Raw genomic sequence first — 55,878 nt, forward strand, 5'->3', positions numbered from 1 at the left:
GGGATGAACCCGGGCGGGCTGTCCTTGAGCGCGAGGCCCATGGCCGCCAGCTTCATCTTGACCTCGTCGATGGACTTCGCACCGAAGTTGCGGATGTCCAGCAGGTCCGCCTCGGAGCGGGTGACGAGCTCACCGACGGTGTGCACGCCCTCGCGCTTGAGGCAGTTGTAGGACCGGACGGTGAGGTCCATGTCCTCGATCGGCATCGAGAAGTTCGCGATGTCGGCGGCCTCGGCCGGGCTGGGCCCGACCTCGATGCCCTCGGCGTCGAGGTTCAGCTCGCGGAGCAGGCCGAACAGCTCGACCAGCGTGGAGCCGGCGCTGGCGATCGCGTCCCGGGGGGCGATCGACGGCTTGGTCTCGACGTCGACGACCAGGCGGTCGAAGTCGGTCCGCTGCTCGACGCGGGTGGCCTCGACGGCGTAGGTGACCTTGAGGACCGGCGAGTAGATCGAGTCGACCGGGATGCGGCCGATCTCCTGGCCGGGCTGCTTGTTCTGCGGCGCGGGCACGTAGCCGCGGCCCCGCTCGACGACCAGCTCGATCTCGAGCCGGCCCTTGCCGTTGAGGGTGGCGATGTGCAGCTCGGGGTTGTGCACCTCGACACCGGCCGGCGGCGCGATGTCGGCCGCGGTCACCTCACCGGGGCCCTGCTTGCGCAGGTACATGGTCACCGGCTCGTCCGAGTCGGAGCTGACCACGAGGCCCTTGAGGTTCAGGATGATCTCGGTGACGTCCTCCTTGACGCCCGGCACGGTGGTGAACTCGTGCAGGGTGCCCTCGATCCGGATGCTGGTGACAGCGGCTCCGGGGATCGACGACAGCAGGGTGCGACGCAGGGAGTTGCCGAGGGTGTAGCCGAAGCCGGGCTCCAGCGGCTCGATGACGAACCGCGAGCGCTGCTCGGAGATCGTCTCCTCGGTCAGGGTGGGGCGCTGTGCGATGAGCACGATGGTTCTCCTTCGTGTCCTCCGGCGACCGCCATATGACGCCGTGAGGGGGTGGTGCTGGCTCCGGCGGACATCGGTCCGCCCGCCGGAGCCTGGCTCCGTCCCGAGGCTCGCCCCGAGCTTGCGAGGGGTGAGGAGGACGGGGTCCTTCTGCTTACTTGGAGTAGAGCTCGACGATCAGCTGCTCCTGGACCGGGGTGTCGATCACCTGGCGCGCGGGGACGTTGTGCACGAGCACCCGCAGCTGGTTGGTGATGACCTCGAGCCACGGCGGCACGGGACGCTCGCCGGCGCGGGCCTGGGCGACCTCGAACGGCAGCATCGTGCGCGACTTCTCGGCCACCTCGATGATGTCGTTCGCGCTGACCCGGTAGGACGGGATGTCGACCTTGCGGCCGTTCACGCGGATGTGGCCGTGGCGGACCAGCTGGCGCGCCATGTCGCGGGACTCGGCGAAGCCGGCCCGGTAGACCACGTTGTCCAGCCGCGACTCGAGGATCTGCAGGAGGACCTCACCGGTCTTGCCCTGCTTCTTGTTGGCCTCTTCGTAGTAGCCGCGGAACTGCTTCTCCAGGACGCCGTAGATACGACGCGCCTTCTGCTTCTCGCGCAGCTGGAGCAGGTACTCGCTGTCCTTGGTGCGACCGCGGCCGTGCTCGCCCGGCGGGTAGGGCCGGATCTCGATCGGGCACTTCGGGGACTCGCACTTGCTGCCCTTGAGGAACAGCTTCATCTTCTCGCGCCGGCACATGCGGCAGTCGGCTCCGGTGTAACGGGCCACGTCAGGTACTCCTAATCAGTCTCGTGAGTGGCCGGTCAGACCCGGCGGCGCTTCTTGGGGCGGCAGCCGTTGTGCGGCTGCGGCGTCACGTCCTGGATCTGACCCACCTCGAGGCCGGTGGCCTGCAGGGAGCGGATCGCGGTCTCCCGGCCGGAGCCGGGGCCCTTCACGAAGACGTCGACCTTGCGCATGCCGTGCTCCTGCGCCTTGCGGGCGGCGTTCTCCGCCGCCATCTGCGCGGCGAACGGAGTCGACTTGCGGGAGCCCTTGAACCCGACGTGCCCGGCCGAGGCCCAGCTGATCACGTTCCCGTTGGGGTCGGTGATCGACACGATCGTGTTGTTGAAGGTGCTCTTGATGTGCGCGGCGCCGTGGGCGACGTTCTTCTTCTCCTTGCGGCGGACCTTCTTGGCACCAGCCGCGGCGCGAGCCCTGGGAGGCATGTCTCTCCGGTTCCTTCAGCTTTTCAGTGGCCAGATGCAGCACGCTCGCGCGCCGTCGCTCCCGCCCTCACGGGTAGCTGCGACGGCGCGCGCTGCGGCTTACTTCTTGCCGGCCTTCTTCTTGCCGGCGATGGTCTTGCGCGGGCCCTTGCTCGAGCGCGCGTTGGTCTTGGTGCGCTGCCCGTGGACCGGGAGCCCACGGCGGTGACGCAGCCCCTGGTAGCAGCCGATCTCCACCTTGCGGCGGATGTCGGCGGCCACCTCCCGGCGGAGGTCACCCTCGACGCGGAAGTGCTCGTCGATGTAGTCGCGGAGCTTCAGCAGGTCCTCGTCGCTGAGGTCCTTGGCGCGCAGGTCCGGGCTGACGCCCGTCGCGGCCAGGGTCTCCTTGGCGTGGGTCTTGCCGATCCCGTAAATGTAGGTGAGCGCGATCTCCATCCGCTTCTCGCGGGGCAGGTCGACGCCGGCCAGTCGTGCCATGTCTCAGGTACTCCCTCAGCCCTGCCGCTGCTTGTGGCGGGCGTTGTCGCAGATGACCATGACCCGGCCGTGCCGGCGGATCACCTTGCACTTGTCGCAGATCTTCTTCACCGACGGCTGGACCTTCACCGGTGCCGCCCCTCATTCCTGTCGATCGTGAGCCGACCGCGGTCCGCCCTGGTCGGGCGCCGCGGCACGGCGGTTACTTGTACCGGTAGACGATGCGACCGCGGGTCAGGTCGTAGGGCGAGAGCTCCACGACCACGCGGTCCTCGGGCAGGATGCGGATGTAGTGCTGCCGCATCTTGCCGCTGATGTGGGCGAGCACCCGGTGCCCGTTCTGCAGCTCCACCCGGAACATCGCGTTGGGCAGCGGCTCGACGACACGACCCTCGACCTCGATGGCCCCGTCCTTCTTCGCCATGCCCTACACGGCCTCCCTGTTCGGTGCTGCTGGGTGTCTGTGGTGCTGGTGTGTGCGTTCCCGGTCCGCCCGCCCACGCCGGTACCCGGCAGGAGTCGTGCGGAGATTCGGAACGGTGGTGCAGACGCTCTCGCGAGGGCGCTCCGGGTCGTGCGGCCACAGCACGACGACAGAGCGGCGCGAACGCCGTCGTTCACTGTACCCCGCCCCGGTCCGGCACTCCAACCGGGTCCCCGTCACAGCGGAAAGGGCCCCGACGGCCCTCAGGTGCGGGGCGTGATCCCGAACGGGGCCAGGCCGGCGACCCCGCCGTCCTCCGCCGTGAGGACCCACGGGCCCTCCGGGGTGACGGCGACGGTGTGCTCGAAGTGGGCGGCCCGCGACCCGTCCTTGGTGACGACGGTCCAGCCGTCCTCGAGCTCCACCGTGGCGGGGTCCCCCACCGTCACCATGGGCTCGATCGCCAGCGCGAGGCCGGGCACCAGCCGCGGTCCCCGGCCCGGGCGGCCGTAGTTCAGCACGTGCGGGTCCTGGTGCATCTCGGTGCCGATGCCGTGCCCGCCGTAGTGGTCGACGATCCCGTAGGGGTGCGCCTCGGCCGTGATGGCCTGCTCGACCGCGTGGCTGATGTCGGTGAGGCGGTTCCCCGCCACCGCTGCCGCCAGACCGGCCCACATCGAGCGTTCGGTGACCGCCATCAGCGCCGCGTCCTCCGCCGACGGCGGCCCGACCGTCAGCGTGACGGCGGAGTCCCCGTGCCAGCCGTCCAGGATCGCGCCGCAGTCGATGGAGATGTTGTCCCCCGCCGCCAGCGCGCGGGTCGGGTTCGGGATGCCGTGGACGATCTCGTCGTTGATCGACGCGCAGATGCTGCCGGTGAAGCCGTGGTAGCCGAGGAACGACGGGATCGCGCCCCTGCTGCGGATGAAGTCCTCGGCCACCGCGTCGAGCTCTCCGGTGGTCACGCCGGGTCTGACGGCCGCACGCACCGCCGCGATCGCCCCGGCCACGACGAGGCCGGCGGCCCGCATGAGCTCGAGCTCGTGCGGGGTCTTGATCTGGATCATCCGTCCACTCCACTTCGCCAGCAGGGGCAGGCGGGCGAGGATCCCGGCCGACATCCGCCGTGCGCCTACTCGGCGTCCTGCTGCCCGGCGCCCGCGTCGGGCGTGCGGCCGAGCGCCCGCAGGGCCCGCTCGGTGACCTCCTCGACGCTGCCGATGGCGTCGATGCGGGCCAGCAGCCCCTCGCCCTCGTAGAAGCCGGAGAGCGGCGCGGTCTGTTCCCGGTAGACCTTCAGCCGGTGGCGCACGGTCTCGGGCTTGTCGTCCTCGCGCTGCACCCACTCGCCGTCGACGAGCATGCGGCGGCCGGAGAGCCGGCGGACCAGCTCCTCCTCCTCCACGACGAGCTCGAGGACGCAGTCGAGGTGGTTGCCGAGCTCCGCCAGCGACTCGCGCAACTGCTCGGCCTGGGCGATCGTCCGCGGGAAACCGTCGAGCAGGAACCCGGCCTTGGCGTCGGGCTCGGCCAGCCGGTCCCGGACCATCGCGACGGTGATCTCGTCGGGGACGAGGTCACCGGCGTCCATGTAGGCCTTGGCCTTCATGCCGAGCTCGGTCCGCCCGCTGACGTTCGCCCGGAAGATGTCCCCGGTCGAGATGGCGGGCGCGCCGAGCTGGCCGGCGATGATCTGGGCCTGGGTCCCCTTGCCGGCACCGGGAGGACCGAGCAGCACGACGCGCACTACTTCAGGAACCCTTCGTAGTTGCGCTGGTTGAGTTGCGTCTCGATCTGCTTCACCGTCTCCAACCCCACTCCGACCATGATCAGCACCGCGGTCCCGCCGAACGGGAAGTTCTGGTTCTGCCCCTCTTGCGTCACGGAGAGGAACAGATTGGGCAAGACTGCCACGAGCCCCAGGTAGATCGAGCCGGGGAGGGTGATGCGGGAGAGCACGTACTGCAGGTACTCCGCGGTGGGACGACCCGGACGGATGCCGGGGATGAAGCCGCCGTAGCGCTTCATGTCGTCGGCCCGCTCCTCCGGGTTGAACGTGATCGACACGTAGAAGTACGTGAAGAAGACGATCAGGCCGAAGTAGACCGCGATGTGCACCCAGCTGCTCTGGTCGATCAGGTAGTTCTCGACGAAGCGACGGACCGTGCCCGTCTCGTCGCCCTGCAGCTGGGTGATGAGCTGCGGCAGGTAGAGCAGCGACGACGCGAAGATGACCGGGATGACGCCGGCCTGGTTCACCTTCAGCGGCAGGTAGGTGGACGTCCCGCCGTACATGCGGCGTCCCACCATGCGCTTGGCGTACTGGACCGGGATCCGGCGCTGCGCCTGCTCGACGTAGACGACCGAGGTGATGATCACCAGGGCGAGCAGCAGCACCAGGGTGAAGACGACGCCGCCGCGGGTCTGCAGGATCGAGCCGCCCTCGGCGGGGATGCGGGCGGCGATCGAGGTGAAGATCAGCACGGACATGCCGTTGCCGATCCCCTTCTCGGTGAGCAGCTCGCCCAGCCACATGATCACGGCCGTACCGGCGGTCAGGGCGATGACGAGGATGACCGTCGTCCAGATGGAGTCATCGGGGATGATCTCCACGTTGCTGTTCGGGAACAGCTGCCCGCTGCGCGCCAGCGCGATGATCCCCGTGCTCTGCAGGACGGCGAGGGCGATCGTCAGGTAGCGGGTGTACTGGGTCAGCTTCTGCTGCCCGGCCTGCCCCTCCTTCTTGAGCTGCTCGAACCGCGGGATGACCACGACGAGCAGCTGCACGATGATGCTCGCCGTGATGTACGGCATGATCCCGAGCGCGAAGATCGACAGGCGGAGCAGCGCACCGCCGGAGAACAGGTTGACCAGCGAGTAGATGTCCCGCTGGTCGGAGGCCTGGGCCTGCTCGAGGGCGGTGTTGATCGCCTCGACGGAGACACCCGGGCCGGGGACGGCGGCTCCCAGCCGGTAGATCGCGATGATCCCGAGGGAGAACAGGATCTTGCGCCGGAGGTCTGGCGTCCGGAACGCCGCGGCGAACGCCTGCAGCACGTGCCCTCCCCGAGTCGGTCGTGTGAGTGTAAGGACCACCCTGCCCCCCACCGCTCAGGGGCTCGCGGCAGGAGCTCGCAGGATGACTGCCGCCTCCCGCCCGCGGCGGGCCGAGCAGCAGACGACCCCCGGGGCACGAGCCTCCCGTCAGGAGGCGCGGCCCCGGGGGTCAGCGACTGGTCAGACCAGGGTCGTGCTGCCGCCGGCGGCGGCGATCTTCTCGGCGGCCGACGACGAGAACGCGGTGGCGTGCACGTGCACGGTCACCCCGCCGAGCTCGCCGGTGCCGAGGACCTTGACGGGCTGGCCGCGACGCACGGCGCCGGCCTCGACCAGCGCGTCGACGTCGACGGTGCCGCCCTGCGGGAAGAGCGCCGCGATCCGGTCGAGGTTGACGACCTGGAAGACGACCTTGTTCGGGCTCTTGAACCCCGACAGCTTGGGCAGCCGCATGTGCAGCGGCGTCTGCCCGCCCTCGAAGCGCGCGGAGGTGTTGCCGCGCGCGCCGGTGCCCTTGGTACCGCGGCCGGCCGTCTTGCCCTTGGAGCCCTCACCACGACCCACGCGGGTCTTCTTGGTGTGGGCGCCCTCGGCCGGGCGCAGGTGGTGGACCTTGAGAGTCATGGCGAGTCTTTCCTCAGACTTCTTCGACGGTGACCAGGTGCGGCACCGTGGCGACCATCCCGCGGATCTCGGGACGGTCCTCCTGGACGACCGAGTCGTTGATCCGCTTCAGGCCCAGGGAACGCAGCGTCTGGCGCTGGTTGGGCTTGGTGCCGATCGCCGACTTGATCTGGGTGACCTTCAGCTGAGCCATGTCAGACCCCCTGGCCCGCGCGAGCCCGCAGCATGGCGGCCGGAGCGACGTCCTCGAGGGGCAGGCCGCGGCGGGCCGCGATCTCCTCGGGGCGGACGAGGTCCTTCAGCGCCTGCATGGTGGCGTGCACGATGTTGATCGGGTTCGAGGAGCCGAGGCTCTTCGAGAGCACGTCGTGGATGCCGGCGCACTCGAGGACGGCGCGCACCGGGCCACCGGCGATGACACCGGTACCGGGGCTGGCCGGCTTGAGCAGCACGACGCCGGCCGCCGCCTCACCCTGCACCGGGTGCGGGATGGTGCTGGCGATGCGCGGCACCTTGTAGAAGTGCTTCTTGGCCTCCTCGACGCCCTTCGCGATCGCGGCGGGCACCTCCTTGGCCTTGCCGTAACCGACGCCCACGGTGCCGTCGCCGTCGCCCACGATCACCAGGGCGGTGAAGCTGAAGCGCCGACCACCCTTGACGACCTTGGACACGCGGTTGATGGCCACCACGCGCTCGATGTAGTTGCTCTTCTCGGCGGGAGCGCCGCCCGGCCCCCGCCCGCCGTCACGACGGTCGCGGCGGTCGTTACCGCCGCCGGCGCCGCCGCCGCGTCGCTGTGGTCCTGGCATCAGACGTCCCTCTCGATCTTCGTGTTGCCGGTCTGGGTGCTGGTCATCAGAAGTCCAGCCCGCCCTCGCGCGCGCCGTCGGCGAGCGCAGCGATCCGGCCCTGGTAGCGGTTGCCGCCGCGGTCGAACACGACCGCGGTGATGCCGGCCGCCTTGGCGCGCTCGGCGACCAGGGTGCCCACCTGGCGGGCCAGCGTGGACTTGTCGCCCTCGGCGCTGCGCAGGCTGGCGTCCAGCGTGGACGCGCTGACCAGCGTGCGGCCGACGGTGTCGTCGACGACCTGCACGTGGATGTGGCGCGAGCTGCGCTTGACCACCAGGCGCGGACGCTCCGGCGTCCCCGAGACCCGCTTGCGCAGCCGGTTGTGCCGGCGCAGCCGGGAGACCCGGCGCGCGGTGCTCGCGTCGGTGCCGACGGGGGTGTGGACCCGCTTGGTCCCGCTCTGTGAACTGGTTGCAGCCATCACTTACCCGTCTTCCCGACCTTGCGCTTGACGACCTCGCCCTGATACCGCACGCCCTTGCCCTTGTACGGGTCGGGCTTGCGGATCTTGCGGATCTTGGCGGCGACCTCGCCGACCTGCTGCTTGTCGATGCCCGTGACCCGGATGCGGGTGGGCGACTCGACCGTGAAGGAGATCCCCTCGGGGGCCTTCACCGGAACCGGGTGGCTGAAGCCCAGGGCGAACTCGAGGTCCGACCCACGGGCCTGGACCCGGTAGCCGACCCCGACGATCTCGAGGGTCTTGCTGTACCCCTCGGTGACGCCGGTGATCATGTTGGCGATCAGGGTGCGCGACAGCCCGTGCAGGGCGCGGCTCTCCCGCTCGTCGTCCGGCCGGGCCACCCGCAGCGTGCCGTCCTCGTCGCGCGCCACGGTGATCGGGGCGGCGACGGTGTGGGACAGGGAGCCCTTGGGGCCCTTCACGTTGACGGTCTGGCCCTCGATGGCGATCTCCACGCCACCGGGCACCGGAATCGGGAGTCGTCCGATCCGTGACATCTCTGCTCGCTCCTCTTACCAGACGTAGGCGAGGACTTCCCCACCCACGCCCTTCGTGTTCGCCTGGCGGTCGGTGAGCAGCCCGGTGGAGGTGGAGATGATCGCCACCCCGAGGCCGCCGAGCACCTTGGGCAGCGCGGTGGACTTGGCGTAGACCCGCAGACCGGGCTTCGACACCCGACGGACGCCGGCGATGCTGCGCTCGCGGTTCGGCCCGTACTTGAGGTCGATGACCAGCTCCTTGCGGGTGCTGCCGTCCTTCTCGACCTCGTTCACCGTCCAGCCGGCGATGTAGCCCTGCTGCTGGAGGATCTCCGCGATGTGCGTCTTGATCTTCGACGACGGCATCGTCGCGGAGTCGTGATACGCCTGGTTGGCGTTGCGGATACGCGTGAGCATGTCCGCGATCGGGTCGGTCATCGTCATGGGTGTCGTGCCTCTCTCGCCGCGGTTCCGCACGCGGACCTCGCGTGGGCCTCTCGGCGATCGGTGGTGCTCGAGGACGTCCTGGGCTCGGAGGCGAGCGGGACGGGTCGGCGACTTACCAGCTGGACTTGCTCACACCGGGCAGCTCGCCGGCGTGGGCCATCTCCCGCAGGCAGATCCGGCACAGGCCGAACTTGCGGAACACGGCGTGCGGACGGCCGCAGCGCTGGCAGCGGGTGTACCCGCGGACCGCGAACTTCGGCTTGCGGGCCGCCTTGTTGATCAGGGCCTTCTTGGCCATCTCGGTCTCCTGTAGCTCTCTCGAAGGCCCGGATCAGCGGGTCGTGGTGACGACGGGCTGGCCGGCGAAGGGGAAGCCGAGCAGCCGGAGCAGCTCGCGACCCTCGTCGTCGTTGGTGGCGGTGGTGACCAGCGTGATGTCCATGCCACGCGGCCGGTCGATCTTGTCGACGTCGATCTCGCGGAACATCGACTGCTCGGTCAGACCGAAGGTGTAGTTGCCGTGGCCGTCGAACTGCTTGGCGTTCAGGCCGCGGAAGTCACGGATGCGGGGCAGGGCCAGCGACAGCAGCCGGTCCAGGAACTCCCACATGCGGTCGCCGCGGAGGGTGACCTTCGCGCCGATCGGCATGCCCTCGCGCAGCTTGAACTGCGCGATGGACTTGCGGGCCCGGACGACGGCCGGCTTCTGGCCGGTGATGGCGGTGAGGTCGCGGACGGCGCCGTCCATCAGCTTGGCGTCGCGGGTGGCCTCGCCGACGCCCATGTTGACGACGATCTTGGTCAGCCGCGGGATCTGCATGACGTTCTCGTAGCCGAACTCCGACTGCAGCGCCGGCACGATCTCCTCGCGGTACCGGGCCAGCATGCGGGGCAGCTCACGGGTGGGTGCGCTCATGATGCTCAGAGGTCCTTACCGGTGCGCCGCGAGACCCGGATGCTGCGGCCTTCCTCGTCCTTGCGGTAGCCGACCCGGGTCGGCTTGTCCTCGGAGTCGATCACCATCACGTTGCTCACGTGGATGGGAGCCTCCTGCGTGACGATCCCGCCCTGCTGGGCGCCGCGCTGGTTGGAGCTGATCCGGGTGTGCTTCTTGACCCGGCCCACGCCCTCGACGAGGACCTTCTGCGTCTGCGGGTAGGCGGCGATGACCCGGCCCTTGGCGCCCTTGTCCTTGCCGGACAGGACGACGACCTGGTCGCCCTTCTTGACCTTCATCGACGGCGCCTTCTTGGTGCCGGGGTCGTTCTTGTGGGCAGCCATGATCACAGCACCTCCGGGGCGAGCGAGATGATCCGCATGAAGCGCTTGTCGCGGAGCTCCCGGCCCACGGGGCCGAAGATGCGCGTCCCGCGCGGGTCGCCGCTGTCGCGGATGATGACCGCGGCGTTCTCGTCGAAGCGGATGTAGGAACCGTCGGGACGACGGCGCTCCTTCACGGTGCGGACGATGACGGCCTTGACGACGTCACCCTTCTTCACACCGGCACCCGGCAGCGCGTCCTTCACGGTGGCGACGATGACGTCGCCGATGCCCGCGTAGCGTCGCCCGGACCCGCCGAGGACACGGATGCAGAGGATCTCCTTGGCACCCGTGTTGTCGGCGACCCGGAGTCGCGACTCCTGCTGGATCACTCTCGAACTCCCAGAATCTCAGTGGTGACAGCCGGGCCGGAACGGTGAACCGGCTGTCCGGTACCCACGTGCGGACGCACCGGCGGCGGGGCCGCCGGTGCGTCCGAGGCACGGGTACCGGGATGTGGCGCACGCTCTTCAGCGGCGCCAGTCGTCCAGAGTACTCGGTACTCCACAGCCCCGGAGGGCCGGTACTACTTGGCCTTCTCGATGACCTCGACCAGCCGCCACCGCTTGGTGGCCGACGTCGGCCGGGTCTCCATGATCTGCACGCGGTCGCCGATGCCGGCGACCCCCTGCTCGTCGTGCGCCTTCAGCTTGCTCGTACGGCGGATGACCTTGCCGTACAGGCCGTGCTTCACGCGGTCCTCGACCTCGACGACGATGGTCTTCTCCATCTTGTCGCTGACCACGAGGCCCTCACGGACCTTGCGGTAGCCACGCCCGGCCAGGCCGGGACCGGAGGCGGTCTGCGTCTCCTGGGCCTCGCTCATGCCACACCCTCGTTCGGGGCGACCGACAGGCCCAGCTCGCGCTCACGCATGATCGTGTAGATCCGCGCGATGTCGCGGCGCACGGTCTGCAGACGCCGGTTGTTGTCCAGCTGGCCGGTGGCCACCTGGAACCGCAGGTTGAACAGTTCTTCCTTGGACTCGCGCAGCCGCGAGGCGAGCTCGTCGACCGAGAGCTCGCGCAGCTCCGGAGCGGTCAGACCGGCGGCCATCACACCTCTCCTTCACGCGTGATGAAGCGGCACTTCATGGGGAGCTTGTGGATCGCGCGGCGCATCGCCTCGCGGGCCACGGGCTCGGCCACGCCCGAGAGCTCGAAGAGCACCCGGCCGGGCTTGACGTTGGCCACCCACCACTCGGGGGAACCCTTACCCGAACCCATGCGGGTCTCGGCGGGCTTCTTGGTCAGCGGACGGTCCGGGTAGATCGAGATCCACACCTTGCCGCCACGCCGGATGTGCCGGGTCATGGCGATACGGGCGGACTCGATCTGCCGGTTGGTGACGTACGCCGGCTCGAGGGCCTGGATGGCGTACTCGCCGAAGTTGATGGCGGTGCCGCCCTTGGCCCGGCCGGAGCGGCTGGGGTGGTGCTGCTTGCGGTGCTTGACCCGCCGTGGGATGAGCATGGCTCAGCTCTCCGTGTTCTCGGTGGCCTCGGTCGTGGCGGCCTCGGCGGCCGCGGTGGCCTCCGGACCCGCCACGTCGGCGACGGTGGTCTCCACGGCCTCGCCGGCGGTCTGCGCGACGACGGCCTCGGTGGTGTCCACGACCGGCCCGGTGCCCTCGGCGGCCGCGCGGCCGGCCTCGGTGCCGCCGGCGGTCGTGCCGCTGGAGCCGGAGCGGCGCTGCGGACGCTGTGCACGCTCACGACGCTGCTGGCGGGCGGCCAGGGCCTCGAGGGCCTCGCGCTCGGCCCGGGAGCCGCTCACGTCGCCCTTGTAGATCCAGACCTTGACGCCGATGCGGCCGAAGGTGGTGCGGGCCTCGTAGATGCCGTAGTCGATGTTCGCGCGCAGGGTGTGCAGCGGCACGCGACCCTCGCGGTAGAACTCCGACCGGCTCATCTCGGTGCCGCCGAGGCGACCCGAGCACTGGACCCGGATGCCCTTGACCTGCGGGCTGCGCTGGGCCGACTGCATGGCCTTGCGCATGGCGCGACGGAAGCTCACGCGGCTGGAGAGCTGCTCGGCGACACCCTGGGCGACCAGCTGCGCGTCGGACTCGGGGTTCTTGACCTCGAGGATGTTCAGCTGCACCTGCTTGCCGGTGAGCTTCTCCAGCTCGCCGCGGATGCGGTCGGCCTCGGCGCCACGGCGGCCGATGACGATGCCGGGACGGGCGGTGTGGATGTCGACGCGGACGCGGTCACGGGTGCGCTCGATCTCCACCTTCGAGATGCCGGCCCGCTCCATGCCCTTGGACATGAGCTTGCGGATGGCCACGTCTTCCTTGACGTAGTCCTTGTAGAGCTTGTCCGCGTACCACCGGGACTTGTAGTCGGTGGTGATGCCGAGCCGGAACCCGTGCGGGTTGACCTTCTGACCCACTAGCGGGTCCCTCCCCTCGTGTTGCTCTTCTGCTGGGTGGCGGGGCCGGACTGGCCGGTGTCCCGGCGCGCCTTGCGCGACTTCTGCGCGAGCTCGGCGCTGCCGGCCACCTCGCTCACCTCGACGGTGATGTGGCTGGTCCGCTTGTTGATGCGGAACGCCCGGCCCTGCGCACGCGGACGGATCCGCTTGAGCGTCGGGCCCTCGTCCACGTACGCCGCGCTGACGACCAGTGCACCGCGGTCGAGCTGCAGGTTGTGCTCGGCGTTCGCGACGGCGCTGGCCACCACCTTGGCGACCGGCTCGCTGGCGGCCTGCGGCGCGAAGCGCAGCAGGGCCAGGGCCTCGTCGGTGGGCAGGTAGCGGATGAGGTCCACCACCCGGCGTGCCTTCATGGGGGTGACGCGGACGAACCGGGCGGTGGCCCGGGCGACCGGCGTCTCCTGCCCCAACTGGGAAGTCATCTTCGGGATCTCCTCGCCGTCAGCCGCGCCGCGACCGGCGGTCGTCCTTGATGTGCCCACGGAAGGTGCGCGTGGGGGCGAACTCGCCGAGCTTGTGCCCGACCATCGCCTCGGTCACGAACACCGGGACGTGCTTGCGGCCGTCGTGCACCGCGAGGGTGTGGCCCAGCATGTCCGGGATGATCGTGGAGCGACGTGACCACGTACGGATCACGTTCTTGGTGCCCTTCTCGTTCTGCGCGTCCACCTTCTTGAGCAGGTGGTCGTCGACGAACGGGCCCTTCTTCAGGCTGCGTGGCATGTCTGTCGGACTCCTCTACCCGCTCAGCGCTTCTTGTTGGTGCGCCGGCGGCGCACGATCAGGGCATCACTGGCCTTGCGCTTGCGCGTCCGGCCCTCCGGCTTGCCCTTCGGGTTCACCGGGTGGCGCCCACCGGAGGTCTTGCCCTCACCACCACCGTGCGGGTGGTCGACCGGGTTCATGGCGACACCGCGGACGGTCGGGCGCTTGCCCTTCCACCGCATGCGGCCGGCCTTGCCCCAGTTGATGTTCGACTGCTCGGCGTTGCCCACCTCGCCGATCGTGGCGCGGCAGCGCACGTCGACGTTGCGGATCTCGCCCGACGGCATGCGCAGCTGGGCGAACCGGCCCTCACGGGCGACCAGCTGGACGCTGGTGCCCGCCGACCGGGCGATCTTGGCGCCGCCACCGGGGCGGAGCTCGATGGCGTGAACGACGGTGCCGACGGGGATGTTCCGCAGCGGCAGGTTGTTGCCCGGCTTGATGTCGGCGGCGGGGCCGCACTCCACCGTGTCGCCCTGCTTGAGGCGGGCCGGCGCGATGATGTAGCGCTTCTCGCCGTCGGCGAAGTGCAGCAGCGCGATGCGCGACGTGCGGTTGGGGTCGTACTCGATGTGCGCGACCTTGGCCGGCACGCCGTCCTTGTCGGCCCGGCGGAAGTCGATCAGCCGGTAGGCGCGCTTGTGGCCGCCGCCCTGGTGGCGAGCGGTGACCTTCCCGTGGACGTTGCGCCCGCCGCGGCCGTGCAGCGGCCGGACCAGCGACTTCTCGGGATGGTCGCGAGTGACCTCGGCGAAGTCGGCGACGCTGGAGCCGCGGCGGCCCGGCGTCGTCGGCTTGTACTTGCGGATAGCCATTGCTGACTCAGTCTCTCTGTCTCTGGTCCGGGATGATCACGGCGCTCAGGCGCCGGGACCGCCGAAGATCTCGATGCGGTCGCCGGGGGCGAGCGAGACGATCGCGCGCTTGGTGTCGGGACGCTTGCCCATGCGGTTGCCCCGGCTGCGCTTCTTCTTGCCCTGGCGGTTGATCGTGTTGACGTCGAGGACCTTCACGTTGAAGACCTGCGCCACGGCGATCTTGATCTGCGTCTTGTTGGCGTCCGGGTGGACGAGGAACGTGTACTGGTTCTCGTCCAGGAGCCCGTAGCTCTTCTCCGAGATGACCGGCGCGAGCAGGACGTCCCGGGGGTCGTGGAAGGTCACGCCTTCTCCTCCTCGGCAGTGTCGGTGGTGCCGTCCTCGGTCGGAGCCGTGGCATCCGGGCCGGCGTTGGCGGCGGCGGCCTGCTCGGCCGGGGCCGCGGCGGCCTCGGCCGGGGTGGCCGGCGCCGCGTCGTCCCCGGACTTCGCCGCAGCCCGCTTGCGCGGCGTCGCGGCGGGCGCTCCGGCGGAGCCGCTCACCTCGACGGTGCCCTCGTCCACCGCGGGCGCGATCGACGGGACGCCACCGGAGATCTCGGAGGTGGCCAGGTCGGGCTTGGCACCACCGCGGGCGGGGCCGGCCACGAACTCGGCCAGCGCGGCCTCGGTGAAGACGATCTCGTCGGAGAGCAGGACGTCGTAGGTGTTCAGCTGGCCGGCCTCGAGCAGGTGCACCCGGGGCTCGTTGCGCAGGCTGATCCAGTTGAGGACGTCGTCGCGGTCGAGGACCACGAGCACCCGCTTGGCCTGGGTGACGGCGTCCAGCGCCTTGAGCGCCTCCTTCGTCTTCGGGGCGTCGCCCTCGACGAAGGTGGTGATGACGTGGACGCGGTCCTCGCGGGCCCGGTCGGAGAGGGCACCGCGCAGGGCGGCGGCCTTCATCTTCTTGGGGGTCCGCTGGGTGTAGTCGCGCGGCTGCGGGCCGTGGACCGTGCCACCGCCGGTGAACTGCGGAGCGCGGATCGACCCCTGGCGGGCGCGGCCGGTGCCCTTCTGGCGGTAGGGCTTGACGCCACCACCGCTGACCTTGCCGCGGGTCTTGGTCGCGTGCGTGCCCTGGCGCGCGGCGGCCAGCTGGGCCACGACGACCTGGTGCATCAGCGACACGTTGGCGCTGGCGTCGAAGAGCTCGCCGGGCAGCGTCACGCTGCCGGAGGTCGCCCCCGCCGGCGTCCGGACGTCGACCTGGCGGTCGGTCCGGGTCTGGGTGGACTGGGTCACTTGGTGTCACTCCCCACGGGACCGCCCTTGACGGCCGAGCGGACGAGCACGAGGCCGCCCTTCGGGCCGGGGATGGCGCCCTTGATCAGCAGCAGGCCGCGCTCGGTGTCCACCTTGTGGACCACGAGCGACAGCGTCGTCGTCTTGACCGCACCCATGCGGCCGGCCATGCGCAGTCCCTTGAAGACACGGCCGGGGGTGGAGGCCCCGCCGATGGAACCGGGCGACCGGTGCTTGCGCTGGGTGCCGTGCGCGGCGCCCAGGCCCTTGAACCCGTGCCGCTTCATGACACCGGCGGTGCCCTTGCCCTTGCTCGTGCCGATGACGTCGACCTTGGCGACGCCGTCGAAGACCTCGGCCGTCAGCTCCTGGCCGACGGTGTAGGTGGCAGCGTCGTTGGTGCGCAGCTCCACCACGTGGCGGCGCGGCGTGACGCCGGCCTTCGCGAAGTGACCGCCCTCGGGCTTGTTCACCTTGCGCGGGTCGATCTCACCGAAGCCGAGCTGCACGGCCGAGTAGCCGTCCACCTCGGGGGTGCGCACCTGGGTCACCACGCACGGCCCCGCCTTGACGACGGTCACCGGCACCATGCGGTTGTTCTCGTCGAAGACCTGGGTCATGCCCAGCTTCTCGCCGAGGAGTCCGCGGAAGTTGCTCGCCATGACTCCCCCTTACTGGATGTTGACGTCGACCGAGGCCGGCAGGTCGATGCGCATGAGCGCGTCGACCGTCTTCGGCGTCGGGTCGAGGATGTCGATGAGGCGCTTGTGCGTACGCATCTCGAAGTGCTCCCGCGAGTCCTTGTACTTGTGCGGGGACCGGATGACGCAGTACACGTTCTTCTCCGTCGGCAGCGGCACCGGGCCGACGACGCGCGCACCGGTCTTCGTCACCGTGTCCACGATGCGCCGCGCCGAGGCGTCGATCGCCTCGTGGTCGTAGGCCTTCAGCCGGATGCGGATCTTCTGTCCCGCCATCGCCTTGTCTCGCTCCTGCCGATCGTGAGTCTGTCTGTGGTGGGTCCCGGAGTCGGGACCCATGGGTCCGAGCACGAGCGTCTGGCCCGGACCCGGGAGACGGGCGGCGGCCGATCCGGCCGCCGCCCGTCCACGGGGTGTTACTTGAGGATCTTGGTGACGCGACCGGCGCCCACGGTCCGACCACCCTCACGGATGGCGAACTTGAGGCCCTCCTCCATGGCGATCGGCTGGATCAGCTCGACCGTCATCTCGGTGTTGTCGCCGGGCATGACCATCTCGGTGCCCGCGGGCAGCGTCACGACGCCCGTCACGTCCGTCGTCCGGAAGTAGAACTGGGGACGGTAGTTGTTGAAGAACGGCGTGTGCCGGCCACCCTCGTCCTTGGAGAGGATGAAGACCGAGGCCTCGAAGTTCGTGTGCGGGGTGATGGAACCCGGCTTCACGACGACCTGGCCACGCTCGACGTCCTCGCGCTTGATGCCGCGCAGCAGCAGACCGACGTTGTCACCGGCCTGACCCTGGTCGAGCAGCTTGCGGAACATCTCGACACCGGTGACGGTGGTCTTGGTCGAGGTGGGACGGATGCCGACGATCTCGACCTCCTCCGACACCTTGACGATGCCGCGCTCCACACGACCGGTCACGACGGTGCCGCGGCCGGTGATGGTGAAGACGTCCTCGACGGGCATGAGGAACGGCTTGTCGATGTCGCGCTCCGGCTCCGGGATCGCGGTGTCGACGGCGTTCATCAGCTCCATGAGGCGGTCGCCCCACTCGGCGTCGCCCTCGAGGGCCTTCAGCGCCGAGACGCGGACCACGGGGACGTCGTCGCCCGGGAACTCGTACTCGGACAGCAGCTCGCGGACCTCCAGCTCGACGAGCTCGAGGATCTCCTCGTCGTCGACCATGTCGGCCTTGTTGAGCGCCACGACGATGTAGGGGACGCCGACCTGGCGGGCCAGGAGGACGTGCTCCTTGGTCTGCGGCATCGGGCCGTCGGTGGCGGCGACCACGAGGATGGCACCGTCCATCTGCGCCGCACCCGTGATCATGTTCTTGATGTAGTCGGCGTGCCCGGGGCAGTCGACGTGCGCGTAGTGACGGTTCTCCGTCTGGTACTCGACGTGGGCGATCGAGATCGTGATACCGCGGGCCTTCTCCTCGGGCGCCTTGTCGATCTGGTCGAAGGCGGAGGCCTCGTTGAGGTCCGGGTACTTGTCGTGCAGGACCTTGGTTATCGCCGCGGTCAGCGTCGTCTTGCCGTGGTCGATGTGCCCGATGGTGCCGATGTTGACGTGCGGCTTGGTCCGCTCGAACTTGGCCTTGGCCACTGGGTTCCTCTCCTCGTGGTGTCGCAGTCGTGCGCGAACTCTGGGGTGGGGTTGCTGATGGGTTGCCGGGCGGGGGGTTCCGCCCGGCGGGTCACTCGCCGGTCGCCTTGGCGATGATCTCCTTGGCGACGTTCTGCGGGACCTCGGCGTACGAGTCGAACACCATGGTGTAGCTCGCCCGCCCCTGGGTGCGGCTGCGCAGGTCGCCCACGTAGCCGAACATCTCCGAGAGCGGCACCAGGGCCCGGACGACGCGAGCGCCGGAGCGCTCCTCCATCGCCTGGATGGTGCCCCGCCGGGAGTTCAGGTCGCCGATGACGTCGCCCATGTTCTCCTCGGGCGTGACGACCTCGACGGCCATGAGCGGCTCGAGCAGGGCCGGGCTGGCCTTGCGGGCGGCCTCCTTGAAGACCATCGAGCCGGCGATCTTGAAGGCCATCTCCGAGGAGTCGACCTCGTGGTACTGGCCGTCGACGAGGGTGGCCTTGACGCCCACCATCGGGTAGCCGGCGAGGATGCCGTACTGCATGGCGTCCTGCATGCCCGCGTCGACCGAGGGGATGTACTCCTTCGGGATGCGGCCACCGGTGACGGCGTTGACGAACTCGTAGGTCGGCCCGTCGCCGGAGACCTCGAGGGGCTCGATGCTGACCTGCACCTTGGCGAACTGGCCGGACCCACCGGTCTGCTTCTTGTGGGTGTAGTCGACCTTCTCGACCGCCTTGCGGATGGTCTCGCGGTAGGCGACCTGCGGCTTGCCGACGTTGGCCTCGACGTTGAACTCACGCCGCATCCGGTCGACCAGGATCTCCAGGTGGAGCTCGCCCATGCCGGAGATGACGGTCTGGCCGGTCTCCTCGTCGAGGCGGACCTGGAACGTCGGGTCCTCCTCGGCCAGCTTCTGGATGGCCGTGCCCAGCTTCTCCTGGTCGCTCTTCGTCTTGGGCTCGATCGCGACCGAGATGACGGGAGCGGGGAAGGTCATCGACTCGAGGATGACGGGCTTCTGCGGGTCGCAGAGGGTGTCACCGGTCGTCGTCTGCTTGAGGCCGTTGACCGCCACGATCTGGCCGGCGCCCACGCCCGCGCGCTCCTCGCGCTTGTTGGCGTGCATCTGGTAGATCTTGCCGATCCGCTCCTTGCGGTCCTTGGTGCTGTTCAGCACCGGGGACCCGGCGTCGAGACGCCCGGAGTAGACGCGCACGTAGGTCAGCTTGCCCAGGTGCTGGTCGGTCTGGATCTTGAACGCCAGCGCGGAGAACGGCTCGTCCTCGTCGGCGTGCCGGAGCACCTCGGTCTCGCCGTCCAGCGCGGTGCCGACGATCGCCTCGATGTCGAGCGGGCTGGGCAGGTAGTCGACGACGGCGTCGAGCAGGGGCTGGACGCCCTTGTTCTTGAACGCGGTGCCGGTGAGCACGGGGTTGACCTGCGCGGCGATGGTCGCCTTGCGGATCGCGGCCTTGATGGTCTCGACCGAGATCTCCTCGCCGCCGAGGTAGGCCTCCATGATCGAGTCGTCGAAGTCGGCGATGCCCTCGAGCAGCTTCTCGCGGTACTCGGCGGCCTGGTCGGCCAGCTCGGCGGGGATCTCCTCGACGGCGTAGTCCTCGCCCATCTTGGTCTCACCGCGCCAGGTGAGCGCGCGCATCTGCACCAGGTCGACGACGCCGATGAAGTCGGACTCGTTGCCGATCGGCAGCTGCAGGACGAGCGGGTTGGCGCCCAGGCGCTCGACCATCATGTCGACGCAGCGGAAGAAGTCCGCGCCGGTGCGGTCGAGCTTGTTGACGAAGCACATGCGCGGGACGCCGTACTTCTCGGCCTGCCGCCACACCTGCTCGGTCTGCGGCTCGACGCCGGCGACGCCGTCGTACACCGCGACGGCACCGTCGAGCACCCGCAGCGACCGCTCCACCTCGACGGTGAAGTCGACGTGCCCGGGGGTGTCGATGATGTTGATGTCGTGGTCTTTCCAGGTGCACTTCGTCGCGGCCGACGTGATGGTGATGCCGCGCTCCTGCTCCTGCTCCATCCAGTCCATCGTGGCCGCGCCGTCGTGGACCTCACCGATCTTGTACGTGATACCGGTGTAGAAGAGGATGCGCTCGGTCGTCGTGGTCTTGCCGGCGTCGATGTGCGCCATGATCCCGATGTTGCGGGTCTTGGCGAGCTGGGCCGCGTTGCTGGCCATCTCTACTTCTCCTCTTCGGTTCGGTCCGTGCACGGGTGCCGGGGGTCGCCCGGCGCATCCGCGGGCAGCGGGAGCTGGTGGAGTTCCGTCACCAGCGGTAGTGCGCGAAGGCCTTGTTGGACTCGGCCATCTTGTGGGTGTCCTCGCGGCGCTTGACCGCGGCTCCCAGACCGTTGCTCGCGTCGAGCAGCTCGTTCATGAGGCGCTCGGTCATGGTCTTCTCGCGGCGCGCGCGGCTGTACTGGATCAGCCAGCGCAGGCCGAGGGTGGTGCTGCGGGAGGCGCGGACCTCGACCGGGACCTGGTAGGTCGCACCACCGACGCGGCGGCTGCGGACCTCGAGGGCCGGCTTGACGTTGTCCAGCGCACGCTTGAGCGTGACGACCGGGTCGGTGTCGGTCTTGGCGCGGCAGCCCTCGAGGGCGCCGTAGACGATCGCCTCGGCGACCGAGCGCTTGCCGTCGACGAGGACCTTGTTCACCAGCTGGGTCACCAGCGGCGACTGGTAGACCGGGTCGGCGACGAGCGGACGACGGGGAGCGGGACCCTTGCGGGGCATGTCAGCTCTTCTCCTTCTTCGCGCCGTACCGGCTGCGAGCCTGCTTGCGGTTGCGGACGCCCTGGGTGTCCAGCGAGCCGCGGATGATCTTGTAGCGCACACCCGGGAGGTCCTTCACACGACCACCGCGCACGAGCACCATCGAGTGCTCCTGCAGGTTGTGGCCGACACCGGGGATGTAGGCGGTGACCTCGATGCCACTGGTGAGGCGGACGCGGGCGACCTTGCGCAGCGCCGAGTTCGGCTTCTTCGGCGTCGTCGTGTACACGCGGGTGCACACGCCACGGCGCTGAGGGGAACCCTTCAGCGCCGGGGTCTTGGTCTTCTCGACCTTGTCCTCGCGGCCCTTGCGGACCAGCTGGTTGATCGTGGGCATGGGGGGCCTGGATCTCCTACCTGCGCTGGGTCGTGCTGTCGGTCGGTGCTCTGTCTTCGGTGCACTGTCTTCGTGGCTCTCGTGCCGGGTGCCGGTCCTGCTGGGTGGGCCCGGTCCAGGCGCGCCGCACCTCCGGTCCCCGCGGTCGGGCGTGTCGCCCTTCCCGGGACCGGTCGGCGTTGCCAACCGGATCGGTCGCCCCCCGCGACTCGGCGCCACCAACCTGCCGGCGAGCGCACCGCGAACGGGAGCAGGCCCAGGACACCCTGGGCACGGCTGACCACGATACCCGCGCCGCGGAGGCCGGTGCAAACCGGGTCCCCATGTCGACGGAGCGAGGCCCGTGACCTCGGACTCAGATGGGGTCAACGCCGTCCGCGCCGGTTCATTCCCGGGCCTCGGCGGTGACCGGAACTCTACTGCCGACCGCCGTCCGTCGGCCCGTCGGCGGCCCGCGGGAGCCCCGACTGTCGTACCCCGGTCCTACCGTCGGTGCCAGGACGGACACCCACGGCGACGAGCCGGGGAGCGAGGGGGAACGGTGCAGGTCGACGAGGCCCGGGAGCTGAAGCTGCGCCTCGGGGCGCGCGTGGCGGGGTGGGACGTCCCGGTGACCGCCAGCGGCCTGGCGCCCGGGCGTGCGTGGTTCCGTCCCGCCTTCGGCCTGGCGCCGGTGGCCCCGGGCCAGGTCCGGCTGGCGGTGCGGGTGGCCACGCGGGCCGACGCCGCCGTCCTGCTCGACGGGGTCTCCGACGCCGTGCGCGCAGAGGTGGACGTGCGCGTCATCGGGCCGGTGCGGGCACTGCACTCCCCCGTCGGCACCGCCGGCGTCTCCCCCGCCGACCTGCAGCGCCGGGTCCGACCGCTGCGGCCCGGGCTGTCGGTCGCCCACCCCACGGTCACCGCAGGGACCCTCGGTGGCTTCGTGCGGGTGGGCGGGCGCCGCGCCGCGCTCTCGAACAACCACGTGCTGGCCGCGAGCGACGCCGCCACCCCGGGCGACGCGATCCTGCAGCCGGGCCCGGCCGACGGGGGCACCGCCGCGGACCGCGTGGCGACGCTGGGCGCCTTCCCGCGCCTCACGGCCGGGCCCAACCTGGTCGACGCCGCCGTCGCCGTCCTGGACGACGGGGTGGCGGCGGACCCGGGCGCTTACCCGGGCGGCCCCCTGGGCGCCACCGTGGTCGACGGCGATGACGTGGACCCCGACGTCCAGGTGGAGAAGGTGGGGCGCACCACGGGGCACACGCACGGCCGGGTCACCGCGGTCGAGGTCGACGGCGTGGCCGTGCAGTACGACGACGCCGTCCACACGTTCGACGGGCAGATCGAGATCGAGGGTCTGGGTGGCGCCTTCAGCGCAGGCGGGGACAGCGGCTCGGTGATCTGGCGCAGCGCCGATCGCGCCCCGCTGGCGCTGCTGTTCGCGGGCAGCGACATCGGCGGCGCGCAGGGCGGCGGGGTGACCTACGCCAGCCCCCTGGCCACGGTCCTGCGGGTGCTCGGCGCGCAGTGGGGGATCTCCGGGTGACCGGTGCCGCCGGGCACTGTTCGTATCGGCGGGAGTGGCGCACCATGGAGGGGTGTCCGACCGTGCCTCCGCCCGCGCCGCGAAGAGCGCCCTGAGCCAGCGGCTCGCTGCCGTGCCCGAGGTCGTGGGCATCGGGCTGGCGCGCCGCGGCACCGGCTACGTCGTGAAGGTGGACCTGGCCGATCCGGGAGCCGTCGGTCGCGTCCCCGGCGACGTCGACGGGGTGCGCGTGGTCACGCAGGTCGTCGGGGCGGTACGCCCGCTCTGACCGCCCGCCGATACGGTCGTGCCCGGCGCCGACGAGGGCGCCGACGACCCCGGGAGGGCACGTGCGCATCGGCATCCAGGCCAGCTACAGCGGGGGCTTCCGCGAGACCGCGGACGAGATCCGCGACCTCGAGGCCGCCGGGCTCGACGTCGCGACGATCGCAGAGGTCTACACCTTCGACTCGGTGAGCCAGTTGGGCTACCTCGCCGCGGTCACCGAGCGGGTGGAGCTGCTGAGCGCCATCTTCCCCATCTACAGCCGCACGCCCGCCCTGATCGCCATGACGGCTGCCGGGCTGGACTACGTCGCCGACGGCCGGTTCACCCTCGGCCTGGGTGCCTCCGGTCCCCAGGTCATCGAGGGCTGGCACGGTGTCCCCTACGACGCGCCGCTGCAGCGGACCCGCGAGATCGTCGAGATCTGCCGCCAGGTGTGGCGGCGCGAGCGGCTGGAGCACGCGGGGGCGAAGTACACGATCCCCCTGCCGGCCGAGCAGGGCACCGGCCTGGGCAAGCCCCTCAAGCTGATCAACACGCCCGTCCGCGAGCGCGTGCCGATCATGCTGGCCGCCCTCGGCCCCAAGAACGTCGAGCTCGCCGCCGAGATCGCCGAGGCGTGGGAGCCCATCTGGTTCATGCCGGAGCGCGCCGCGGACGTCTGGGGCGACGCCCTGGCCGCCGGCAGGGCCAAGCGCGACCCGTCGCTGGGTGAGCTGCAGGTCGTGGTCGGCGTCCCGGTCGCCATCGGCGAGGACGTCGACGCGCTGCACGACCTCGTGCGGCCGCAGCTGGCCCTGTACGTCGGCGGCATGGGCGCGCGGGGGAAGAACTTCTACAACGACCTCGCCGTCCGCTACGGCTTCGCCGACGCCGCCGCCACCGTGCAGGACCTCTACCTCTCCGGCAAGAAGGACGAGGCCGCGGCGGCCCTGCCCGAGGAGCTCGTGCGCGCGGTCTCGCTCATCGGCCCCGAGGGCTACGTGCAGGAGCGGATCGCCGCGTTCGCCGAGGCCGGCGTCACCACCCTGGCCCTGCAGCCGCTCGACGACAGCCGGGAGAACCGGCTGAAGACGGTCGCGACGATGCGGGAGCTGTGCGACCGGTAGTCCCCCCGTTGCGTCACATGACGCGAGAGGGCCCCGCAGGCTGATGCCTGCGGGGCCCTCTGCGTCTACGGGGTCAGCCCCGCCAGTCGTACTCCTCCAGGCGCACGGCCTCGCCGGAGCCCGAGCCGAAGACGTCGGGGCTGTAGTACTGCCCGTCGTCGTACCCGGCCATCGTGTAGACGGCGGCGCGGGCCTCCTCGGTCGGCTCGACCGTGATGTTCCGGTAGCGGCTGATGCCGGTGCCGGCCGGGATCAGCTTTCCGATGATCACGTTCTCCTTGAGCCCGAGCAGGCTGTCGCTCTTGCCCTGAATCGCGGCGTCGGTGAGCACCTTGGTCGTCTCCTGGAAGGAGGCGGCCGACAGCCACGACTCGGTCGCGAGCGAGGCCTTGGTGATGCCCATGAGCACCGGACGGGCCGAGGCCGGCTCGCCGCCCTCGGCGACGACGCGACGGTTCTCGGTCTCGAACAGCGTCCGCTCGACCAGCGCACCCGGGAGGAACTCCGTGGCGCCCGAGTCGATGATGGTCACCCGCTTCAGCATCTGGCGGATGATCACCTCGATGTGCTTGTCGTGGATCGACACACCCTGGCTGCGGTAGACCTCCTGGACCTCGCGGACCAGGTGCAGCTGCACCTCGCGCGGGCCCATGATCCGCAGCACCTCGTGCGGGTCCACCGCACCCTCGGTGAGCTGCTCGCCGACCTCGACGTGGGCGCCGTCCTCGACCCGCAGCCGCGACCGCCGCGACAGCTTGTCGATGACGACGTCGTCGGAGCCGTCGTCCGGGGTGATGGTGAGCTTCCGGAACTGCTCGCCGTCCTCGATCCGGACCGTGCCGGCCAGCTCGGCGATCGGCGCCTTGCCCTTGGGGACGCGGGCCTCGAAGAGCTCGACCACACGCGGCAGACCGTGGGTGATGTCCTCACCCGCGACGCCACCGGTGTGGAAGGTGCGCATCGTCAGCTGGGTGCCGGGCTCGCCGATCGACTGGGCGGCGATGATGCCGACCGCCTCGCCGACGTCCACCAGCTTGCCGGTCGCGAGCGACCGGCCGTAGCAGGTGGCGCAGGTGCCGAGCAGCGACTCGCAGGTCAGGACGCAGCGGACCTTGACCTCGTGCACACCGGCGTCGACCAGGGCCGCGATGAGCACGTCACCGAGGTCCTCGCCGGCCCGCGCCACGACCGTGCCGTCCGCGGCCTCCACGTCGGCGGCCAGGGCACGGGCGTACACGCTGGTCTCCACGTGCGCGTCCCGGGTGACCGTGCCGTCGACGACCGTGCCGATGGGCATGATCACGCCGCGGTCGGTGCCGCAGTCCTCCTCGCGGATGATGACGTCCTGGGAGACGTCGACCAGCCGTCGGGTGAGGTAGCCGGAGTCGGCGGTACGGAGCGCCGTGTCGGCCAGACCCTTGCGGGCACCGTGCGTGGAGATGAAGTACTCCAGCACGGACAGACCCTCCCGGAAGTTGGCCTTGATGGGCCGCGGGATGATCTCGCCCTTCGGGTTGGCCACCAGGCCACGCATGCCGGCGATCTGGCTGATCTGCATCATGTTGCCTCGGGCGCCCGAGTTGACCATGACCCAGACCGGGTTGGTGGTCGGGAAGTTCTCCACCATGGCCTCGCTGACCTCGGCCCGCGCGCGGGTCCAGATCTCGATGAGCTCGCCACGACGCTCGGAGTCGGTGATGAGACCGCGCTCGTACTGGCGCTCGACGCCGCGGGCCTCCTCCTCGTGCCGGTCGAGGATCTCGCGCTTGGCCGGCGGGGTGACGACGTCGTCGATCGCGATCGTGACCCCCGACCGGGTGGCCCAGCGGAATCCGGCCGACTTGAGGGCGTCCAGCGTCGCCGCGACCTGCACCTTGGGGTAGCGCTCGGCGAGGTCGTTGACGATCGCCCCGAGCTCCTTCTTCGGCACCTGGTAGTTGACGAAGCGGTAGTCCTCGGGCAGGGCCTCGTTGAACAGCACCCGGCCCAGGCTGGTCAGCACGCGCGCGGGGGCGCCCGGCGTCCAGTCCTCCGGCTGCTCCCACGCGGGGTTGACCTTGCCGTTGTCGACGCCGAAGACCTCGTCCAGACGGATCCAGGCCCGCTCCTGCAGACCCAGCGCGCCCTTGTCGTAGGCCATGACGGCCTCGGCCGTCGAGGAGAACGAGCGCGGCTGCCCGCCGTCGGACTCCAGCGGCGAGGCCACCAGGGTCGTCAGGTGGTACAGGCCGAGCACCATGTCCTGCGTCGGCGCGGTGATCGGACGACCGTCGGCCGGGCTCAGGATGTTGTTGCTCGACAGCATCAGGATCCGGGCCTCGGCCTGCGCCTCGGCCGACAGCGGCAGGTGCACCGCCATCTGGTCACCGTCGAAGTCCGCGTTGAACGCGGTGCAGACGAGCGGGTGGATCTGGATGGCCTTGCCCTCGACCAGCTGGGGCTCGAAGGCCTGGATGCCCAGGCGGTGCAGGGTCGGCGCACGGTTCAGCAGCACCGGGTGCTCGGTGATGACCTCCTCGAGCACGTCCCACACGACCGGCCGCGCGCGCTCCACCATCCGCTTGGCGGACTTGATGTTCTGCGCGTGGTTGAGGTCGACCAGCCGCTTCATGACGAAGGGCTTGAACAGCTCCAGCGCCATCTGCTTGGGCAGGCCGCACTGGTGCAGCTTCAGCTGCGGGCCGACGACGATGACCGAACGGCCCGAGTAGTCGACGCGCTTGCCGAGCAGGTTCTGGCGGAACCGGCCCTGCTTGCCCTTGAGCAGGTCGCTCAGGGACTTCAGCGGACGGTTGCCCGGGCCGGTGACCGGCCGGCCGCGACGGCCGTTGTCGAACAGCGCATCCACGGACTCCTGGAGCATCCGCTTCTCGTTGTTCACGATGATCTCGGGCGCGCCGAGGTCCAGGAGCCGCTTCAGGCGGTTGTTCCGGTTGATGACCCGGCGGTACAGGTCGTTCATGTCGCTGGTGGCGAAGCGGCCACCGTCGAGCTGCACCATCGGGCGCAGGTCCGGCGGGATGACCGGGACGCAGTCCAGCACCATGCCCATGGGCGAGTTGCGGGTCTGCTGGAACGCCGCGACGACCTTCAGCCGCTTGAGGGCCCGCAGCTTGCGCTGGCCCTTGCCGTTGCGGATGGTGTCGCGCAGCGAGGCGGCCTCGGCGTCGAGGTCGAAGCCGGCGAGCAGCTTCTGCAGCGCCGCGGCGCCCATGCCGCCCTCGAAGTACTCACCGAAGCGGTCGCGCAGCTCGCGGTAGAGGCCCTCGTCGGCGATGAGCTGCTTGACCTCCAGCTTGCGGAAGGTGTCGAGCACCTCCTCGAGGCGGTCGATCTCGCGCTGGGCGCGGTCGCGCATCTGGCGCATCTCGCGCTCGCCGCCCTCGCGGACCTTGCGCCGGACGTCGGACTTGGCGCCCTCGGCCTCGAGCTCGGCGAGGTCGGCCTCCAGCTTCTGCTGGCGACCCTCCACGTCGGCGTCGCGCCGGTTCTCCAGGTTCGACTTCTCGGCGCTGATCTCCGCCTCGATGGTCGGCAGGTCGCGGTGCCGCGACTCGTCGTCGACCGAGGTGATCAGGTAGGCCGCGAAGTAGATGATCTTCTCGAGGTCCTTGGGCGCCAGGTCGAGCAGGTAGCCCAGGCGCGACGGGACGCCCTTGAAGAACCAGATGTGGGTGACCGGCGCGGCCAGCTCGATGTGGCCCATCCGCTCGCGGCGGACCTTGGCCCGGGTCACCTCGACGCCGCAGCGCTCGCAGATGATGCCCTTGAAGCGGACGCGCTTGTACTTGCCGCAGTAGCACTCCCAGTCCCGGGTGGGGCCGAAGATCTTCTCGCAGAAGAGCCCGTCCTTCTCGGGACGGAGCGTGCGGTAGTTGATGGTCTCGGGCTTCTTCACCTCGCCGTGGGACCACTGACGGATGTCGTCACCACTGGCCAGGCCGATACGCAGTTCGTCGAAGAAGTTGACGTCGAGCAACTGATTACCCCTTTCAGGGGCTAGTTCTTCTTCATGGTGGGAGTCGGGGGCGCCGGCCGGCCCCGGTCAGGGGCCGGCCGGCGGCCGATCAGACGTCCTCGACGGACGACGGCTCGCGGCGGGACAGGTCGATGCCCAGCTCCTCCGCGGCCCGGAAGACCTCGTCGTCGGTGTCGCGCAGCTCGATCGCCTGCCCGTCGCCGGACAGCACCTCGACGTTGAGGCAGAGCGACTGGAGCTCCTTGAGCAGCACCTTGAACGACTCCGGGATGCCCGGCTCGGGGATGTTCTCGCCCTTGACGATGGCCTCGTAGACCTTGACCCGGCCGAGGATGTCGTCGGACTTGATGGTCAGCAGCTCCTGCAGCGCGTAGGCCGCGCCGTAGGCCTGCATCGCCCAGCACTCCATCTCGCCGAAGCGCTGGCCACCGAACTGCGCCTTACCACCCAGCGGCTGCTGCGTGATCATCGAGTACGGGCCGGTCGACCGGGCGTGGATCTTGTCGTCGACCAGGTGCAGCAGCTTGAGGATGTAGACGTAGCCCACGGCGATCGGCTCGGGGAAGGGCTCCCCGGAGCGACCGTCGAACAGCCGGGCCTTGCCGGTCTCCTTGACCATGCGCTCGCCGTCCCGGTTCGGGATCGTCGAACCCAGGAGGCCGACGATCTCGTCCTCCTTGGCGCCGTCGAACACCGGCGTCGCGGTCCGGGTGTTCGGCTGCGCCGCGCGGGCGGCCGACGGGAGGTTGGCGGCCCACTCGGGGGTGCCCTCGACCTCCCAGCCCTGCTTGGCGACCCAGCCCAGGTGCATCTCCAGGACCTGGCCGACGTTCATCCGGCCGGGCACGCCCAGCGGGTTGAGCACGATGTCGACCGGGGTGCCGTCCTCGAGGAACGGCATGTCCTCCTGCGGCAGGATCTTCGCGATGACGCCCTTGTTGCCGTGGCGTCCGGCGAGCTTGTCGCCGTCGGAGATCTTGCGCATCTGGGCGACGTAGACCCGGATCAGCTCGTTCACGCCGGCGGGCAGCTCGTCGCCGTCCTCGCGGGAGAACACCCGGACGCCGATGACCTTGCCGGACTCACCGTGCTTGACCTTGAGCGACGTGTCCCGGACCTCGCGGGCCTTCTCGCCGAAGATCGCCCGCAGCAGCCGCTCCTCGGGGGTCAGCTCGGTCTCGCCCTTGGGCGTGACCTTGCCGACGAGGATGTCGCCGGGGACGACCTCGGCACCGATGCGGATGATGCCGCGCTCGTCGAGGTCGGCGAGGACCTCCTCGGAGACGTTCGGGATGTCCCGGGTGATCTCCTCGGCACCGAGCTTGGTGTCGCGGGCGTCGACCTCGAACTCCTCGATGTGGATCGAGGACAGGACGTCGTCCTGCACGAGGCGCTGCGACAGGATGATCGCGTCCTCGTAGTTGTGGCCCTCCCACGGCATGAAGGCGACGAGCAGGTTCTTGCCCAGCGCCATCTCACCCTGGTCGGTGCACGGCCCGTCGGCGATGACCTGGCCGACCTCGACCCGCTGACCCTCGTCGACGACGGGGCTCTGGTTGATCGAGGTGCCCTGGTTCGAGCGGCGGAACTTGAGCAGCCGGTAGGTCTGCCGGGTGCCGTCGTCGGCCATGACGGTGACGTAGTCCGCGGTGGAGTCCTCGACCACACCGGCCTTCTCGGCCACGACCACGTCGCCGGCGTCGACCGCGGCACGCAGCTCCATGCCGGTGCCGACGAGCGGCGCCTCGCTGCGCAGCAGCGGGACCGCCTGACGCTGCATGTTGGCGCCCATGAGCGCGCGGTTGGCGTCGTCGTGCTCGAGGAACGGGATCATCGCCGTGGCGACCGAGGTCATCTGGCGCGGCGAGACGTCCATGTAGTCGACGTTCTCGGGCGACAGGTAGTCGACCTCACCGCCCTTGGTGCGGACCAGGACGCGGTCCTCGGCGAACCGGCCGTTGGCGTCCAGCGGCGAGTTGGCCTGGGCGACGACGAAGCGGTCCTCCTCGTCGGCGGTCAGGTAGTCGATCTGGTCGGTGACGGTGCCGTTCTCGACCCGGCGGTACGGCGTCTCGATGAAGCCGAACGCGTTCACCCGGCCGAACGAGGACAGCGAGCCGATCAGGCCGATGTTCGGGCCTTCCGGGGTCTCGATCGGGCACATCCGGCCGTAGTGGCTCGGGTGCACGTCGCGGACCTCCATGCCGGCCCGCTCACGCGACAGACCGCCCGGACCCAGCGCCGACAGGCGGCGCTTGTGGGTCAGGCCCGCGAGCGGGTTGGTCTGGTCCATGAACTGGGACAGCTGGCTGGTGCCGAAGAACTCCTTGATGGAGGCGACGACCGGCCGGATGTTGATCAGGGTCTGCGGCGTGATCGCCTCGACGTCCTGGGTCGTCATCCGCTCGCGGACCACGCGCTCCATGCGGGAGAGGCCGACCCGGATCTGGTTCTGGATCAGCTCGCCGACGGTGCGCAGGCGACGGTTGCCGAAGTGGTCGATGTCGTCGACGCCGTGCTCGGGCTCGCCGGCGTGCAGACGCACGACGTACTCGATGGTGGCGACGATGTCGTCCTCGGTCAGCGTGCTGGTCGCCTGGGGCACCGAGACGCCGAGCTTCTTGTTGACCTTGTAGCGGCCGACCTTCGCCAGGTCGTAGCGCTTCGCGTTGAAGAAGAGGTTCTCCAGCAGCGCCTGCGCCGACTCGCGCGTCGGCGGCTCGCCCGGACGCAGCTTGCGGTAGATGTCGAGCAGGGCCTCGTCCTGGCCGGCGATGTGGTCCTTCTCGAGGGTGGCCAGCACCGTGGGCGACCACTGGAAGTGCTCGCGGATGCGGTCCTCGGTCCAGCCCAGCGCCTTGAGCAGCACGGTGACCGGCTGGCGGCGCTTGCGGTCGATGCGGACGCCGACGGTGTCGCGCTTGTCGACGTCGAACTCCAGCCACGCACCGCGGCTGGGGATGACCTTGGCGCTGAAGACGTCCTTGTCCGACGTCTTGTCCAGGGTCTTGTCGAAGTAGACGCCCGGGCTGCGGACCAGCTGCGAGACGACGACGCGCTCGGTCCCGTTGATGACGAAGGTGCCCTTGTTCGTCATGATCGGGAAGTCGCCCATGAACACCGTCTGCGACTTGATCTCGCCGGTGGTGTTGTTCATGAACTCGGCGGTGACGAACAGCGGCGCCGCGTAGGTCATGTCCTTGTCCTTGCACTCCTCGAGGGACGCCTTGACGTCCTCGAAGCGCGGGTTGGAGAAGGACAGCGACATCGAGCCGCTGAAGTCCTCGATCGGGGAGATCTCCTCGAGGATCTCGGCGAGGCCGCCGACGGCCGAGGCCTGCTCCTCGGGCGAGAGGGTGGCCCGCCACTCGGGGCTGCCGATCAGCCAGTCGAACGAGGCGGTCTGCAGGGCCAGCAGGTCCGGCACCTCGAGCGGCTCGTTGATCTTGGCGAAGGAGACGCGCAGCGGCGCGCCGGGGATCTTCTGCTGGTCGGCCTCACCGGTGCGGGGGCCGGACTGCGGGGTGGTGCTCTGCGGACTGGGTGATTCGGTGGTGCCTGCGGAGATGCTGGTGGGGCGAGAGCCTGCCAAGATGCGTCCTTCCAAGGACCTCACGACGTGCGGGCGGTCGGCGGTGCTTTTTCGTCCTGGGTCGTCGTCGGTTTCGGCGGGGCTGACCCGAGCCTGAAGAGGCCCTGTCCGAGGAGCACCGGAGGGGGCCTGGGGACGGGTTCCCGGGCACCCCGAGTGACCCGTCTCGGCGGGCATGCAGTCAGGGGGCAGCGCAACAGGGAACCCTACCCCTGCTCCGGGGCACTGTCCACGTCGGGGGTCGTGACGACCGACACCCGGGAAGGACCAGTGCGCGGAGCGGGACTGCCGCGAGCCATGGTGCCAGCCCGCGGCCGTCCGTCACGCCGCCACGCCGTACGGCGAGCGCTTCCTCACCCTGTGGTGAGGACCGTCAGCTCGCTGATCTTCCAGTCGTCGTCGACCTGGACCATGCGGATCTGCACGGTGCGCACGCAGGACTGCTCGCCCTCCGGGGTGACCACGCACTCGCTGCCCTCGGGTGCGGGCTGGGTGCCGGTGTTCACCGACTTCGCCACCAGTTGGCCGAAGACCACGAGCGTGGCCTCGTCCTGCTCGTCGTCCACCTGCTGGACCGCGACGTCGCGCACGTCGTAGCGGATGGTCGCCGACACCTGCTCGTACGTGTCGATGAGCGCGCCCTGCGTCTCGGCCTCGTACTGGGTGCGCAGGTCCCCGGTGAGCGCGTCGAGCTGGCCGGCGACGCTGCCCGCGGAGTCCTCGTAGTCGTACCGGTAGACCGCCTCGACGTTCTCCTGCGCCGCCGTGAAGATGTCGGGGTCCACGTGGGTGCGGTCCGGCCGCTGCCAGACCAGGAGCGCGGCGGCGACCGCGGCCAGGACGCAGAGCACCGCCAGGACGGCGACCACCGACACCCGCCGCCGGGGTCCGGTGCCGGCTCCCGTGCGGTCAGCGGCGGCGGTCGCGGAGCGCGCACGGGCCGGCCGCTGCCGGCGGGCGGACGCTCCGGCGCCGGAGGGCTCGGGGCGGTCCGTGGCGGGCGCGGGACGGTCCTCCGGGTCGGCGGCGGCCGGGCGGGGCCGCGGGGCGGGCCGGGGCGCGGCCGGCCGCTCGCCGGAGACGTCCTCGCGCTCGCGCCGGCTGCCGGCGACGCGGGGCCGGGGGCTCGGGCGCTGCGCCGCCCCGGGCCGGGGGCGCGGCGTGGGCCGCGGACGGTCGTCGGGGCGGTCAGTCATCGGACCCGGTCCCCCTGATCGCCGACAGCAGCCAGCGGTCGCCCTCGCGCCGCAGGTCGACCTCGATGCGGTCGCGGCGCACCTGGGCGGGGACGCCGGCCGCCTGCCGGGTGGTCGCGATGACCATCACCACCGTGCCCTCGTCCTCGGTCGCGCGGGTGACGCCGGCACCGACCACCTCGGAGCTGGTGACGGCCTGGGCGTCGACGATCTGCTGCCGCGCCTCCTCCAGCCCCGACACCGACTCCTCGGTGAGCTCGCCGGTGGTGACCCGGCGGGCCTGCTCGATGTCGTCGTCGATGGTCAGGTGGTCGAACGACGTCAGGTCGACGACGTTGGAGCGGGCGGCCTGGAGCACGTCGACGTAGGTGCCCGTGCGCACCGAGGACTCCTCGGCGAAGAGCCGCGGCGCGAGCAGGTAGGCGTTCAGCGCCAGCAGGAGGATCAGCAGCACGCCCAGCGCCGGGGCGAGCGGGACGCTGATCCGCCGGCGGCGGCGGACCGGGGCGTCGTCGGCGTCGGCGTCCGTGTCGCCCACGGGGTCGGCGTCGGCCTCGTCGCGCTCGGGGGCCCGGCGGGCCGGAGCGTCGGCCGGCGTCTCCTCGCCGGTCGCGAGGGCCGGCTCGTCGCCGTGGTCGGCGACGGCCGTCGTCCGGGCGCCGGCGGCCTCGGCGTCCCCGTCCGGGGGCGTCGCCGCGTCCGGCCCGCGTCGGCGCGCGCTCGGGCGCGGCCGGTCGGGGTCGCTCACGGATGGGTCCTCTCGGTCGGGCGGGCGGGTCGGTCGTCGGGGTGCGGCTGGCGCTGCACCGTCACGGTGCCCCCACGCCGACGGCGAAGGGCAACCCGCCCAGGATGGTCGACAGCACGTCGTCGAGGGTGGCCAGGATCGGCGGCAGCCCGCCGATCTGCCCCTGGGGACCCGGGGAGCCGACCCCTCCGTCGCGGCCGATGTTCTGCTCGCCGCGCAGGGTCGAGCCGCTCTCGTCGACGCCGTCGCCCGGGTTCGGGTCGGCCCCGTTGATCACGTCGCAGCGGACCGACTCGGTGTCGATGCGCAGGATGTCGTCCGGGCTGTTCGCGGCGCCGGTCGAGACGTAGCCGCTGGTGCAGGCCCGCGGGTCGTCGGCGTTGAGCACGAAGCCGAAGTGCGCCCGCATCTCGTCGCCGTCGCGCCGGACCACGGTGAAGCCACCGGAGACGACGTCGGGGTAGGTGACGAGCAGCTGCTCGACCGCGGTCAGCCGCGGGATGGTCACCCCGTTGAGGATGTCGACGTGGTTGACCAGCGAGCCCAGCCCGGGGCCGGCCCGGTCGAGGAGCCGCTGCAGGGCGTCGCCGGCCTCCGGCGCGCTGACCAGCAGCCCGCGCAGGTCCGGGTCGATGTCGACGAGGGTGTCGCTGACCCCGCGCAGGTCGTCGGCCCACTGCTCGATGGCCGAGCGGCTGGCGACCTGGGTGTCGAGCACGGTCCGGCCGTCGGTGATGAGGGCCAGCGTCTGCGGCAGCGACTCCTCGGCGCGCGCCAGGAGCAGGTCGCCGTTGTCGATCAGCCGGGCGAGGTCGTCGCCGGCGCCCTCGAAGGCGTTCCCGAGCTCCTCCACGACGACCCGCAGGTCCTCGGGGTCGACGGAGTTGACCAGCTCGTCGACGTTGAGCAGCAGCTGCTCGACCGGGATCGGGATCGCGGTGCGCTCGACCGGGATGACCGCGCCGTCCTGCAGGTACGGGCCGTCGTCGGCGGCGGGCCGCAGGTCGACGTACTGCTCCCCCACCGCGCTGCGCGTGGCGACGACGGCGTCGGTGTCGGCCGGGATGTCCTCGGCGTCGGGGTCGATGGTGAGCGTGACGCGGACGCCGTCCTCGGTCAGCTGCATGTCGCTGACCCGACCGACGGCGACGCCCCGGTAGGTGACCTCGGCGTTGACGAAGATGCCGCCGGAGTCGACGAAGTCGGCCTCCACCTCGTAGCCGGTGCCGAGCAGCAGCCGGTCCAGGCCGACGTAGTTGAAGCCGACGTAGGAGATGCCGAGCAGCGCGACGACGGCGAACGCCAGCAGCTGGAGCTTCGTCTTCCGGGTGATCACGGCGTGCCTCCCACGATCGCGGGGATGTCGCCGGCGATGGACGGCGCCGGGGCGGGCTGGCCCTCCCCGGTCGTGGTGGCGGTCTGCTCGCCGCCGGTGTCGCCGGCGCCGTTGGCCGGCGAGGTCCCGGGCACGCCGCAGGCGCCGCCGGCGATCGCCGCCGGGTCGAGGATCTCCAGGCCTCCGGTCACCGGGTCGACGACGTAGCGGCAGAGCAGCTCCCGCAGGTCGAAGCCCAGGGTGGCCGTCATGTTCGTATACAGGCCGTAGCCGCCGGTGCGGGCGTCGTACCGCGGGTTCAGCGGGCACGGGTCGCCGGTGAGGCAGCCCTGGACCGAGCTGGCCGGGAAGGGGTAGGTCAGCAGCAGGTCCAGGGAGTTGGCGAGGTCCGGGCCGGCCGCGGCGAGCTGGCTGAGGATCGGCTGCAGCAGCCGGAGGTCCTCGACGGTGTTCTGCCCCGCCTCGTTGATGACGCGGGTGCCGACGTCGCCCAGTCGCGCGAGGCTGTCGAGCATCGAGACCAGGAGGTCGCGCTGCTGGGTCACGACGTCCAGGCCGGGGCCGATGCTGTCCAGCGCCGTCTCGATCGTCTCGGTGCGACCGGCGAGGGTGCCGGCGAGCGCGTTGACGCTGTCCAGCGCCCGGTTGATCTCCTCGCGCTGCTGGTCCAGGCCCCCGATCAGCACGTCGAGGGAGTCGAGGGTGTTCCGGATCGCCTCCTCGCGACCCTCCAGGGCGACACCGAGCTCGCGGCTGATGGTCTGCAGCTGGGCGAGCCCGCCGCCGTTGAGGACGAGGGACAGCGCGCCGAGCAGCTCCTCGACCTCGACGTTGCGGTTGGTCCGGTCGAGCTCGATCAGGGAGCCGTCCTCCAGCTCCCCCTGCGGGTCCTCGTTGCCCGGCGCGGCGAGCTCGACGTACTTCTCACCGAGGAGGGAGGACTGCTGGATCATCGCCACGGCGTTGGCCGGGAGGTCGACGTCGCCGTTCACCTGGACGGTGACCAGCGCCGTCCAGTCGTCGGACAGCTCGATGTCCTCCACCCGACCCACGGCCACGTCGGCGACCCGGACACCGGCCTGCGGGACGAGGTCGAGGACGTCGAGGAACTGGATCTGCACGGTGTACGGGTCGTCTCCCAGGTCCGCACCGCCGGGGAGGGACAGCGAGTAGGCGCCGCGGAACCCGCACCCGCTGAGCATCAGCACGCCGGCCGCCAGTGCGGCCGCGCGGCGCACGCCGGCCCTCACTGGGCGCTCCCGGTGAGCACCGGCAGGCCCAGGACGCCGCCGTCGGCGGGGGCACCGGGTCGCGGCCCGGCGGGGGCGGCCCCACCGAACAGCGACTCGAGGAGCTCCTCGAGATCGGGCCTGCCGTTGCCGTTGAGGTCGTCGATGGTCCCGTCGTTGCCGGGGTCACCGGACAGCAGCCGCAGGCAGATCTGGTCGGTGGGCGGCAGCGTGAGGAAGTCGGCCAGGGTGTTGAGCGAGATGCCGGCGACGTTGAGCCGGCCCGCCGTCCCGAGCAGCTGGCACACGACGACCTCCGGGCTGGTCGAGCCGAGCGAGTTGTCGCGGGTGTCGAGGGTCCCGTAGTCCGGGTTGTAGGCGTGCGCCACGTTGCCCAGCGCCGCCGGGGCGACGTCGAGGATCTCGGCCAGCGCCTGCCGCTGCTGCACCAGCGTGAGCGTGACGTCGGCCAGCCGGTCGACGTTGGTGGTCAGCAGGTCGGTGTTGGTCTGCACGAAGGTCGCGATCTCCCCGAGGGCGTTCGAGAGCAGCTGCACCGCTGCCGCCAGGTCGGCCCGCTCCGCCTCCAGCTGGGAGGCCACCGCCGCCATGTTGTCGTTGAACTGGCCCACCTGGGCGTCGATCGTCGCCAGCGCCGAGGTGAAGGTCTGCAGCTCGTCGATGGAGCCGAAGAGGTCGTCCCGGTTCTCCGCCAGCGTCTCGACCGCCTGGGAGAACCCGGTCAGGGTCCGGTTCAGCGCCTCGCCGTTGCCGTCGAGGTTGGCCGCACCGACCTCGAGCAGGTCGTCCAGGGCGCCGTTCTGGTTGGCACCGGTGGGGCCCAGCGCCGCGGAGAGCTCGTCCAGCGCGCCGTAGACCGCGTCGAGCTCCACCGGGGTGGCGGTGCGGTCCAGGCCCAGCTCGGCGCCGTCGGCCATCGTCTCGCCGCCGCTGTAGACGGGGGCGAACTGCACGTACCGGTCGGAGACCAGCGACGGCGCGAGGATGACCGCGTCGGCGTCGGCCGGGATGTCGTAGCCCTCGTCGACCATCATCTCGACCTTGACGCGGTCGCCCATCGGGACGACCTCGGTGATCTCGCCGACGTCGATGCCGAGGATCCGCACGTCGCCGCCCTCGTAGATCCCGACGGCCTGGGTGAAGTAGGCGGTGACCCGGTACTGGTCGGCAGGCCGCAGGACGGTCCAGCCGATCGCGCCGATCAGCACCAGCGCGGCGGCGATCGCGACCCCGCGCTGCAGCGAGCCGCTCACGAGTCCTCCTCGCCGGCGCTCGTCGGCCGCGTCCGCGGCACCGCTGCCCTGCCCTCGCATGAGCTCGCGAGCTCGCTCATGAGCCACCGTCACAGGTGACCAGGCCGCCGGGGACCTGCGTGGTGGAGCCGCAGACGATCGAGCCCACCACCCCGGGCAGCAGGTTCTCCACGAAGCTGTCGAACCAGCGGCCGCTGCCCAGCGTGTTGGTGAAGACGCGGACGAACGGGGCGAAGTTCTCCACGGTCTCCCCCAGGGCGGTCCGGTTGCGGGACAGGATGTCGGTCACGGTGGCCAGCTGCTGCAGGGCCGGGGTCAGCGCCTCGCGGTTGTCGGCGACCAGACCGGCCAGCTGGTCCGAGAGCAGCTGGGTGTTGGTCAGGATCGAGTCGATCAGCTGGCGCCGCGCCTGCACCTCCTCCAGCAGCGTGTTGGAGTCGACGATCAGCCGGGTGAACTCGCCGTTGCGGTCGGCGAGGACGGCGGAGACGTCACGGGTCGCCGAGAGCAGCCGCTCGAGCTCGGCGTCGCGCGAGGCGATCGTGTCCGACAGCCGGGCGAGGCCCTCGAGCGAGGCCTGCACCTCGTCCGGCGTCTCGGCGAAGGTGTCGGCGAGCACCTCGAACGACGACGCCAGCTGCCCGGTGTCGATCTCCTCCACGGTGGTGGAGAGGTCGGCGAACGCCTCGACGACGTCGTAGGGCGAGGCGGTCCGCTCCAGCGGGATCCGGTCGTCGGGGTCGAGCTCCTCGCTGCCCCGGGGGACCAGCGCGAGGAACTTGGCGCCCAGCACGGTCTCGATGCGGATCGCGGCCTGCGACCGGTCCCCGACGAAGGCGTCCTCCACGCGGAACTCCACGGTCACCGCGCCGTCCTCCAGGCGCAGCTCCTCCACCTGGCCGACCTTCACGCCGGCGATGCGGACCGGGTCGTCGGGGCGCAGCCCCGCCGCCTCGGAGAACTGCGCGGAGTAGACCGTGCCGCCGCCGATGAACGGCAGGGACTGGGCGTTGAACGCCAGCAGGACCAGCAGGGCGATCACGCCGAGGCTGATCGAGCCGATCACGACCGGGTTCCGGTCGCGGAAGGGCTTCGGGTGGCGGGCCATCAGCACCCCTCCGCGCCGCTGGAGAACCCGCCGGGCGGGATCTCCTCGCCCTCGGTCTGCCCGGGCAGGACGGCGTAGCCCGACGCCGAGCACAGGTAGAAGTTGAACCAGCTCCCGTTGACCGCGGTGCGGGTGATCAGGTCGATCTTCGTGGGTGCCAGCTGCAGGAAGTCCTCCACGATGTCCCCCGTGTCGGCCAGGTTGCCGGCGAGGTCACCGAGGGCCTGGATGTCGGCGGCGAGCGGCGGCCGGGCCTGCTCCAGGAAGCCGGTCGTCGTCGCGGCCAGGGTGTCGATGGTCTGCAGGGAGTCGAAGATCGCCGTCCGGTCGTCGGCCAGCCCGGTGACGAACTGCTGCAGGCTGATCACCAGCGAGGAGAGCTGCTCGTCGCGCGCGGCGACGGTGCCCATGACGGTCGTCAGGTTGTCGATCAGGCTGCCGATGACGGCGTCGCGGTCGGCCAGGGACGTCGACAGCGAGCCGACGTGGCCCAGGAGGCTCTCCACCGTTCCGGCCTCGCCCTGGAAGACCTGGATGATCTCGTAGGAGAGCCGGTTGACGTCCGTCGGCGACAGGGCCTGGAACAGCGGCTGGAAGCCGCCGAAGAGGGTGGTCAGGTCCAGCGCGGGCTTGGTCTGCGTGAGCGGGATGGTGTCGCCCTCGTCCAGCCGGTCCCCCCCGGAGCCGTCGCCCTCGCTGAGCGCGATGTAGCGCTGCCCGACGAGGTTCCGGTAGCGGATGGTGGCCTGCACCCCGCTGGGCAGCGGGACGTCGGCGTCGACCTCCAGCCCGACCTCCGCGACCGGGGTCTCCCGGCCCTCGGCCAGACCGATGTCGGTCACCTGGCCGACCCGCACACCGGCGATGCGCACCTCGTCGCCCTCGACGAGACCGGCCACGTCGGTGAACTGGGCGCGGTAGGCGAGCTGCTCGCCGTAGCCGGCGTTGGTGATCGTGGCGATCAGGACGTAGCTGGCCAGGATGGTGACCAGCGCGAACACGGCCAGCTTCGTCAGCGGCGCGACCAGCGACTTCACGGGATCAGCACCTGGCTCCCCCGCAGTAGCGGCGTCAGGGCCGAGGCGGCCAGGTCGGTGACGTCGTCGGGGTCGGTCCCGGTCTGGTACCCGATCATGCTGCGGACGAAGTCCAGTTCTGCGGTCGATCCCGTGAGCTGGCCGGGCACCCGGTTGCCCGCCGTCCCACCGGGGTTCGGGTCGTTGGCGTCCGGGGGCACGTCGTCGGGGCCACGGCCGCCCAGGCAGCGCGGGTTGCCGGAGAAGGGGTTGTCCACCGAGTCCACGCCGTCCTCGGGCGGCTGGGGGCAGTAGTACTCGCCCCGCTCGGTCGCCGCGATGATGCCGTCGATGTCCTCCAGCCCCTGGCAGTCCGGGCCGGAGCTGTCGAGGTAGGCGGGCTGGTCACCGGGCTGGTACGGGTTCCGCGGCGGGAGCGTCACCACGATGTTCAGGTTCAGCGCCGGGTCGCCGTCGCCGCCGAAGGCCTCGGTGATCATCGGGTTGAACCGGGAGAGCCCGTTGAGCAGGCACGGGTAGATGGGCGAGTACTCGGCGAACAGCCCGAGCACCGGTCGTGACGACGCGGCCAGCGAGATCAGGTTCTCCTCGTTGCGCTCGAGGAACTCCGCCGCCGTGGTCGAGGAGGCGTCGACGACCGTGAAGGTCCGGCGCAGCTGCTCGGACTGGTCCACCAGGGTGTCCGCGGTGATCGAGATGTTGTCCAGGACGGCCAGCAGGTCGTCGGCGGCCGACTCGTAGGTGTCGGCGAAGTCGGCGAGCGCGGAGATGTCGTGCTGGATGTCGGGCAGGACCGTGTTCAGCTCCTCGACGTAGTCCCCGATGCTCGCCAGGTTCTCGCCGAGCGACTCGCCACGGCCGCGCAGCGCGCCGGCGACGGCGGCCAGCGTGTAGCTGAGGTCCTGCGGCTCGACGGCCTGCAGCAGCGGCAGCAGGTCGTCGATGACCCGCTGGAGCTCGATCGCGTTCTCCGTCCGGTCCTGGCCGATGACGTCGCCGTCGGCCAGCCGCTCCTCCGCGGGCTGGTCGGGCAGCTGCAGGGCGACGTAGCGCTCGCCGAACAGCGTCTTGGGCAGCAGCCGGGCGGAGACGTCGGCCGGGATCTGGTCGAGGTACTGCGGCCGGATGGCGAGCTCGATCGTCGCGCCCTCCGCGCTGGCCTCGACGTCGCGCACCTCGCCGACGATCATGCCGCGCACCTTGACGTCGGAGGCCTCCTGCAGCTGGTTGCCGGCGGTGTCGGTCTCCAGCGTGACGCGGGCGAAGTCGGTGAACGCCTTGTTGTAGAGCGCCACCGTCAGACCGAGCAGCAGCGCCAGGACGACCAGGAAGGCCAGCCCCTGCAGGCGACGGCGGACGACCGCTCCACGTGCCACCCCACTCACCCCGCGATCCGGACGGTCGTCGTCGAGCCCCAGATGGCCAGCGACAGGAACAGGTCGATGACCATCACGGCCACGATCGAGAAACGGACGGCGCGGCCGACGGCCAGGCCCACACCGGCCGGGCCGCCGGAGGCCCGGTACCCGTAGTAGCAGTGGCTGAGGATGATCACGACGGCGAAGACGAGCACCTTGACGAAGGACCAGAGCACGTCCTGCGGTGGCAGGAACAGGTTGAAGTAGTGGTCGTAGGTGCCCGCGGACTGCGCATACGCCTGCGTGGTGATGGTCCTGGTGGCGAAGTAACTGCTCAGCAGGCCGATCACGTACAGCGGGATGACGGCGATGAAGCCGGCGACGATGCGGGTGGTCACCAGGAACGGCAGCGAGGGCACGCCCATGACCTCGAGGGCGTCGATCTCCTCGTTGATCCGCATGGCGCCGATCTGCGCGGTGAAGCCGCACCCGACCGTCGCCGACAGCGCCAGCCCGGCGACCAGCGGGGCGATCTCCCGGGTGTTGAAGTACGCCGAGAGGAAGCCCGTGAACGCCGAGGTGCCCAGCTGGTCCAGCGCCTGGTAGCCCTGCAGCCCGACCTCGGTGCCGGTGAAGAAGGAGAGGAAGGCGATGACGCCGACGGTGCCGCCGATGACGGCGAGGGCACCGGTCCCGAAGGTCACCTCGGCCAGCAGCCGGGCGACCTCCTTCTTGTAGCGGCGCAGCGTGCGCGGGGTCCAGCCCAGCGCCTTGCCGTAGAAGCCGAGCTGGTCACCGAGGTCCTCGAGGGTGTCCATCGGCCGCTTGTAGACGGTGCGGACCGCCTTGCGGACGCCGACACGGAGGCGGTCGACCGGGTTGAGCAGCGCCACCGTCACGCCCCCTTCGGCGGGACGAGCTGGAAGTACAGCGCCGTCAGGACGAAGTTGACCGCGAACAGCAGCAGGAACGTGATGACCACCGACTGGTTCACCGCGTCACCGACGCCCTTGGGCCCACCGCCGGCTCTCAGTCCCTTGTAGGACGCCACGATGCCGGCGATCATCCCGAATATCAGGGCCTTCACCTCGCCCGACCAGAAGTCCTCCACCTGCGCCAGTGCGCCGAAGGAGGCCAGGTAGGCGCCCGGCGTGCCGCCCTGGAGGACGACGTTGAAGAAGTACCCGCCGGCCACGCCGACGACGCTGACCAGCCCGTTGAGCAGGGTCGCCACGAGCATCGCGGCGAGCACCCGGGGCACGACGAGCCGCTGGATCGGGCTGATGCCCAGCACTTCCATGGCGTCGATCTCGTCGCGGATCTTCCGCGCCCCGAGGTCGGCGCAGATCGCCGAACCACCGGCGCCGGCGATGAGCAGCGCGGTGACGATGGGGCTGGCCTCGCGCAGCACGGCGAGCACCGACGCCGAGCCGGTGAACGACTGGGCGCCGAGCTGGCGGGTCAGCGACCCCAGTTGCAGGGCGATGACGGCGCCGAACGGGATCGCCACGAGCGCGGTCGGCAGGATCGTCACGCTCGCGACGAACCACGTCTGCTGCACGAACTCGCGGAACTGGAAGGGGCGCTTGGGCAGGGCACGCGCCACGTCGAGCGCGAACGCGAAGAGGTTGCCGCTGGCCCGCAGCGGGCGGACCGGGGAGAGCTTGCCGTCGAGCAGCCCGGGGGCCTTCGGCTTGTCGGTGGCCGTCACGACCGGGACCGCGACGTGGGCAGCACCGCGGTGTGCGCCCCCGCGGGGACCCCGTCCGGCTCCCAGTGCCGGCCCCCGGCACCCGGGGTGGGCTCGAAGACGCCGGCGTCGGCCTGGGCCAGGAGGTCCTCGGGCAGGGAGGCGCGGATGGCCTCGGCGGTGTCGGCGTCGAAGGTGTGCAGCATCCGCGCCACCCGCTCCTGGCGGCGCCGCTGCGCCTTGCGCTCGGGCAGGCCGGGGGACGGCTCCAGCTGCGGGGGGACGGCGTCCCCGCCGCTGGCGCCCTTGGGGCCCACGCCGTTGTGCTGGTCGCCGCCGCGCGCCTCGAGGGCCGCCATCTCGGCCTCGACCTGGGCGACGTCCTTCTCCTCGCTCATGCCGATGGGACCCTCGCGCCGGCCGTTGAGGAACTGCCGGACGACGGGCTCCTGGCTGGTCAGCAGCTGCTCGCGCGGCCCGAACATCGCCAGGTGCCGGCGGAAGAGCAGACCCAGGTTGTCCGGCACGGTGCGGGCGGTGCCGATGTCGTGGGTGACGATGAGGAAGGTGGCGTCGATCTGCGCGTTCAGGTCGACGATCAGCTGGTTCAGGTAGGCCACGCGGACCGGGTCGAGACCGGAGTCCGGCTCGTCGAACAGGATGATCTCGGGGTCCAGCACCAGCGCCCGGGCCAGCCCGGCGCGCTTGCGCATACCGCCGGAGATCTCCCCCGGGAGCTTCCCCTCGGCGCCCTGCAGACCGACCATGTCCATCTTCTCGAGGACGATCCGCTTGATGTCGGACTCGCTCTTCTTCGTGTGCTCGCGCAGCGGGAAGGCGATGTTGTCGAAGAGGTTCATCGACCCGAAGAGGGCGCCGTCCTGGAAGAGGACGCCGAACAGCTTGCGCACCTCGTACAGCCGGTGCTCGCTGGTCCGGACGATGTCGGTGTCGCTGATGAAGATCGAACCGCGCTCGGGCTTGAGCAGACCGACCAGCGACTTGAGGAAGACCGACTTGCCGGTGCCGGACGGCCCGAGCAGCACGGAGATCTCGCCGGGCGGCAGGGTGAGCGTGACATCGCTCCAGATGTTCTGGCTGCCGAACGACTTCGTCAGCCCCTCGACACGGACCTCGACGCCCACGTCGACCCTCCTCTGTTCACCGGCTGCGCTGCCGGCCCCCGACACGCCGTCCGCACCGTGGAGCCACGGCAGTGTGCACCCGCTCCGCGTGCGGTGCACGCCGAACGGGACCTCCGTGCTTCTACTGGCGAGTAACGACGCCGAACGCCCAGAGGTTACGTGCATCACGGGAATCGTGTGGCGCGGGTCGCCCCACGAATCGATCGGGCGACACGCGCACGGGTCTGCGGAGACGCGACAGGGGCCGCCCTCCGGGTGGAGGACGGCCCCTGTGGGTACTGCGGTGGTGCTACCCGGCGACGAGGCGCCGGGGAGGGGTCACTTGACGGTGACGGTGGCGCCGGCGCCCTCGAGGGCGGCCTTGGCCTTCTCGGCGGCGTCCTTCGCGACCTTCTCCAGGACCGGCTTCGGCGCGCCGTCGACCAGGTCCTTGGCCTCCTTGAGGCCGAGCGAGGTCAGGCCGCGCACCTCCTTGATGACCTGGATCTTCTTGTCGCCGGCGCTCTCGAGGATGACGTCGAACTCGTCCTGCTCGGGGGCGGCCTCGGCGGCACCGCCGCCACCACCGGCGGCCGGGGCGGCCGCGACGGCGACGGGGGCAGCCGCGGTGACCTCGAAGGTCTCCTCGAACTGCTTCACGAAGTCGGACAGCTCGAGCAGCGTCATCTCCTTGAACGCGTCGAGCAGCTCCGTGGTGGAAAGCTTGGCCATGGTCGTCTCCTTCTGGGTCAGTCGGTGCTGGCCGCGGCGTCGGCGGCGTCAGCGTTGTCGGGGGTGGTGTCTGCAGCAGCGGTGTCGGCGGCAGGAGCGGCGGAGTCGTCGGCGGACTCCTTCTTCTCCTGCAGCGCGGCGGCCAGGCGGGCGACCTGCGACAGCGGGGCCTGGAACAGGCCGGCGGCCTTGGTCAGGTTGCCCTTCATCGCGCCGGCCAGCTTGGCCAGGAGCACCTCGCGGGGCTCGACGTCGGCCAGGGCGGTGACCTCGGCGGGCGAGACCGTACGGCCCTCGACGACGCCACCCTTGACCACGAGGTTCGGGTTGGCGCGCGCGAAGTCACGGATGGCCTTGGCGGCCTCGACGACGTCACCCTCGATGAAGGCGATCGCGGTCGGGCCGTTCAGCAGCGGGCCCAGGTCGGTGTGGCCGACCGAGTCCGCCGCCCGCTTCGTCAGGGTGTTCTTGACGACGGCGTAGCTGCTGCCCGCACCGAGGGAACGACGCAGCTGGGTCAGCTGCGCCACGGTGAGCCCGCGGTACTCGGTGAGCACTGCCGCGCTGGACTTCTGGAACCGCTCGGTGATCTCGTCGATCACCGCGGCCTTGGCCTGCGTGGGCACGGGGCCTCCTCTCGTCTGTCGGGCGACCACAGGACGCTGCACGACGACGATCTCCGGCCCGGAGACGACGAACGCCCCGGCGCAGGCGCACGGGGCGAGGGCGGGCAGGAGAGCACCCGCGATCGAACCGTCCTCCTGCGCGGGCCGCCCGGGTGACTCCGGGACCTTCGATCGCACGCGGACGTGCGACGACCAGCGGTCGTGGGGGGAACATCGACAAGGGTACACGCGCCCGTACCGCTCCCGGCCGGGGGTCGCGGGAGCCGGCGCCGGACGCGCGAGAGGCCCCGCCGCGCAGTGCGCGGCGGGGCCTCTCGTGGGCGCCTGCCTAGGCGGTGGGCTCGTCCACCGTCAGGTTGCGGGTGCGGTTCGGGTCGACCGGGATGCCGGGGCCCATGGTGGTGGAGATGGTGACCTTCTTCAGGTACCGGCCCTTGGCGGCGGCGGGCTTGGCGCGCAGCACCTCGTCCAGCGCGGCGGCGTAGTTCTCGACCAGCTTGGTCTCGTCGAACGACGCCTTGCCGATGACCAGGTGCAGGTTGGCCTGCTTGTCGACGCGGAAGTTGATCTTCCCGCCCTTGATGTCGTTGACGGCCTTGGTGACGTCGGGGGTCACGGTGCCGGTCTTCGGGTTCGGCATCAGGCCGCGGGGGCCGAGGATGCGGGCGATCCGGCCGACCTTGGCCATCTGGTCCGGCGTCGCGATGGCGGCGTCGAAGTCCAGGAAGCCGCCCTGGATGCGCTCGATCAGATCGTCGGAACCGACGACGTCGGCGCCGGCGGCCTCGGCCTCGGCGGCCTTGTCACCGGTCGCGAAGACGATGACGCGGGCGGTCTTGCCGGTGCCGTGCGGCAGGTTCACCGTGCCGCGGACCATCTGGTCGGCCTTGCGCGGGTCGACGCCGAGCCGCATCGCGACCTCGACGGTCGCGTCGTAGCTGGTCGGCGAGGTCTCCTTCGCCAGCCCGGCCGCCTGGAGGGGGCTGTACAGGTTGTCGCGGTCGACCTTGGTGGCCGCCTCGCGGTACTTCTTGCCGTGCTTCGCCATGGTGGTTCCTCTCCTCCGCCGATCGGCGGGGTCGTGTGGTGTGCGGGCCTGGCGAGGCCCTCCCACAGGTGCTGCCGCCGTCGGATGGCGACGGCGGGATCGGCCCCGTCCAGAGGCTCACCGCGAGCTCGCGAGTGGTGAGGAGGACGGGGTCCTTCGACTACTGGACGGTGATGCCCATCGACCGGGCGGTGCCGGCGATGATCTTCTCGGCCTCGTCGAGGTCGTTGGCGTTGAGGTCGGCCATCTTGGTCTGCGCGATCTCGCGGACCTGGTCGCGCGTCACGGTGGCGACCTTGGTCTTGTGCGGCTCGCCCGAGCCCTTCTCGACACCGGCCGCCTTGAGCAGCATGCGCGCCGCCGGCGGGGTCTTGGTGACGAAGGTGAACGAGCGGTCCTCGAAGACCGAGATCTCGACCGGGATCACGTTGCCGCGCTGCGACTCCGTGGCGGCGTTGTACGCCTTGCAGAACTCCATGATGTTGACGCCGTGCTGGCCGAGCGCCGGACCCACGGGCGGCGCGGGGGTGGCCGCACCGGCGTTGATCTGGAGCTTGATGACCGCGGTCAACCGCTTCCGGGGAGGCATGGCTTCCTTCTTCTTCTCTGGGGTGTGTCAGGTACCGGGGACCCGGGTCAGATCTTGCTGACCTGGGTGAACGACAGCTCGACGGGCGTCTCGCGCCCGAAGATGGAGACCAGCACCTGCAGCTTCTGCTGCTCGGCGTTGATCTCGTTGATGGTGGCCGGGAGGGTGGCGAACGGCCCGTCCATGACGGTCACCGACTCGCCGACCTCGAAGTCGACGACGGCGACCGGCGCGGCGGCGGTGGTCCCGCCGGTCACGCCCGGCTCGGCGACCTTCGCGGCCTGCGGGGTCGCCGGCGGCGCGAGCAGGGTCACGACCTCGTCGATCGACAGCGGCGAGGGCCGCGAGGTGGCGCCGACGAAGCCGGTGACGCCGGGGGTGTTGCGCACCGCGCCCCAGGACTCGTCGTTGAGGTCCATGCGCACGAGCAGGTAGCCGGGGAGCTTCTTCCGGTTGACCTGGGTCCGCTTGCCGTTCTTGATCTCGGTGACCTCCTCGGTGGGCACCTCGATCTGGAAGATGTAGTCCTCCATGTCCAGCGACTGGATCCGCGACTCGAGGTTGGTCTTCACCTTGTTCTCGTAGCCGGCGTAGGAGTGGATGACGTACCAGTCGCCGAACTGGCTCTTCAGCCGGTTCCGGAGCGCCTCGATCGGGTCCGCGTCCTCCTCCGGCTCCGCCGCGGGGGCCGCCAGCGGGTCGGAGGCGAGGGTGTCGGGGTCGCCGCTCTCGACGTCGGGCACCACGTCGGCCACCTCGGTCGCGGTGTCCTGGTCGACGGTGTCGCTGCTGCCCTCGGCCGCGCCGGTCTCCCCGGCACCGGTCTCGAGGTCGACGCTGCCGAACTCGTCGGCCCGGGCGTCGTCCAGGTCGATGGCCGGGACGGCGCTGTCGGTGTCGAAGGGCTCGCGGGGGTCGGTCACGGGGGTTGCTTCCTTTGCGTCGTGTGCGGCGGGCGGGGTCGGTCAGCCGAAGACGGCGAGCACGCCCTGCGCGAAGAGGAGGTCCAGGCCGGCCACCAGCGCGACGATGAAGGTCACGAAGACGATGACGACGGTCGTGTAGGTGATCAGTTCGCGACGCCCGGGCCAGATGACCTTGCGGAGCTCGGCGACGACCTCGCGGAGGAAGCGCCGGAGACTGCGCCGCTGACGCTGCTCCGCGGCGCGCTCACGCTCGGCGGCCGCCCGGGAGCGGGTGCCGGAGCCGGCGTCGGTGCGGCCGGCCGGACGGGACGCGGACCGCTCGCGGGCGGGACGCGGCGTGCGGCGGGCGACCGGCTCGTCGTCGTCCTCGTCGTCGTCACCGGCGGTGATGCGGCCACCGCGGCGACGGGCGGAGCGGGGGACGACCTTGTCCTCCTGCTCCTCGGCCTCCTCGGCGACGGCGTCCTCGGCGGCCTCGAGCTCGGCGGCGTCGTCGACCCCGGGGGCCTTGCGGTCGAGCTGCTCGTCGGTCGCGTCGGAGCCGGAGCGGGGGTCGTCCTCGCGTCCGCGCTTCTCGTCGCTCACTGCGCCTCGCTGCCGTCGTCGTGGTGGCCCCGACCGCGGGGCCGCGGCCGGTGTGGTGGTCCGGTGTCCGTGCTGGCAGGGGTGACAGGACTTGAACCTGCAGCCTGCGGTTTTGGAGACCGCTGCTCTGCCAATTGAGCTACACCCCTAGTGCCCGGGACGGCTGTCCCGAGCTGGGCCCGGGGGGCGCCTCGCCTCGCGCGGGCACCGAGTCCCCGAGGGGATCCGGGGCACGCCGGTGGCGGGGTCGATCACCCCAGGACGTCGAGTGTACGGGACCGGCCGAGCCCCGGGCCAACGGCCCGCTCCCCGTCACCCGCGGGGGAACCGATGAGTCCGCGGACGCCGACCGATCCCCACGGCGTGAGCGAACTCCGGGTGCACGCCTTCTCCCTCTCCCTCGACGGGTACGCGGCCGGACCGCACCAGTCACCGGAGGAGCCGCTCGGCGTGGGCGGCGATCAGCTCCACGAGTGGATCTTCGCCGCCGATCCGGCGCCGGCCGACACCGCGGGCGCGTGGGGCGGCTCGGCGGCGGCGCGTCGACGGTGCAGCAGTAACTGCGGGCGGGCCTGCTGGACGAGATCGGCCTGGCCCTCGTCCCCGTGCTGCTCGGCGCCGGCCAGCGGCTCTTCGTCGACGGGCTGCCCACCACCGGGTGGCGGTGCGTCGCCCACGACCCGTCCGCGCGGGTGACGCACGTGCGTCTCCGCCGCGACGGATCGGCGTAGCTCAGGAGAGGCGGACCACCGCGCGGGCCAGGGAGAGCACCTTCTCGCCGCCGCTGGTCACGGTCAGGTCCACCCGGACCCGCCCCTCGTCCAGCACCGCGGCCACCCGTCCGCGCACGGTGACCTCGGCGCCGGTGTCGTCGTCGGGGACGACCACGGGACGGCCGAAGCGGACCTGGTACTCGACCAGGGCGGCCGGGTCGCCGGCCCAGTCGCTGACCGCCCGACCGGCCAGGCCCATGGTGAGCATCCCGTGCGCGATGACGCCGGGGAGGCCGACCGACGTCGCGACACGGTCGCTCCAGTGGATCGGGTTGAGGTCCCCGGAGGCGCCCGCGTACCGGACGAGGTCGGCGCGGGTGACGGGGTAGACGCGCTCGGGCAGCTCCGTGCCGACGGCGACGTCGGCCGCGCGGACCCGGGCGCTCACCCCTCCCCCCGGGCGACGAGCAGGGAGGTGGCCGAGCAGACGGGCTCGCCGTCCTCGGTGGTGACGTCGACCCGGGTGGTCAGCAGGTCGCTGCCGCCCATGCTGCGCACCGCCTCGATGGTCGGCGTGGCGACCAGGCGGTCACCGGCGCGGATCGGCCGGTGGTGGACGAACCGCTGCTCGCCGTGCACCACGCGGCTGTAGTCGAGGTCCACGTCGGGGTCCGCCACCACGACACCGGCGGCGGAGAGGGTGAGCGCGATCGCGAAGGTCGGGGGCGCGACGACGTCGGGGTGCCCGGCGGCGCGCGCCGCCTCGACGTCGAGGTGCACCGGGTCGCTGGACCCCAGCGCGGCCGCGAACTCGGCGATCTTCACCCGGCCGACCTCGTACACGGCAGAGGGCGGGTAGCTGCGCCCGACCAGTCCTGCGTCCAGCGCCATGCTCCCCGCCCTCCCGGCAGTGCTCGCGTCAGCGCGTCAGCGCGTCTCGCGGTGCAGCGTGTGCTTGCGCTCGTGCGGGCAGTACTTCATCAGCTCGAGCCGGTCGGGGTCGTTGCGCCGGTTCTTGCGGGTGATGTAGTTGCGGTTCTTGCACTCCTGGCAGGCCAGGGTGATCTTCGGACGGACATCGGTGGCTGCCACGGGGCGCTCCTCGCCTTGTCGGGACCGCCCTCCCGGGCGGGGTTCGCACGACCGGCCGGACGGCCGATCACACGAGGACGGACCCCGGGGCGGGGTCCGTCGTGAGTAGCGGTGACCGGACTTGAACCGGTGACACAGCGATTATGAGCCGCTTGCTCTACCAGGCTGAGCTACACCGCCGGGATGACCGTGCGGTCCGGTCTCTCGACAGGACCGGTGGTCACGTGTGTTGTTACGAGCCCCTTTACGGAATCGAACCGTAGACCTTCTCCTTACCATGGAGACGCTCTGCCGACTGAGCTAAAGGGGCGGTGGCCGGAGCCGTCGAGAACTCTACCCGACCGCCACCGGGCCGACGGCACGGGGGTCGTCGGCGCGTCAGGCCCGGACGAACAACCGGCGGTGGGTCGCCCCGGGGGCGGCGGCGCGCACGCCGGCGCGGGCCAGGAGCCAGCTCTCCAGCCGGTCGTCGGGCAGCGGCCGGCTGACCAGGAAGCCCTGCAGCTTGTCGCAGCCCATGTCGGCCAGCGCGTTGCGGGTGAGCTCGTCCTCGACGCCCTCGGCGACCACCCGCAGGCCCAGGTTGTGGGCCAGCTCGATGATCGACCGTGCGATGAACGACTCGCCCTGGCTGGTGGACATGCTGAGCACGAAGGACTTGTCGATCTTGACCTCGTCGATCGGCAGCTGCCGCAGCTGCGACAGCGAGGAGTAGCCGGTGCCGAAGTCGTCCATCGACAGCCGCAGGCCCAGGGCGTGCAGGTCGGCGAGCACCGTGCTGCTGCGCACCGAGTCGTCGACCACGCTGCCCTCGGTGAGCTCCAGGGTGAGCAGCTCCCCCGGGACGCCGTGCCGGCGCAGGGCGCGGGCGACCCGGTCGACGAGGTCGGGCTCGGTCAGGCAGCGGGCGGACAGGTTGACCGACACCGACAGCGAGATGTCCTGGTCCAGCCACTTGCGGCAGCGGGCCAGCGCCAGGTCGAGGACGTGGTCGGTGAGCGGGCCGATCCGGCCGATCTGCTCGGCCAGGTGGATGAACTCGTCCGGGGCCACGGCGCCGTAGCGGGGGTGCGCCCACCGGACGAGGGTCTCCACCGAGACGATGTCGGAGGTCCGGGCGTCGATGATCGGCTGGAAGACGACGCTGATCTGCCCCTCGGCCATCGCCTGCTCGAGCTCGGTGCCCAGCTGGAGCCGCCGCAGGCTCTGCTGGTCGAGAACGGGGTGGTAGCTGGCCACGCCCTTGCCGGCCGCGGCGGCGAGCAGCGCGACGTCGGCACGCTGCATCAGCGTCCCGGAGTCGGTGCCGTGCACGGGCGCGGCGGCCACGCCGATGGTGAGCGTGACCTCGAGGTCCAGGCCGGCCACCCGGGCGCGGGTCGACGTCGCCTCGCGCAGCCGTCGGGCGGCGCGCTCGGTGGCGGCCAGCGACAGACCGGGCAGCAGGACGGCGAACTGCTCGCCCTCCATCCGGGCCAGCACGGCGCGGGGCGGGGCGTGCTCGCGCAGCAGCCCGGCGGTGACCAGCAGCAGCTCGTCGCTGGCGGCGTGGCCGAGCGTGTCGACGATCTCGGTGTGGTTGTCCAGCGAGGCGAGGATGAGCCCCGCGCGGGTGCCCACCGGATCGGCGGTTAGCAGCTCGTCGATCTCGGTCACCAGCCGCTGCCGGTTGGGCAGCCCGGTGAGGCGGTCGTGGTCGGCGTCGTAGCGGATCTGGGTGAGCAGCTGCTGCTGCCGGATGGCCGCGTTGACGTGCGTGAGCATGGAGTCGAGGGCGGCCCGCTCGTCGTCGGCGAAGCTCAGCGTGTCGTTGCGCCGGTCGCAGATCTCCAGGTAGCCCGGCTCGCCGGCGGCGGTCGCGATCGGGGCCCCCAGGACCTCCTGGGCCCCGCGCCGCTGGAGCGCGGCCAGCCCGGCGGCGTCGGTCCGGGCGGCGGAGACCAACACCGCGCCCGAGGACCGCGCGTCGACCGCGCGCCGGCGGACGAGGTCGTCGGGGTCCCCCGGCCCGTCGTACCAGGCGACGCCGTCCTCGGCGTCGACCACGAGCCTCGGCTCCTGGTCCAGGTAGGGCGGCAGCCAGAGCGCGACCCGCTCGGCGTTCAGCAGCTCCCGGACGGCGACGACGAGCTCACGGGTGCCCTCGTCGTCGGGGCTGAGGCTCTCCACCCGGCGGGCGAAGGCGTACACCTGCTCCACGCTGCGCCGCTCCTGCGACACCGCGGCGAAGCGGCGGAAGAGCAGCACGACCGCGGCCATGACCGGGAGCACCAGCAGCGCCGCCCAGGCGGTGAGAGGCACGAGCAGCAGCGCGACCAGCGCGACCGAGACGGCGAAGGGGCCGACCACCGCGATCGGCAGCAGAAGCTCCTGCCAGACGTGCCGGCCCGGCCGGCCGCCGCTGAGCGCGATGGCGGCGACCACCATCGAGTTGCCGACGACGTCGGCGACCATGACGGCGGCCACGAGCGCCAGCCAGGAGACCGGGTCGGTCAGTGGCCGGGAGGGCAGCAGGTCGAGGACGGCGACGGCCGCCGCGACCTCCACGACCGTGACCGCGAGGTTGTAGACCGCCTTGGGCGGTGAGTACGGCCGGCGCAGGAACGTGATCCCGACGGCGATCGCCCGGGCGAGCGCCACCCAGGGGCCGCCGAGCTGCACGAGCGCCACGGCGAGGGGCAGCTCGCTGACCGACCAGCGGTGGGTCTGCCGGCGGAACTCGATGTAGAGCAGGACCGACTCGGCGACGGCGAACGCCACGGTCACCAGCAGGAACGGCAGCAGCCGGAACCGCCCCGTCGCGGCGGGGAAGACGAGGACGGCGGACAGCAGCGCGAGCGCGCAGCCCCCCGCGGCGATCGTCCACGGTCGGAGGGGGGCCCCGAGGCGCGCGTGCGCAGGCTCGGAAGTGGTCACCGGCACCCGACTCGTGAGGAGGGAAGGAGCGCGCCGAGGCTAACAGCGCCCATCCCCCCGCAGCGCGGTTCGCGGAGGTGCACTCACCCCGACGGGGCAGGCGGTCGGTCGACCGCCCGCCCCTCGGGTCAGGGTGTCCTGCCGGTCAGCGGGACCAGGACGCGCCGCGGGACCAGGACGCGCCGCGCGACCAGGACGCGCCGCGGGACCACGACGCCCCGCGCGACCACGAGGCTCCGCGGGACGAGGACGAACCGGACTGTGCGTTCATGACGCCTCCTCAGGCATGAAGAACTGCTTCTCTTCCATGCGGGCTGGCACCCGGGGCGCGGGGACAGAGCGTCAGTCGGTACGGACCGCACCCGGGACATTGCTTCCCGTCACCCGATCGGGGCAAGCACCGACGATCACGACGGAGTGACGAACCGTGATGTCGTCACGGTGTGTCAGGAAAGTTCGCTGATGCGTCACCCATCTGCGTGACCCGCAGGGTCCTGGGGCCCTGGCGCACCGTCCACAGGCGGTCGCCACGCCGGGCGGGGGTGCCGGCTCGGCCGTCCACACCCGTCCCCAGCAGGATCCACAGGCGGTGGACGGCGACCTACGCTGCGCGGCGTGCGGGAGACTGTCGGGTCGGCGGGCGAGCGGGGCTCGTCGCTGCCCCTGGTCCTCGTCTGCTGGCTCGTGGCGGCGCTGATGGCGCTGGGCGGGGTGGCCGCCTCCGACGCGTTCCTCGAGCAGCGGTCGGTGCAGGCGGTCTGCGACGCCGCCGCCCTCGCCGCCGCCAACGCCGCGGACGAGGCGGCGGTCTACCGCTCGGGGCTCGACGCGGGGGTGCTGCCGCTGACGCGGGCCGGCGCCCAGGCCGCGGTCGCGGACTCGCTGGCCGCGGGCGGCACCGGGCTGGACTCCTGGTCCGCCGAGACCGACGGCCCCGAGGTCACGGTGACGTGCACCCGGCACGTCGACATCGCCTTCGGCTGGCTGTTCCTCGGCGGGGAGCCACTGGAGCGCACCGCGGTGGCGAGCGCGCGAGCACCGACCGTCCCCTGAACGGCGAACGGCCCCCGACCTGGTGGTCGGGGGCCGTGGCGTACCGGTGGCGGGTGAAGGATTCGAACCTTCGTAGGCTAAGCCGACGGATTTACAGTCCGCTCCCATTGGCCACTCGGGCAACCCGCCGTGGTGGTACCGGGAAAGAGTACAAGACGGGCCGTGCCCGTCCGCCGGGTCCTCCCGGCGGAGCGCCGGGCCGCAGGAGGAAGGAGGGGACGTGGCCGACTCGTCCTTCGACGTCGTCAGCAAGGTCGACCGCCAGGAGGTCGACAACGCGCTGAACCAGGCGGGCAAGGAGCTCTCCCAGCGCTTCGACTTCCGGGGCACCAACGCGTCCATCGCGTGGGCCGGCGAGGAGGGCGTCACCCTCACCGCCGACACCGAGGAGCGCGTCGCGGCAGCGCTGGAGGTGTTCAAGGAGAAGCTCATCAAGCGCAACATCTCGCTGAAGTCCCTGGACGCCGACGAGCCGCAGTCCTCCGGCAAGGGGTACAAGATCTCCGCGCGCATCAAGCAGGGCATCGAGTCCGACGTCGCCAAGAAGATCGCGAAGCTCATCCGCGACGAGGGACCCAAGGGCGTGCAGGCGCAGATCCAGGGCGACCAGCTGCGGGTCAGCGGCAAGAAGCGCGACGACCTGCAGGCCGTGCAGCAGCTGCTCAAGGGCGCCGACCTCGACGTCGCCCTGCAGTTCGACAACTATCGCTGACTCGGGACATAACCGCAGGTCAGCGCGGTAGTGCGGGGTCCCGGTCCGCAGAAAGTCCGCACGTCGCGCCCAGCGCGGCGGCCATCAGGTCGCCCGCTGCGGAGCGCGTGCGGTCCTCGGCCGTCGGCCACAGGTGCGAGTAGACGCCCAGCGTGATCGTCGCCGAGGAGTGTCCGAGCGCCCGCTGCACGGTCACCACGTCGCAGCCCGAGGCGATGAGACCGCTGGCGTAGAAGTGCCGGAGGTCGTGGAGCGTGTACCCGTCGAGCTCGCCAGCCTTGCGGATCTGACGCCACTGGTGGCCCGCGGAGTTCCGGTTCAGCGGCAGCCGGCCGTTCGCGACGAGCCAGTCCTCCTGCTGGGCACCGGTGCGCCGCACGTGGTCGGCGAGGAGGGTGACCAACTCGCCGGGGATGTAGACGACGCGCTCGGAGCCGAACTTGGGCGCCACGAGCTCAGTGCTCGAGTTGGTCTCCCCCTGGAGCTGATGACGGACGGAGATCGTCCGACGTAGGAAGTCGACGTCCTGGACGCGCAGCCCGGCTGCCTCGCCGAGCCGCAGTCCCGCGAATGCGCACACCGCTATGAACGGCCGGAACCAGGTGGGGGCGACGTCGAGCGCCCGTCCGACCTCCTCGACGTCCGGGATCGTCATGGCCGCCGCCGCCTTGCGCGCCCTCGGGAGAGGGACACCGGCGGATGGATCCGCCTTGATGATCCGGTCCACGACGGCGGCACGCAGGGCCATGTGGACGTAGTTGTACCGAGTGCGGATGGTGCTGGGAGCGAGACCGGTGCGCCGGCCGCCTGCGGGCTGGGACATCGCCTTGACCCACTGCTGGACGTGCGAGGTGCGGATCTGCCGCATCGGGACGTCGGCGAACGTCACGGAGCCGGCCGCCTGTTGTGCGGCGAGTGTCGTCCCGCGCTCCCACACCTGCCGGTCCGACCACTGAGCGAACCATGCCCTGAAGGTGATCTTCCCAGCAGCCGGGTCGACGTAGTCGCCGGTGACCAGCGCAGCGGTCTGTTCGTCGAGCCACCGCTGGGCGTCGACCTTCCGTTTGAAGTGCCGGGCGTGCTCTTTGCCGTTCTCGTCCCGGTACCGCGGGCGATAGGTCCCGTCAGGTCTCTTCGCGATCGATCCCATCAGTCCCCGCCTCCCCTTTTCACCTCGCGTTTTGCCCCTGCAGTGTGGGCTACCGCGCTGACTGGATTCCCGGTCGTCCGGCGCGAGACTGAGGTCCAACCTCG

The 55,878-nt window shown here is 70.9% G+C and carries 63 protein-coding genes, 4 tRNA genes and 1 pseudogene (1 of these 68 only partly in view); 5 read left to right on the plus strand and 63 right to left on the minus strand.

Features of this window, described 5'->3' with window-relative positions; all coding sequences use genetic code 11:
* The 34 genes and pseudogenes from DQ240_RS03425 to rpsL all read right to left on the minus strand — a co-directional run.
* Positions 1-950, minus strand: partial view of a DNA-directed RNA polymerase subunit alpha gene (locus DQ240_RS03425; protein ID WP_113838234.1) — the 5' portion only. 115 nt of this gene lie to the left of the window's left edge; only the first 950 of its 1,065 coding nucleotides appear in the window; it begins with the start codon at positions 948-950; the stop codon falls past the left edge of the window.
* Between the two features lie 154 nt (positions 951-1,104).
* Positions 1,105-1,731 carry a 30S ribosomal protein S4 gene (gene rpsD, locus DQ240_RS03430; RefSeq protein ID WP_113838235.1) on the minus strand — a complete coding sequence of 209 codons (627 nt, stop codon included), beginning with the start codon at positions 1,729-1,731 and terminating at the stop codon, positions 1,105-1,107.
* A 35-nt stretch (positions 1,732-1,766) separates the two neighbouring features.
* Positions 1,767-2,174 (minus strand): 30S ribosomal protein S11, encoded by a 408-nt coding sequence (gene rpsK / locus DQ240_RS03435; protein WP_014377968.1) that lies wholly within the window; start codon positions 2,172-2,174, stop codon positions 1,767-1,769.
* Positions 2,175-2,273: 99 nt separating this feature from the next.
* The gene (gene rpsM, locus DQ240_RS03440) at positions 2,274-2,654 is read right to left on the minus strand and encodes a 30S ribosomal protein S13 (RefSeq protein WP_113838236.1); all 381 of its coding nucleotides are present in this window, start codon (positions 2,652-2,654) and stop codon (positions 2,274-2,276) included.
* 15 nt (positions 2,655-2,669) lie between these two features.
* A complete protein-coding gene (gene rpmJ, locus DQ240_RS03445) occupies positions 2,670-2,783 on the minus strand; it encodes a 50S ribosomal protein L36 (RefSeq protein ID WP_012950458.1) in 114 nt (37 codons plus the stop codon).
* 73 nt (positions 2,784-2,856) lie between these two features.
* Entirely contained in the window at positions 2,857-3,078 is a 222-nt protein-coding gene (gene infA / locus DQ240_RS03450) for a translation initiation factor IF-1 (protein ID WP_012950459.1), read from the minus strand.
* Positions 3,079-3,341: 263 nt separating this feature from the next.
* Positions 3,342-4,145, minus strand: a complete 804-nt coding sequence (gene map / locus DQ240_RS03455) for a type I methionyl aminopeptidase (RefSeq protein ID WP_113838313.1) — start codon at positions 4,143-4,145, stop codon at positions 3,342-3,344.
* Between the two features lie 65 nt (positions 4,146-4,210).
* Positions 4,211-4,825, minus strand: coding sequence for an adenylate kinase (locus DQ240_RS03460; RefSeq protein ID WP_113838237.1), 615 nt, complete (start codon positions 4,823-4,825; stop codon positions 4,211-4,213).
* On the minus strand, positions 4,825-6,135 hold the full coding sequence (secY, locus tag DQ240_RS03465) for a preprotein translocase subunit SecY (protein WP_113838238.1): 1,311 nt from the start codon (positions 6,133-6,135) through the stop codon (positions 4,825-4,827). Before secY ends, DQ240_RS03460 begins: the two co-directional genes overlap by 1 nt.
* Positions 6,136-6,315: 180 nt before the next feature.
* Positions 6,316-6,759, minus strand: a complete 444-nt coding sequence (rplO, locus tag DQ240_RS03470; RefSeq protein WP_113838239.1) for a 50S ribosomal protein L15 — start codon at positions 6,757-6,759, stop codon at positions 6,316-6,318.
* Positions 6,760-6,772: 13 nt separating this feature from the next.
* Positions 6,773-6,952: a 50S ribosomal protein L30 gene (rpmD, locus tag DQ240_RS03475; RefSeq protein ID WP_113811322.1), complete on the minus strand. Its 180-nt coding sequence runs from the start codon at positions 6,950-6,952 to the stop codon at positions 6,773-6,775.
* Between the two features lies 1 nt (position 6,953).
* Positions 6,954-7,568 (minus strand): 30S ribosomal protein S5, encoded by a 615-nt coding sequence (gene rpsE / locus DQ240_RS03480; RefSeq protein ID WP_026857030.1) that lies wholly within the window; start codon positions 7,566-7,568, stop codon positions 6,954-6,956.
* A gap of 46 nt (positions 7,569-7,614) precedes the next feature.
* On the minus strand, positions 7,615-8,031 hold the full coding sequence (rplR, locus tag DQ240_RS03485; protein WP_113838240.1) for a 50S ribosomal protein L18: 417 nt from the start codon (positions 8,029-8,031) through the stop codon (positions 7,615-7,617).
* Positions 8,031-8,570: a 50S ribosomal protein L6 gene (gene rplF / locus DQ240_RS03490; RefSeq protein ID WP_113838241.1), complete on the minus strand. Its 540-nt coding sequence runs from the start codon at positions 8,568-8,570 to the stop codon at positions 8,031-8,033. The genes rplR and rplF overlap by 1 nt, the downstream gene beginning before the upstream one ends.
* Before the next feature lie 15 nt (positions 8,571-8,585).
* Positions 8,586-8,996 (minus strand): 30S ribosomal protein S8, encoded by a 411-nt coding sequence (gene rpsH / locus DQ240_RS03495; RefSeq protein WP_113838242.1) that lies wholly within the window; start codon positions 8,994-8,996, stop codon positions 8,586-8,588.
* Positions 8,997-9,111: 115 nt separating this feature from the next.
* Positions 9,112-9,297 (minus strand): type Z 30S ribosomal protein S14, encoded by a 186-nt coding sequence (locus DQ240_RS03500; protein WP_113838243.1) that lies wholly within the window; start codon positions 9,295-9,297, stop codon positions 9,112-9,114.
* 33 nt (positions 9,298-9,330) lie between these two features.
* Positions 9,331-9,915 carry a 50S ribosomal protein L5 gene (gene rplE, locus DQ240_RS03505; protein ID WP_113838244.1) on the minus strand — a complete coding sequence of 195 codons (585 nt, stop codon included), beginning with the start codon at positions 9,913-9,915 and terminating at the stop codon, positions 9,331-9,333.
* A 5-nt stretch (positions 9,916-9,920) separates the two neighbouring features.
* Positions 9,921-10,235 (minus strand): 50S ribosomal protein L24, encoded by a 315-nt coding sequence (gene rplX, locus DQ240_RS03510; RefSeq protein WP_113838314.1) that lies wholly within the window; start codon positions 10,233-10,235, stop codon positions 9,921-9,923.
* Between the two features lie 47 nt (positions 10,236-10,282).
* The gene (rplN, locus tag DQ240_RS03515; protein ID WP_026844850.1) at positions 10,283-10,651 is read right to left on the minus strand and encodes a 50S ribosomal protein L14; all 369 of its coding nucleotides are present in this window, start codon (positions 10,649-10,651) and stop codon (positions 10,283-10,285) included.
* Between the two features lie 194 nt (positions 10,652-10,845).
* Positions 10,846-11,145, minus strand: coding sequence for a 30S ribosomal protein S17 (gene rpsQ / locus DQ240_RS03520; protein WP_113838245.1), 300 nt, complete (start codon positions 11,143-11,145; stop codon positions 10,846-10,848).
* Positions 11,142-11,375: a 50S ribosomal protein L29 gene (rpmC, locus tag DQ240_RS03525; protein WP_091929105.1), complete on the minus strand. Its 234-nt coding sequence runs from the start codon at positions 11,373-11,375 to the stop codon at positions 11,142-11,144. Before rpmC ends, rpsQ begins: the two co-directional genes overlap by 4 nt.
* On the minus strand, positions 11,375-11,791 hold the full coding sequence (rplP, locus tag DQ240_RS03530) for a 50S ribosomal protein L16 (protein WP_113838246.1): 417 nt from the start codon (positions 11,789-11,791) through the stop codon (positions 11,375-11,377). The genes rpmC and rplP overlap by 1 nt, the downstream gene beginning before the upstream one ends.
* Positions 11,792-11,794: 3 nt before the next feature.
* Complete coding sequence (gene rpsC / locus DQ240_RS03535) at positions 11,795-12,712, minus strand: 30S ribosomal protein S3 (RefSeq protein WP_113838247.1); 918 nt, start codon at positions 12,710-12,712, stop codon at positions 11,795-11,797.
* Between the two features lie 110 nt (positions 12,713-12,822).
* Positions 12,823-13,176: pseudogene (gene rplV / locus DQ240_RS03540) on the minus strand (50S ribosomal protein L22); the annotation flags it as partial.
* 19 nt (positions 13,177-13,195) lie between these two features.
* Complete coding sequence (gene rpsS / locus DQ240_RS03545) at positions 13,196-13,477, minus strand: 30S ribosomal protein S19 (RefSeq protein ID WP_029340037.1); 282 nt, start codon at positions 13,475-13,477, stop codon at positions 13,196-13,198.
* A gap of 23 nt (positions 13,478-13,500) precedes the next feature.
* Positions 13,501-14,334 (minus strand): 50S ribosomal protein L2, encoded by an 834-nt coding sequence (gene rplB, locus DQ240_RS03550; RefSeq protein ID WP_104527742.1) that lies wholly within the window; start codon positions 14,332-14,334, stop codon positions 13,501-13,503.
* Between the two features lie 45 nt (positions 14,335-14,379).
* Positions 14,380-14,682: a 50S ribosomal protein L23 gene (rplW, locus tag DQ240_RS03555; RefSeq protein WP_113838249.1), complete on the minus strand. Its 303-nt coding sequence runs from the start codon at positions 14,680-14,682 to the stop codon at positions 14,380-14,382.
* A complete protein-coding gene (gene rplD, locus DQ240_RS03560; RefSeq protein ID WP_233498460.1) occupies positions 14,679-15,620 on the minus strand; it encodes a 50S ribosomal protein L4 in 942 nt (313 codons plus the stop codon). The genes rplW and rplD overlap by 4 nt, the downstream gene beginning before the upstream one ends.
* Positions 15,617-16,282, minus strand: coding sequence for a 50S ribosomal protein L3 (gene rplC / locus DQ240_RS03565; RefSeq protein ID WP_113838250.1), 666 nt, complete (start codon positions 16,280-16,282; stop codon positions 15,617-15,619). Before rplC ends, rplD begins: the two co-directional genes overlap by 4 nt.
* 9 nt (positions 16,283-16,291) lie before the next feature.
* Positions 16,292-16,597 (minus strand): 30S ribosomal protein S10, encoded by a 306-nt coding sequence (gene rpsJ / locus DQ240_RS03570; RefSeq protein ID WP_014742859.1) that lies wholly within the window; start codon positions 16,595-16,597, stop codon positions 16,292-16,294.
* Positions 16,598-16,737: 140 nt separating this feature from the next.
* Complete coding sequence (gene tuf / locus DQ240_RS03575) at positions 16,738-17,931, minus strand: elongation factor Tu (RefSeq protein WP_113838251.1); 1,194 nt, start codon at positions 17,929-17,931, stop codon at positions 16,738-16,740.
* Between the two features lie 91 nt (positions 17,932-18,022).
* Positions 18,023-20,122, minus strand: a complete 2,100-nt coding sequence (gene fusA / locus DQ240_RS03580) for an elongation factor G (RefSeq protein WP_113838252.1) — start codon at positions 20,120-20,122, stop codon at positions 18,023-18,025.
* 88 nt (positions 20,123-20,210) lie between these two features.
* Entirely contained in the window at positions 20,211-20,681 is a 471-nt protein-coding gene (rpsG, locus tag DQ240_RS03585) for a 30S ribosomal protein S7 (protein ID WP_091213426.1), read from the minus strand.
* A gap of 1 nt (position 20,682) precedes the next feature.
* Entirely contained in the window at positions 20,683-21,057 is a 375-nt protein-coding gene (rpsL, locus tag DQ240_RS03590; RefSeq protein WP_012950487.1) for a 30S ribosomal protein S12, read from the minus strand.
* A gap of 541 nt (positions 21,058-21,598) precedes the next feature.
* Here rpsL and DQ240_RS03595 point away from each other — a divergent pair.
* From DQ240_RS03595 to DQ240_RS03605, 3 genes are all read left to right on the plus strand, one after another.
* Positions 21,599-22,588, plus strand: a complete 990-nt coding sequence (locus DQ240_RS03595) for a hypothetical protein (RefSeq protein WP_113838253.1) — start codon at positions 21,599-21,601, stop codon at positions 22,586-22,588.
* A 52-nt stretch (positions 22,589-22,640) separates the two neighbouring features.
* Positions 22,641-22,856 (plus strand): hypothetical protein, encoded by a 216-nt coding sequence (locus tag DQ240_RS03600; RefSeq protein WP_113838254.1) that lies wholly within the window; start codon positions 22,641-22,643, stop codon positions 22,854-22,856.
* Between the two features lie 61 nt (positions 22,857-22,917).
* A complete protein-coding gene (locus DQ240_RS03605; protein WP_113838255.1) occupies positions 22,918-23,961 on the plus strand; it encodes an LLM class F420-dependent oxidoreductase in 1,044 nt (347 codons plus the stop codon).
* Positions 23,962-24,034: 73 nt separating this feature from the next.
* On the opposite strand, the gene DQ240_RS03610 is transcribed toward DQ240_RS03605, so the two are convergent.
* From DQ240_RS03610 to DQ240_RS03740, 27 genes are all read right to left on the minus strand, one after another.
* The gene (locus DQ240_RS03610) at positions 24,035-27,940 is read right to left on the minus strand and encodes a DNA-directed RNA polymerase subunit beta' (RefSeq protein WP_113838256.1); all 3,906 of its coding nucleotides are present in this window, start codon (positions 27,938-27,940) and stop codon (positions 24,035-24,037) included.
* A gap of 88 nt (positions 27,941-28,028) precedes the next feature.
* The gene (gene rpoB, locus DQ240_RS03615; protein WP_113838315.1) at positions 28,029-31,421 is read right to left on the minus strand and encodes a DNA-directed RNA polymerase subunit beta; all 3,393 of its coding nucleotides are present in this window, start codon (positions 31,419-31,421) and stop codon (positions 28,029-28,031) included.
* Between the two features lie 464 nt (positions 31,422-31,885).
* Positions 31,886-32,728 (minus strand): hypothetical protein, encoded by an 843-nt coding sequence (locus tag DQ240_RS03620; RefSeq protein ID WP_113838257.1) that lies wholly within the window; start codon positions 32,726-32,728, stop codon positions 31,886-31,888.
* The gene (locus DQ240_RS03625) at positions 32,721-33,476 is read right to left on the minus strand and encodes a hypothetical protein (protein WP_113838258.1); all 756 of its coding nucleotides are present in this window, start codon (positions 33,474-33,476) and stop codon (positions 32,721-32,723) included. The genes DQ240_RS03620 and DQ240_RS03625 overlap by 8 nt, the downstream gene beginning before the upstream one ends.
* A gap of 61 nt (positions 33,477-33,537) precedes the next feature.
* The gene (locus DQ240_RS03630; RefSeq protein ID WP_158548505.1) at positions 33,538-34,812 is read right to left on the minus strand and encodes an MCE family protein; all 1,275 of its coding nucleotides are present in this window, start codon (positions 34,810-34,812) and stop codon (positions 33,538-33,540) included.
* Entirely contained in the window at positions 34,809-36,062 is a 1,254-nt protein-coding gene (locus tag DQ240_RS03635; protein ID WP_233498461.1) for an MCE family protein, read from the minus strand. The genes DQ240_RS03630 and DQ240_RS03635 overlap by 4 nt, the downstream gene beginning before the upstream one ends.
* Entirely contained in the window at positions 36,059-37,315 is a 1,257-nt protein-coding gene (locus DQ240_RS03640; protein ID WP_113838260.1) for an MCE family protein, read from the minus strand. Before DQ240_RS03640 ends, DQ240_RS03635 begins: the two co-directional genes overlap by 4 nt.
* A gap of 76 nt (positions 37,316-37,391) precedes the next feature.
* Complete coding sequence (locus tag DQ240_RS03645) at positions 37,392-38,423, minus strand: MCE family protein (RefSeq protein WP_113838316.1); 1,032 nt, start codon at positions 38,421-38,423, stop codon at positions 37,392-37,394.
* Positions 38,423-39,460, minus strand: a complete 1,038-nt coding sequence (locus DQ240_RS03650) for an MCE family protein (protein ID WP_113838261.1) — start codon at positions 39,458-39,460, stop codon at positions 38,423-38,425. Before DQ240_RS03650 ends, DQ240_RS03645 begins: the two co-directional genes overlap by 1 nt.
* Entirely contained in the window at positions 39,457-40,836 is a 1,380-nt protein-coding gene (locus DQ240_RS03655; RefSeq protein ID WP_158548507.1) for an MCE family protein, read from the minus strand. The genes DQ240_RS03650 and DQ240_RS03655 overlap by 4 nt, the downstream gene beginning before the upstream one ends.
* 5 nt (positions 40,837-40,841) lie before the next feature.
* Positions 40,842-41,636: an ABC transporter permease gene (locus DQ240_RS03660; protein ID WP_113838318.1), complete on the minus strand. Its 795-nt coding sequence runs from the start codon at positions 41,634-41,636 to the stop codon at positions 40,842-40,844.
* 77 nt (positions 41,637-41,713) lie between these two features.
* Positions 41,714-42,496 (minus strand): ABC transporter permease, encoded by a 783-nt coding sequence (locus DQ240_RS03665; protein WP_113838319.1) that lies wholly within the window; start codon positions 42,494-42,496, stop codon positions 41,714-41,716.
* Positions 42,497-42,525: 29 nt separating this feature from the next.
* Positions 42,526-43,653, minus strand: coding sequence for an ABC transporter ATP-binding protein (locus tag DQ240_RS03670; RefSeq protein WP_113838262.1), 1,128 nt, complete (start codon positions 43,651-43,653; stop codon positions 42,526-42,528).
* Positions 43,654-43,971: 318 nt separating this feature from the next.
* Complete coding sequence (rplL, locus tag DQ240_RS03675; protein WP_113838263.1) at positions 43,972-44,364, minus strand: 50S ribosomal protein L7/L12; 393 nt, start codon at positions 44,362-44,364, stop codon at positions 43,972-43,974.
* 17 nt (positions 44,365-44,381) lie between these two features.
* Positions 44,382-44,990, minus strand: a complete 609-nt coding sequence (rplJ, locus tag DQ240_RS03680) for a 50S ribosomal protein L10 (RefSeq protein ID WP_113838264.1) — start codon at positions 44,988-44,990, stop codon at positions 44,382-44,384.
* A 328-nt stretch (positions 44,991-45,318) separates the two neighbouring features.
* The gene (gene rplA, locus DQ240_RS03685; RefSeq protein ID WP_113838265.1) at positions 45,319-46,038 is read right to left on the minus strand and encodes a 50S ribosomal protein L1; all 720 of its coding nucleotides are present in this window, start codon (positions 46,036-46,038) and stop codon (positions 45,319-45,321) included.
* A gap of 160 nt (positions 46,039-46,198) precedes the next feature.
* Positions 46,199-46,627 carry a 50S ribosomal protein L11 gene (rplK, locus tag DQ240_RS03690; RefSeq protein WP_113838266.1) on the minus strand — a complete coding sequence of 143 codons (429 nt, stop codon included), beginning with the start codon at positions 46,625-46,627 and terminating at the stop codon, positions 46,199-46,201.
* A gap of 47 nt (positions 46,628-46,674) precedes the next feature.
* Complete coding sequence (gene nusG, locus DQ240_RS03695) at positions 46,675-47,550, minus strand: transcription termination/antitermination protein NusG (RefSeq protein ID WP_113838267.1); 876 nt, start codon at positions 47,548-47,550, stop codon at positions 46,675-46,677.
* A 42-nt stretch (positions 47,551-47,592) separates the two neighbouring features.
* Positions 47,593-48,138, minus strand: coding sequence for a preprotein translocase subunit SecE (gene secE / locus DQ240_RS03700; RefSeq protein WP_113838268.1), 546 nt, complete (start codon positions 48,136-48,138; stop codon positions 47,593-47,595).
* 73 nt (positions 48,139-48,211) lie between these two features.
* Positions 48,212-48,287 (minus strand) — tRNA-Trp (locus DQ240_RS03705).
* A 312-nt stretch (positions 48,288-48,599) separates the two neighbouring features.
* Positions 48,600-48,815 carry a hypothetical protein gene (locus DQ240_RS23870; RefSeq protein WP_233498463.1) on the minus strand — a complete coding sequence of 72 codons (216 nt, stop codon included), beginning with the start codon at positions 48,813-48,815 and terminating at the stop codon, positions 48,600-48,602.
* Positions 48,816-48,870: 55 nt separating this feature from the next.
* On the minus strand, positions 48,871-49,299 hold the full coding sequence (locus DQ240_RS03715; protein WP_113838269.1) for a MaoC family dehydratase: 429 nt from the start codon (positions 49,297-49,299) through the stop codon (positions 48,871-48,873).
* The gene (locus tag DQ240_RS03720; protein WP_113838270.1) at positions 49,296-49,742 is read right to left on the minus strand and encodes a MaoC family dehydratase N-terminal domain-containing protein; all 447 of its coding nucleotides are present in this window, start codon (positions 49,740-49,742) and stop codon (positions 49,296-49,298) included. Before DQ240_RS03720 ends, DQ240_RS03715 begins: the two co-directional genes overlap by 4 nt.
* Positions 49,743-49,778: 36 nt before the next feature.
* Complete coding sequence (rpmG, locus tag DQ240_RS03725; RefSeq protein ID WP_029433493.1) at positions 49,779-49,943, minus strand: 50S ribosomal protein L33; 165 nt, start codon at positions 49,941-49,943, stop codon at positions 49,779-49,781.
* Between the two features lie 106 nt (positions 49,944-50,049).
* Positions 50,050-50,123: transfer RNA gene (locus DQ240_RS03730), tRNA-Met, on the minus strand.
* 57 nt (positions 50,124-50,180) lie between these two features.
* Positions 50,181-50,253 (minus strand) — tRNA-Thr (locus DQ240_RS03735).
* 68 nt (positions 50,254-50,321) lie between these two features.
* A complete protein-coding gene (locus DQ240_RS03740) occupies positions 50,322-52,859 on the minus strand; it encodes a bifunctional diguanylate cyclase/phosphodiesterase (protein WP_113838320.1) in 2,538 nt (845 codons plus the stop codon).
* A gap of 615 nt (positions 52,860-53,474) precedes the next feature.
* Here DQ240_RS03740 and DQ240_RS03745 point away from each other — a divergent pair.
* Positions 53,475-53,912, plus strand: a complete 438-nt coding sequence (locus tag DQ240_RS03745; protein ID WP_113838271.1) for a pilus assembly protein TadG-related protein — start codon at positions 53,475-53,477, stop codon at positions 53,910-53,912.
* A gap of 47 nt (positions 53,913-53,959) precedes the next feature.
* Here the strand turns inward: DQ240_RS03745 and DQ240_RS03750 are convergent.
* Positions 53,960-54,041, minus strand: a tRNA-Tyr gene (locus DQ240_RS03750).
* 91 nt (positions 54,042-54,132) lie between these two features.
* Here DQ240_RS03750 and DQ240_RS03755 point away from each other — a divergent pair.
* Positions 54,133-54,624 carry a YajQ family cyclic di-GMP-binding protein gene (locus DQ240_RS03755; RefSeq protein WP_113838272.1) on the plus strand — a complete coding sequence of 164 codons (492 nt, stop codon included), beginning with the start codon at positions 54,133-54,135 and terminating at the stop codon, positions 54,622-54,624.
* A gap of 19 nt (positions 54,625-54,643) precedes the next feature.
* Here the strand turns inward: DQ240_RS03755 and DQ240_RS03760 are convergent, their stop codons facing one another.
* On the minus strand, positions 54,644-55,774 hold the full coding sequence (locus tag DQ240_RS03760; RefSeq protein ID WP_113838273.1) for a site-specific integrase: 1,131 nt from the start codon (positions 55,772-55,774) through the stop codon (positions 54,644-54,646).
* Positions 55,775-55,878 lie beyond the last annotated feature (104 nt).

This window comes from Blastococcus sp. TF02A-26, assembly GCF_003319125.1.
Lineage (GTDB): Bacteria > Actinomycetota > Actinomycetes > Mycobacteriales > Geodermatophilaceae > Trujillonella.

Coding starts and splice junctions, on each gene's coding strand:
- rpmC (WP_091929105.1), bottom strand. CDS start 11,375: ATGGCCGCCGGTCTGACCGCTCCGGAGCTGCGCGAGCTCTCGGTCGAC.
- rplR (WP_113838240.1), bottom strand. CDS start 8,031: ATGGCTGCAACCAGTTCACAGAGCGGGACCAAGCGGGTCCACACCCCC.
- rplC (WP_113838250.1), bottom strand. CDS start 16,282: ATGGCGAGCAACTTCCGCGGACTCCTCGGCGAGAAGCTGGGCATGACC.
- rpsQ (WP_113838245.1), bottom strand. CDS start 11,145: ATGAGCGAGGCCCAGGAGACGCAGACCGCCTCCGGTCCCGGCCTGGCC.
- rplO (WP_113838239.1), bottom strand. CDS start 6,759: ATGACTCTCAAGGTCCACCACCTGCGCCCGGCCGAGGGCGCCCACACC.
- rplA (WP_113838265.1), bottom strand. CDS start 46,038: ATGGCGAAGCACGGCAAGAAGTACCGCGAGGCGGCCACCAAGGTCGAC.
- rplK (WP_113838266.1), bottom strand. CDS start 46,627: ATGCCTCCCCGGAAGCGGTTGACCGCGGTCATCAAGCTCCAGATCAAC.
- rplE (WP_113838244.1), bottom strand. CDS start 9,915: ATGAGCGCACCCACCCGTGAGCTGCCCCGCATGCTGGCCCGGTACCGC.
- rpsE (WP_026857030.1), bottom strand. CDS start 7,568: ATGCCAGGACCACAGCGACGCGGCGGCGGCGCCGGCGGCGGTAACGAC.
- fusA (WP_113838252.1), bottom strand. CDS start 20,122: ATGGCCAGCAACGCGGCCCAGCTCGCCAAGACCCGCAACATCGGGATC.
- rpsH (WP_113838242.1), bottom strand. CDS start 8,996: ATGACGATGACCGACCCGATCGCGGACATGCTCACGCGTATCCGCAAC.
- rpsL (WP_012950487.1), bottom strand. CDS start 21,057: ATGCCCACGATCAACCAGCTGGTCCGCAAGGGCCGCGAGGACAAGGTC.
- rplL (WP_113838263.1), bottom strand. CDS start 44,364: ATGGCCAAGCTTTCCACCACGGAGCTGCTCGACGCGTTCAAGGAGATG.
- map (WP_113838313.1), bottom strand. CDS start 4,145: ATGATCCAGATCAAGACCCCGCACGAGCTCGAGCTCATGCGGGCCGCC.
- DQ240_RS03660 (WP_113838318.1), bottom strand. CDS start 41,636: ATGGACACCCTCGAGGACCTCGGTGACCAGCTCGGCTTCTACGGCAAG.
- rpsS (WP_029340037.1), bottom strand. CDS start 13,477: ATGCCACGCAGCCTGAAGAAGGGCCCGTTCGTCGACGACCACCTGCTC.
- DQ240_RS03645 (WP_113838316.1), bottom strand. CDS start 38,423: ATGGCCCGCCACCCGAAGCCCTTCCGCGACCGGAACCCGGTCGTGATC.
- DQ240_RS03760 (WP_113838273.1), bottom strand. CDS start 55,774: ATGGGATCGATCGCGAAGAGACCTGACGGGACCTATCGCCCGCGGTAC.
- rpsM (WP_113838236.1), bottom strand. CDS start 2,654: ATGGCACGACTGGCCGGCGTCGACCTGCCCCGCGAGAAGCGGATGGAG.
- rplB (WP_104527742.1), bottom strand. CDS start 14,334: ATGGCTATCCGCAAGTACAAGCCGACGACGCCGGGCCGCCGCGGCTCC.
- rplP (WP_113838246.1), bottom strand. CDS start 11,791: ATGCTCATCCCACGGCGGGTCAAGCACCGCAAGCAGCACCACCCCAGC.
- DQ240_RS03500 (WP_113838243.1), bottom strand. CDS start 9,297: ATGGCCAAGAAGGCCCTGATCAACAAGGCGGCCCGCAAGCCGAAGTTC.
- rpsK (WP_014377968.1), bottom strand. CDS start 2,174: ATGCCTCCCAGGGCTCGCGCCGCGGCTGGTGCCAAGAAGGTCCGCCGC.
- infA (WP_012950459.1), bottom strand. CDS start 3,078: ATGGCGAAGAAGGACGGGGCCATCGAGGTCGAGGGTCGTGTCGTCGAG.
- DQ240_RS03720 (WP_113838270.1), bottom strand. CDS start 49,742: ATGGCGCTGGACGCAGGACTGGTCGGGCGCAGCTACCCGCCCTCTGCC.
- rpmD (WP_113811322.1), bottom strand. CDS start 6,952: ATGGCTCAGCTGAAGGTCACCCAGATCAAGTCGGCGATCGGCACCAAG.
- rplF (WP_113838241.1), bottom strand. CDS start 8,570: ATGTCACGGATCGGACGACTCCCGATTCCGGTGCCCGGTGGCGTGGAG.
- rpsJ (WP_014742859.1), bottom strand. CDS start 16,597: ATGGCGGGACAGAAGATCCGCATCCGGCTGAAGGCCTACGACCACGAG.
- rpsG (WP_091213426.1), bottom strand. CDS start 20,681: ATGCCCCGCAAGGGTCCCGCTCCCCGTCGTCCGCTCGTCGCCGACCCG.
- DQ240_RS03620 (WP_113838257.1), bottom strand. CDS start 32,728: ATGACTGACCGCCCCGACGACCGTCCGCGGCCCACGCCGCGCCCCCGG.
- rplX (WP_113838314.1), bottom strand. CDS start 10,235: ATGAAGGTCAAGAAGGGCGACCAGGTCGTCGTCCTGTCCGGCAAGGAC.